This is a genomic window from Algoriphagus faecimaris (assembly GCF_900101705.1).
In the GTDB taxonomy this organism is placed as follows: domain Bacteria; phylum Bacteroidota; class Bacteroidia; order Cytophagales; family Cyclobacteriaceae; genus Algoriphagus; species Algoriphagus faecimaris.
This window is the reverse complement of the sequence record NZ_FNAC01000015.1, coordinates 57672-111302: the sequence shown is the minus strand read 5'-3', so window position 1 is coordinate 111302 and position 53631 is coordinate 57672. Positions and strand designations below refer to the sequence as shown.

The following is a 53631-nucleotide window of genomic DNA, read 5'->3' as shown; positions in this document are numbered from 1 at the left end:
GTGTGTGACGGGTACGTCATGCTCGATTTCATGTGTTTATAATTTGATTTTTAATGGCCACCCCGAATAGTCGGGGCAGGCTATGGAATCTTCGCAAGCATTCCCCGATCCATCGGGGCATACCACTGTGTGTCGCTTTGGGTCATGCTCGATTTCATCTGTTTGCTTGTATTTAATGGGGCATAACTTGTCCCGAGTATCGGGATAGCCTGTCCCGAATTTCGGGAGAATCTCGCATGTTGTTTCAAATAGTTCTATTTTATAACTGTACATACTCGATTTCATACGGTTTGAGTTTTTTACATGAAAAAAGCCCGACTCTTTCGAATCGGGCTTTAGCTTTGTTTATTTTCTTTTAGTTTTTGGCTAGACAATACACAGCTCCGATTCGATTTTTGTTTCGAAAGTAAAAATAAAAGAAAGTAAAATAGATCGCTGCTGTGATTAACATGCCGTAAATGTAAGTGCTGATTTTTTAAATCCAAAATAAAATTTGGCAATTTTTTTACTGAATCAATAATTAAATAACCAATTCTTTTATAAAATTTCAAAAACAAGGATCTTGTTTCATTTGTAAAGAATAAAATTCCGAAATAGATAAATAATTTTATTGATTATTCTGTAAATTATTTTTGCTGCAATGAAATATGTGGTTAAAGTTGAAATACTTTATTCTTTATCCATGATTTCGGTTTGCTTTCTAATGGATTCCTGATGTAGTAGAGAAAAGAGCTCTCGGATGAGTTCCGGATTTAGATTGAGTTCTTTGCCCCATTCGGGTCTTGATTTGAAGATGGCTTGCCAGCGCTCCATCTGAAGGACGGCAACATTATTGAGTTTTTTGTACTGACCTATTTTTTCTACTAGCTCCATTCTCCGATGAAGAGATTCCAGTAAGTCGTGATCTGCTTGATCTATTTGCATACGGATCTCCTCAAGTTGGTGGAGTGTTTCATTGTCTTCAAACCTTACCTTTCGGGTCTTTAATTTCTGAAGAAGATGTCCCAAGGCCTGGGGAGTGAGTTGCTGCTCTGCGTCAGACCAGGCAGTGTCCGGAGATCTATGGGACTCAATCATCAATCCGTCAAAATTGAGATCGAGAGCTTTTTGAGCGATGATGGATACCAACTCCCGCTTTCCGCTAATATGAGAAGGATCATTGATCATCATGAGCTCGGGGAAATGAGTTTGTATTTCGATCGGAATCTGCCAAAGCGGTGAGTTCCGATGAACCTTGTCCCTGAAGTTGCTAAAACCTCGATGGATCAGAGCGATGTCTTTTATACCTGCCTTTTGGATGCGCTCCAAAGCACCAATCCAAAGACTGAGGTCTGCATTGACAGGGTTTTTAATCATCACAGGGATGTCAGTACCCTTCAGGCTTTCTGCAATTTCCTGCACTGTAAATGGATTGACCGTGGACCTAGCTCCGATCCAAAATATATCGACCCCATATTTCAGGGCCTCCTCCACATGACTGGAAGAGGCTACCTCTGTCGCAAATTTAAAATCCATCTGCTGCTTGGCTTCTTGAACCCATGGAAGGGCTATTGAACCTACCCCTTCGAAGCTTCCCGGTCGAGTGCGGGGTTTCCATATTCCTCCTCGAATAATCCCAATTCCTTGATCTACCAGTTGGGATACGGTATTCAGAAATTGATCGGGAGTCTCTACGCTACAAGGACCGGCGATAATTAAAGGCCCTGTCTGTTTTTTTTTATCAAAAATAACTTCCAATAGATCTCGGTTTTTCAAGTTTTAAACTAGGAGAAAGGCCCTTTGGTTCGTAGGATTCAAATAGCCTCAAATTCCAAGTTCGAAACTGCTCAATATTCCTAACAAAAAGGAAGCTAAAGCGGTTTTTTTAATATCTTTGCACCTTTATTCGCGCAATATGCCTGTAAAACCCAAAATTTCTTTCGAGAACCTTGAAGTAGCCTTCGCTTCTAAAAGTGACGCCGAACTCAGAAAAATGTATCTGATTTTTGCGACCTTAAATAATAATTTGATTTCCGGCCTCGGTATTGGGTTGGCAAATCTTGCTTTCAAATTGAAGTTTCCCATCAAGGGAATCATGAAAAAAACCATGTTTGGTCATTTTTGTGGTGGGGAAACTATCGCTGAAAGTATTGAGGCGGCTAGAAATCTATCAAACTATGGGGTGCAGTCTATTTTAGATCTTTCCATAGAAGGGGAGGGAGACGACGATAGTTTTAACAGGACTACCGATGAAATTTTTAAAACCATGCTAGAGTCTTCTAAAACAGACTTTATGCCTTTTGGAGTATTCAAAACCACAGGTCTTGGAGACTTTGAGCTGATGGAGAAGATACAGTTGGGCAAACCCTTGACCGATCAAGAAATGGAAGCCTTTGAGCGAGTAAAAATCCGGGTAGACAGACTCTGCAAAGGTGCGCACGATTTAGGTTTGAAAATTCTTGTCGATGCAGAAGATAGCTGGTATCAGAATACGATTGATGAGTTGGCTTACGCAATGATGGAGAAATATAATCGTGAGCGCTGTGTGGTGTACAATACCTATCAAATGTATCGTCATGATTCGCTGGAAAGACTGAAAAAAGCCCATCAGGTAGCCTTAGAAAAAGGTTATTTTTTTGGAGTTAAGCCTGTGAGAGGAGCATATATGGAAAAGGAGCGGGATCGTGCCAAAGAAAAAGGCTATCAAGATCCTATTCAGCCCAATAAGGCTGCTACTGATCGGGATTATGATGCCGCGATAGAGTACAGTGTCAAAAATGCAATCGCTTTGGTCTGTGCCACTCATAATGAGAAAAGTTGCCTTCAACTTACAGATTGGATGGAGGAAAGTGGTATTGACCCTAAGTCTGATCAGGTATATTTCTCACAGCTCTATGGCATGAGTGACAATATCTCTTTTAATTTGGCAAAAGCCGGGTATAATGTAGTCAAATATGTACCCTATGGTCCTGTAGAAAAGGTTATGCCATACCTGACTCGACGAGCTGCAGAAAATACCTCCATAGCTGGGCAAAGTAGTAGAGAATTTGAATTGGTGCAAAGGGAGATGAAGCGAAGAAGAGGTTGAGATCTCCGGGAAGTAGATTGGCGAAAAAATATATAGAAATAAATCATAAAATTTAAAAACATAAAATGCAACTTCTGAGCGAACAGGAAATCGAACGTAGAAAAGATCGAGAAGAACTCATCCGGTTGGGGGTAAACCCCTATCCTGCGGAAGCATTTCCAATCAATGTCACAGCTGAAGATATTCACCGCAATTACGAAAATCGTAAAAACGACTACAAGAATATTTCTATTGCTGGACGACTGATGAGCCGCCGGATCATGGGCTCGGCCTCTTTTGGAGAGATTCAAGATTCGACTGGAAGATTGCAGATCTATGTCAGAAGGGACGATATCTGCACAGAAGAGGACAAGACACTATACAATACAGTATTCAAAAAGCTCCTCGGAATAGGTGACTTCATAGGGGTCAAAGGTTATATTTTTACCACTCAGACCGGGGAAATATCACTTCATGTCACTGAGCTGAAAGTGCTCTCCAAGTCCGTAAAACCACTTCCTGTGGTAAAAAGAGACGAGGAAGGAAATGTCTATGACGGGTTCACAGACCCTGAGATGCGCTACCGGCAGCGCTACGTTGATTTGACAGTTAATCCAGAAGTGAAGGAAACTTTCATCACTCGGTCCAGAATTATCTCAACGATGCGTCGCTATTTTGACGATCATGGATGGCTTGAGGTAGAAACACCTATTCTCCAGGCGGTTCATGGTGGAGCAGCGGCACGACCTTTCCAGACCCATCATAATACCCTTGACATGCCGCTCTTCTTGCGGATTGCCAATGAATTGTATTTAAAGCGCTTAATCGTAGGTGGTTTTGAAGGGGTGTATGAGTTTGGCAAGATGTTCAGAAATGAAGGCATGGATCGCACGCACAATCCTGAGTTCACCTCCATGGAAATATATGTAGCCTACAAAGATTACATCTGGATGATGGAGATGGTGGAAGATGTCTTGGAAAAAGTCACCTTGGCTATTCATGAGGATACCAAAGTGAAAGTAGGAGAGCAAGAAATTGATTTTGCAGGTCCCTATCGCCGATTAACCATGTATGATTCGATCAAAGAATATGCAGGGATTGATGTCAGTAAAATGGATGAAGCAGAGCTTCGCAAAGTATGTCAAGATATGGGCATAGAAGTGGATGCTAGCATGGGTAAGGGGAAATTGATCGATGAGATTTTTGGAGAAAAAGTGGAAGTCAATTTGATTCAGCCAACTTACATTACGGACTATCCAATAGAGATGACGCCTTTGGCGAAAAAGCATCGAACTGAACCCGGTCTAGTGGAGCGGTTTGAGCTTTTTGTTAATGGAAAAGAAATCGCCAATGCTTATACCGAGCTAAATGACCCTATCGATCAGCGTGAGCGATTTGAAGAACAGCTAAAATTAGCTGCAAGAGGAGACGATGAGGCCATGGCGATGGATGAAGATTTTCTTCGTTCTCTTGAGTATGGAATGCCTCCTACCTCTGGATTGGGAATTGGTATAGATCGATTGACTATGCTTTTGACAAATAAAACCACCATCCAAGAGGTCTTATTCTTTCCTCAAATGCGTCCTGAGCAGAAACCGATCGAACTTAATGAGGAAGAAAAAGCAGTCTTTGAATTGGTGAAAAATGCAGGTTCAGCTGAGTTAAATACGATTAAAGCGGAAGCGGGACTGAGCAATAAGAAATGGGACGTGGCGGTAAAGTCGCTCACCAAAAGAGGGCTTGTGACAGTGAAGAAAGAAGGGGAAACCTTGATGATGTATCTTTCTGAGTAATCAAAAAAAGACTTTTTAGTAAGCTTAAAAAATCAAAACCTGCCAAATTCACATGAATTGGCAGGTTTTTTTGGTTTTTACTTTTTCTGGCGCTCTGCGTAGCCAAATACTTTCTGCAGAAGTGGGGAGGTTCTAGCTCCGATATTTTCTCTGATTTTGAGCTCCTCCTTCGCTATTTCTAGGAACAATCCATCGATTGCTTTCTGAGTGACGTAAGCATTCAGATCGGGGTCAATTTTCTTGACAAAAGGCACCTGATTGTAGTTTTTCATCACATCTTCCCAATGTTTAGTAGCATTAACTTTGGTAAGGCTCTCATCTATGACAGGCGCAAATTTTGCGGTTAGTGAGTCTGTGGTGGTTCGGGCAAAATACTGTGTAGCCGCATTTTCCTCACCTAATAATATATCCTGTACATCCCGAAGGGTCATTTGCTTGATTGCCGCGGTGAAAATGGGCTTTGCTTCTTGAGCAGCATCTTCAGCTGCTCGATTGACACTGATGATTACTTGGTCACAGAGACTGCCGAGTCCGATTTTTCGAAGGGTGTTTTCTATATTTTTGGCCTCTTCGGGAAAAAGAATTTTCACATCTAAATTTCCTAAAAACCCATCCGTAGCCGAAAGCCGATCTGCACTGATTCCTGTCCCCTTTTCAAGGGCTTCTTTGATTCCTGCCGTGATTTCTGAGTTGCTCGGATTACCACCGACTTGATCCAAAATTTTGGTGAGCTGTGCAGTGGACTCGCAGGAAGTAGAAAAGAAAAAGAAAGCGGTTCCAAATAGAAGGAGGGAAAATCGTTTGGTTAAATTCATATGGTTTGTGTTGACTTATTTACGTACGAGATTGGGAAGGTAAAAGATTTTGAGATGAGCAGGAATTGATGCTAAAAGTTTTGATGATGATGATTAGATGAGATTTTCATTTTTCAATCAAAAGTAATTTTACATTAAATTTTTTCTAAAGGAATAGACTGTAAATTCAAAAATCATTAATTTCCTGTGAATTATAAAATCCTGAAATTATTGTGAATCTTCGAATCAATTCAGAGTACGGTACCCTCAAAGCAGTTTTGATGCATCGACCTGGTCGAGAAATCGATCGATTGACCCCCTACAACAAAGATTTTTTACTTTTTGAAGACGTGCCCTACCTGGAAGCTTTGCAGCAAGAGCATGATGTTTTTTCGAATCTGATTAAATCATCGACTGGTGCTACGGTATATCAGCTTCGGGAATTACTGATCCGGGTTCTTTATGACAGGGAGATTCTGTTGAAGCTGGTGAAGGATTCCTTGAAGCGCTCTGGTTTGGTTCACTTGGCAGAGGAGATTTTGGAGCGTTATTCTACTGCCGAATGTGCCGCTATTTTAACTTCTGGACTAAAGGTACACGAATTGAGAAGGAAATACCCCAATCTTGATGCGGGAGAATTGCTAGAATATGCCTTTCTGATAACACCTTGTCCTAATTTGTATTTTCAGCGAGATCCCATGGCTTTGACTCCATCGGGGATTATCTTTTCTTCTATGAAAATGGAAGGAAGGCAAAGAGAGGCAGACTTACTGCGAACTATTTTTGAGAATCATCCCGATTTTAAAGAGCTTATCCATCCCATCTATCCCAGCAATGGTCAGCAAAACCCTCCGAGTATTGAGGGTGGTGATGTCATTGTACTCTCACATGAGGCAGTAGCTATTGGAAATTCTGAGCGAACTGACGAAAAAGCAATCTATCAAGTAGCTAAGGCACTATTGGCAGAAGGTACGGTAAAGCGAGTATACGAAGTACATCTTCCAGAAAAGCGAAATTACATGCACTTGGATACGGTATTCACTATTTTAGATGAGAACTTGGTCTTGACTTATCCCGATGCCATGAATGCAGTATTGAAAACCTCCTGCTACACACTCAAGGAGATTCAAGACGACAAAGTGCATATACGGCGTGAAGTGCTAAAAGAATCACTATTGACGGTCTTGGAGAGGGAAATTTCTCACCTCGAAGTTTTGGCCACCGCCGATGGAAACCCGGATTATTCCATGCGTGAGCAGTGGTTTGACGGGGCCAATGTGTTTGCCATAGGTCCGCGAAGAGTGATTTCTTATAATCGAAATATTCACACCAACCGAGCACTTAGAAATATGGGGGTAGAGGTCTTGGAAATTCCCTCTTCCGAGCTAAGCCGCGGACTTGGCGGGCCGAGATGCATGACCATGCCGCTGAGTAGGGCGAGAGTTTAGAAAGTGTTGTTAATTGAAATTTAATTTTAATGTCTCTGATATTTTAACTTTGCAAAGTAAGAGAAAAAGCCAGCTGAGAAGCTGGCTTTTTTTATTTTAAAGTTTGATGATCCACTGATGAGGATCGGGAGTAGTTCCATATTTGATTCCGTCCAGCTCCGCTAAGACACGATGAGAAAAAGCGTCTGCAGGTTTTTCTGGAAGTTCGTAATCCTTACCCTCAATGTGAATCAATCGGATATGGGCTATAGTAGCAGCCGTTCCTGTCCCAAAAGCTTCTTCCAATTCACCCTTTTCAAGGGCTTCCTTAAGTTCACTAACCGTTAAAAAGCGCTCTTCCACAGGTTGATTCCAGTCTTTTGCCAATTGGATGACAGATTCTCTTGTGATACCTTTTAGGATAGTGCCTGTATGAGTAGGGGCAGTGATGATTGTTCCGTTGATTTTAAACATGACATTCATGGTGCCGCTTTCTTCAATTTGACTGTGGCTTTTTCCATCAGTCCAGAGTAGCTGATCATATCCTGCTTTCTGGGCTTGCAGGGCAGGATAGAGGGATGCTGCGTAGTTTCCAGCGGTTTTGGCAGCCCCAGTTCCTCCTTCGGTAGCACGTGTGAACTTGGTTTCCACTTTTACACTGACGGGCTTGGAATAATAGTTTCCAACCGGGCAGGTGAAGATTATAAATTTATAAGTGTCGGATGGCTTTACGCCAATGTAGTCGTCAGTAGCAAACATGAATGGACGGATATACAAGGATGCACCTTTGGCCGTGGGAACCCATTCTCTGTCCAAGTCGATCAGTTGGGTCAACCCTTCCATGAAAATCTCCTCAGGAATAGAAGGCATGCACATTCTTTCTGCAGATTCATTCATTCTTCTCCAATTGGCATCAGGTCTGAAAATTATGACTTCGCCTTCCTCATTTTTATACCCTTTGAGCCCTTCGAAGATGGATTGACCATAATGTAAGGCAGCGTTTGAAGGATTGAGCTGAAGGGGAGAATAAGGCTCTATTCTCAAATCTGTCCAATCACCGTCTTTGTAGTCAGCCACAAACATGTGGTCAGAAATAGTTTTACCGAAGACTAAATTGGAAAAATCCGTTTCTGAGAGTTTTGAAGTGGCGATTTTCTTTACTGGAAAAGCTAGCGAAGTTTTCATAATCGATAAGTTTTGGCCTTGGCCTATGGTCAAAAGGGAAATTTTTCTCCCTGTAAATAGCTGATATTAATTGATCCGGGGTTTCCAGGTTACTTCTTCCACCTGAAGTTCTGCCGCCATTTTACGGCCTAAAACGAAGAAGTAATCAGAAAGTCGGTTCAGGTATTGAATGACGAGATCGGACACTTGCTCGTAGGAAGCGAGCTCGACCACAATACGTTCTGCCCTACGGCAGACAGTACGTGCTAGATGGCAGAAAGAAACAGAAGTATGACCTCCCGGTAAGATAAATGCTGTCAAAGGAGGTAGGGTAGCTTCCATTTCGTCCATGGCACTTTCCAGCTCTTGCACATCAGTATAGTGTAAATCTGGTTTTTTGACCTTGTCCTTGCCGGGTACTGTGGCGAGATCTGCCCCTAGGGTAAATAATCTGTCTTGTATAGCTTTCAAAAACTCACTTCTCGACTCATTTACTTCTTGATCTCTAAGTAGCCCCACGTAGGAGTTAAGTTCATCGACTGTTCCGTAAGCATCTATTCTCAAGTCAGATTTTGGTACTCTTACTCCTCCGAGGAGTGAAGTGATACCCTGATCACCGGTTTTTGTATATATTTTCATTCCTTAGCCCTTCAATTCTGCCACAAAAATAAGAATCTATTTGAGAATATCTGCTTTTGGCTTAGGCATGCACAGCTACGCCGCGGGTAGGATTAGAATTGATAGTGTCGCTTTCTACCAGTCCGTCTCTCAGTCTTACTATTCTATGGGCATAATGTGCGATATCATCCTCATGGGTTACCATGATGATGGTGTTACCTTTAGAATGCAGTTCATGAAAAAGCTCCATGATATCGTAAGAGGTTTTGGAGTCCAAGTTTCCTGTCGGTTCATCTGCTAAAATGATACTAGGATCATTGACCAAAGCTCTTGCAATCGCCACACGCTGACGCTGACCGCCAGAGAGCTCATTGGGACGGTGTTTTGTGCGATCCCCTAAGCCTACATTGCTCAGGGCTTTGAAAGCCATTTCTTCTCGCTCTTCTCTGCCATACCCAGCGTATACCAGCGGCAGGGCTACATTTTCAAGGCAACTTGCTCTTGGAAGGAGGTTAAAAGTTTGAAAAACAAAGCCAATTTCTTTGTTTCTAATCTCTGCCAATTCATTTTCGGTCATGTCACTTACATCTTTATTGTTCAAGATGTAGCGACCTGCAGTAGGGGTATCAAGACAGCCAATGATATTCATCAAGGTGGATTTTCCCGATCCAGAAGGTCCCATGAAGGCCACGTATTCCCCACGATTCACTTCGATGGATACTGATTTGAGTGCTTGAATGATTTCAGCTCCCATTTTATAGGTTTTATTGATTTCGTGGGTTTCGATGATTTTGCTCATGTGGCTTTTTTAGTCTTTGGTTTAGAATCCTTTAAAAATAGAATCAATTTGAAGAAAATACGAGAATAAAGGCTAGAAGTTTGATAATTGGAGCATTTCTAGGTCTTGAGGACTTATCCAGTCTTCCATTTTCTGTAATGCGTCCGCAGCATAGTTACTCAAGCCAAGTTCGCGAGCGAGCTGTACTTTTTTGATCCAAAGAATAGGATCTCTATTAAATTCCGTCGCTGAATTTAGCAATTCATAGGCGATCAAGGGATCAGGCTCAATACTGACTGCTGACCAAATCAAAGGGCTCAAATAAGGATTTCCGGTCAATTCGTCACCCAACTCCAAGCTTTCCAAAAGCGCTTTTGCTGCCTCAGCATTTTTTAGATCAGGATTGGAAATGAAGGTCTGAAGGGCGAGAGATTCTCCTCTGTTTTGCTGAATGCTTTTTCCCAATGACTCAAGTTGCTGCTGAGTCAGACCATGCGCTTTGTATGCCAAAAGGCGAACGGCAAGGTCTCCTTTCAATTCTCCTTCTGCCAATTTAGCCCACTGTTGAAAAGCCTCAGCAGGCAAGAGTTCATGAATTTTTTGGAGAGTTTGAAGGTAAGTCTTCATGCTTAAGCTAGGCTTTAGCATGAAAGCAGGTACTTCTATTTGGTATTTTTCACGCAATTCTAATGCTTTTTCTGCATAGCCTCCTAGGGTCAGAATGATCCAATGATGCTGCCCAAAAGCTTGAAAGCCCTTTTCCTCAGCAGCGATTAACTCCCGTGAGGCTTTAGAAAAATCAGCCTGTTGCGCTAAAATACTTCCTGAAAGATGAAGGAAATAGCCCGCATCGCCAGGATTTCTAAAAGCGAGCCCATTAAGGTTTTTAACCGCGTCGGTCACTCTACCTGCTGCCAAACTTCGAATTACCGCGGTCTCCTGAAGAGCCATGATATAGTCTGCCATTTCGGATTGGTTCCAAAGTGAATCTAACATTGCTAGCTCCTCGTCAGGCTGATTAAAGTCTTTGATGGAGAAAATATTTCGCCAAGCCGATTGAATGAGCATAGGGTTTCTTTCGTCTTGGAGTTTTTTTCGAAGTTTTTCAATCAACGCCTCTTCGGGATAATTCCCGAGTGCATTTTGTCGGGCCAGCTCATTGATGAGTTGAGGTGTGGGGCTTAAATTTCCAGTTTCATTTTCCAGATTGCCTGATTTTATGGACAAAGCTGCAAAATTACTCTTGGAGACTTCTTCATTAGTATCTTCCAATAGTGCCATGGCATCGGAAGTACGGTTGGTTTTGGTGTAGAATAATGCCAAATTATTCTTCAATTGTTCATTGGAAGGGAAATAACGAAGGCCAGTTTCCAGGTAGAAAATGGATTCAAAAATCTTGTTTTCCCGATGAAGGCGATCCGCTAAAAGGATGATATTATCAACCTGTGGGGCTTCGGAAAAGCTTTCTTCCAGATGTTGCTTTGCGAGTGTAGGCTGATTAAGTTCAAACAGCAACTGAGCTAAGGTGTTTTTTGCTTTTGGATTATTTCGGTAGCGAGACCAAGCGTTTTCGTAAATAATACTAGCTTCTAACTTTTGCTCAGATCGATAATAATAATCTCCCAAAATTTGACTACTCAGCGCATTGGCCTGCACTCCGATAATCCCTTCCGTGAAAGCTGTAGCCACGAGCATGGCTATCATTCCGCCTATTCTCAAATGATAATAGGGTAGAGAGAAGGGCTTGAAGATGATTTTATCAATGGCCTTCCCGCTATCCATGATCGATAGAAAGTTGGAAAAAAGATAGATTAAAAAGAAAAGTGAAAAACCAATCTGAGAGTAAATTAATAGATGCTTGATCAGTTCTTTTCCAGGTTGATTTCCACTGCTGTCTAACCGCCAAACGAGCCACAGGACCAAGCCAAAACCTAATAGATAAAGGGCCTTTAGCGTAAAGGTAGAAGCGATCAGCTGAAGTTCGGATTTGGTTTTGATATCGAGGGCAAACCAACCTAAAACACCAAGAGGAAAAATCAAAAGGAGAGGGTTAAAGGTAGGAATCAATTCAAATGGCGTCTCTCTGAAACTCAGAAGAGTATTGCCTAAAAACAAAAGGTAAATCAGCCCGATCACCAAAATCTGAATCGAAACCTTGAGTTGTAGTTGCCTGTTGGCTCGAGCTACTAAAATATAAATTCCTGAAATGATACCGTGTCCATTCCACAGCAACCAAGAAACAGCAAGTAGCGAAATAGGAATCAGTAAATGCTCTTGGAGATAGAAAGCAGGGACGGAAATAGTGCTAAAATCAATCAAAAGATAGCCTCCCAATCCGACCAAAATAAGGTTGATGAGTAAACGCAGCGCAAATTTTTCGCTGCCTCCTCTAATGTGAAAAAAAACAGGTCCAAGAAGGGTGGCTACTATGGCGATGATAAGTGCAAAATTGCTGCTTGGCCCTCCTATATTGAGTCCATTGAGATTGGATAGGGTCAGGCCTACAATCCAAATCACCCCAAAAAGAAGAAAAAAGAGCTTTTTAAAATCAGACACCAAGCTCAGCATGATGCTGATCATCAGCCAAGATAAAAGGCTAAAGTTAAAGGCCTCTTCGTGATTAAAGGGACTGGGAAGAGATTTGAACTCTTGAAATATCAGAAAATTATCTACCAAGATGGGAAATGAAATAGGTCCCATTTGTACCCAATCAAATGGAATAGCCACATTGTCCAAGAAACTAACCGGAGTGATCGCCTGATAAGAATGTGTAGCTATCAAAAGATGATAGTACGCAAAAAGCCCTCCTGTGATAATCAAAAGGAGGGCAGGTGTCCAGAATAAATAGTTTCTTGAGTTTTCTAGCCTATTTTTCATTTCAATCCAAAACCTTCGGTACACGGAAATAATCGGCATCTTTTTTAGGGGCGTTTTTTAGCGCCTCCTCGTGGCTCAGGTGCTCCCCGATTTGATCCTCTCTCATATCGTTGATTTCAGACGACATGGTAGTGATAGGTTCGATGTTTTCAGTATCCAATTCATTGAGTTTTTCTACCCAATCTAGAATTTGACTCATGTCAAGAGACATTTTCTCAGCACTGTTTTCGTCAAATTCAAGCCTTGCCAAATGAGCTATCTTTTTGATGGAATCTATATCGATTTTCATGTCTTTTGATTTTGTTTGAGCTATTTATTAGTGCTCTTGATTATCTCTGTTCAGTTGGTTTTGAATCACTTGGAAACATTTTTCTTTCAAAGACTCTTCGGTGCTTGCTCCATTTGGGATGATCCCTTCGTGAATAACCATTTTAGCCTTTTTAAAATCGAGCAAAAACCGCCCGTCTTCAGGCAAAATTAGATGATTAAAGCTTAGCGTGACAGGAATTATAGGGATTTGTTTTTCGATAGCCAAGCGAAAAGCCCCATTTTTAAATGGAACCATCTTTGGGGGCTCCGTAGTATAAATACCTCCTTCAGGAAATAGCACGATACTACTTTTTTGCTCTAAAGCGACACCGGCTCTCCGCATGGTTTCTGCCCGGCTTTTGATTTTTGACCTATCCACGGCGATATGGAGATTTTTGAAGTAATAGCCAAAAAGTGGCGCTTTTCGTATGGAGGCTTTGCCTATAAACTGTACATCACCTGGGATGAAACCCATCATAGCAATATCCAAGTAGCTGAAATGGTTCGCCAAAAAAATATAGGATTTACCTTTTTCAAGCTTGGCTCTTTGCTCCACCTTTACAGGAAGAAAGATCAGGGAAAAGTAAATTTTCGCCCAATATCGGTTGATTTTTCGGCCAAATCTCTTCCAGCCGGGTATCCAGATGCAAATCAGGAAAAAAGGGAAGATGGCTAGGAAACTTAGGATGAAAAGCAATCCTGCATAGATGGAATAAATTCTTCTCAAGAGCTTAATCATGGTTGACCATATGATTGGCAACTTTCACAAAATAATTCATCATCAATTCGCGGACCTGTGGATCCAACTCCAACTTATCCATGGATGCAAACATCGCGTTGAGCCAGTGATTTCTCATTTTAGGATCGATTTTCCATTGAAAATGCCGCATTTTCAATCTTGGATGACCTCGCTCTTCCGAATACGTTTGAGGTCCTCCAAAGACTTGAACTAAAAATAAAAAAAGTCTCCTTTCTGCAGGCTGGAGGTCTTGTTCGGGGTAAAGTCTTCTCAAGTCTTCATTTTGAGCGACTTCTCGATAAAAGCCAGCTGCTAACTCCTGAATAGTATCTTTTCCTACGGCTTCGTAGATGGATTGGAAAGGATTCATTTCGCAAACATAGCAAAAACCCAAGTTTTTACACTTCCTGTTTTTTGACTTTCAGTGAGGTTCCTTCTGTAGAGATCACCACTACATGTTCGTCTTGATCGATAAATTCTCCTCGTGAGGAGGCATCGTAGATTTCACCTTCTATTTCTACTCGTCCACTCGGTCTGAGTCTAGAGTGAACCTTTCCCACTTTCCCCATGAGATCATTACTGTAAAAGCTTGAGGTGTATCCTTCTGTGCGGGCTTGAGTGGATGCGAGTGTGATGGTGCTGAAAGCCCCCCATTGGTTGACCTTTGGTGTGAGCCAAAAAACCAGGCCTATAGCAGCTAAGGCTGCTAAAATGACTGTGAGTAAAGCCGCAAATAGGTCTGCTGCCGGAACAAAATCAAAGTTGAAGTTTTGATTAGGTAGCATGCCTAAAACTAAGCCACCTAAGATGAATATGACTCCTAATACTCCAAAAATCCCAAAACCTGGGATCACAAAGATTTCTACTGCCAATAGGATGATTCCCAGCACAAAAACAATTACCTCCCAATTTTCAGCTAAACCATTGAGATAATAGGGGATAAAATACAGGATGGTAGCCACAATGGAAGCCAAGATCGGGAACCCAATTCCTGGAGTTTGCAATTCGAAATATATACCACCGATAATAATCAGGATCAGTACACCACTGATGGCTGGATTTAGGAAAAACGAGATGATCTGTTCGGTTTCAGAAACCTGATAAGCGATTAGCTCCGAATCCTGTAGGTTTTGTGCCTCTAGAATAGCATCTATTGAGCGATACTCTCCTTCACAAAACCCAAATTGTATCGCTTCAGAAACAGAAAGGGTCACTACAGAACCCTCTTCGCTGACCCCTTCCACTACAATTTTTTCATCCACCATAGCTTCGGCTATTTTGGGGTTTCTACCCGTAGCCTCCGCTGTGCTACGCATCATGGATCGCATGTAAGATTGATATTTATCAGGAGCTGCAGCTCCATCAGCCCCATTTACGACCGTGGCAGCCCCTATGCTAGACCCCGGTGCCATGTAAATGCTATCGCTAGCAATTGATATTAAAGCTCCTGCTGAAGCAGCGTCCTTGTTAATAAAAGTGTAAATCGGGACTTCTGTTTCTAAAATCATCGTACGAATATCATCTGCATCATTGACAGCTCCACCGTAAGTATCCATTTCGATGATGATGATATCGGCCTCTTTTTCCTTAGCATCTTCCAGTGCTAATTTCACCCTTCGATTCATTCCCGGATCAATATCCTTGTCGATTTTAAAGGTGAAAATTTTCTTGACCTTTGTGGTGTCTTGAGCGACTAGTTCGCTGGATAACAAGGCGAAAAGAAAAAAAACAGGTAGAAATAGCTTTTTCATATATCTATAATTGATTTTCAAAGTTTATAACTTGTCCCGAGTATCTGGATAGCCTGTCCCGAACTTCTCGGGAGAATCTTGCACATTTTCCCCGATACATCGGGGCATACCAGTGTGTGATGGCCACATTATGCTCGCATTCATGAATCTAAACTTTGTCAAAAGATAACACTGAATTTGTTGATATAGTTGATTTTTCTAGAAAATGGGCAGCTTGCGAGGTAGTTTCAAAGAATTTCCTAAAAATACCATTGGATATGCTCTTTAGCATTATTCTTGTTAGTGTTTGGGTTGAATAAAGATCAAAAACCTAACTCCAGTCTAATCTATGAGTTTCAAGTATACATTTTCTACACTCTTTTCACTCCTTTTGCTTTCTTCTTTCGGGTTTGCTTCCGAAAATGAATTGATGCTCAGAGATTCTGTAGGTATAGAACGTGTGGGCGACAAATCCTTTATCATTCATGCAGTAGAAGCTAAGGAGACGCTTTTTGCGATATCCAGAAGATATCAGACTCCTGTGGGAGAAATAGTCGAAGCCAACGAGAGTTTGAAATCTGGGCTCAAAATTGGTCAGCAAATCCGGGTGCCTTACGTATCAAAATCTCAAGTTCCATCGGGAGCTAACTTGCACAAAGTTGCTGCCGGAGAAACCCTCTTTGCCATTTCCAAGAAGTATAATGTTTCCGTGAGTGAAATCATGGAATGGAATCAGTTAAGAGGAAATGATCTCAGCGTGGGACAAGCGCTCATAATCGAAAAAGCTACAAGTAGTCCTGAGCCTCCTCAACCTGCAAAAGAAGTCTTGGCCGAAACCACAAAGGAAGAGCCGAAGAAAATTGTGGAAGCTCCGAAGCCATTAGAAGCCAAAAAAGAGGAAGTAGCGAAGATTAAAGAAGAAAAATCAAAGGTTGAAACTAAAACAGAAAACCCTAAGCCTGAAAAAACAATTGCAAGTCCTGCAGCCAGTACTTCAAAGCCAATTACTCCGGGAGACTGGATTTCTCATGAAGTGCAATCTGGAGAGACCTTGTTTTCTCTGTCTAATCGCTATAATGCTAAAGTAGAAGATTTGATCAATTGGAATGCCCTGAGCTCAAATAATCTACGCGTGGGACAGGTCATCAAAGTAGGAAGAGCTCAAGCAGGACCTTCCGATGTGCCACTAGTGGGCGAGGCCAAGGTAGTCAGCAATGCAGAAGAAATGAATGCGGTGCCTGATGGTGCGAATAGTGGCGGTTTTAAAAATATCAAAGAAACTGGACAAGCTGAATTGATCGAAGGAACGGGTTCTCATAAGAAGTACTTGGTACTGCATAGAACTGCTCCAGTAGGAACCATTATGCGAGTAAAAAATGAAGAGAATGATGTTGCGATTTTTGCTCGTGTGGTAGGAGTCTTACCTGAAACAGGGGACAACTCCAAGTTGGTGATTAAGTTGTCACAAGCTGCCTTTGATCAATTGAAAGCAGTGAATGGCCGTTTCCCTGTGGAGGTGATGTATTAATTGAGATTTCGAAAATCGATTTGAATACAAAAGAGTCACTTTTCCGAAGGTGACTTTTTCATTTGGAAAAGTGACTTGAAATCCCTTTCGTTGATTTAAAAGAATTGAATAAACTTTCTTCTATTCTTAAAGTTTAAATTTTATGAACTTTCGCTCTTCCTTTAGATTTCTACTCGTTTTTAGCCTTTTGTTTATTGCGATCGATTCCTTGGGACAAGAACTCCCCGGGCTCGAAGATTTTAATTCAAAGCGATTGGATTATAATCAAAAAGGTATGCTGATCTTAGGTTCTTGGGCGGTTGGAAACATGATTTGGGGAGGACTGTCCGCTCGACAGCAAACAGGGGAAGTCAAGGCCTTTCATCAGATGAATATTTATTGGAACTCAGTGAATTTGCTGATTGCTGGTTTTGGCTACTGGCAGGCTACAAAAGAAAGTCCGGGTTCTGATTTTTGGCATACATTAGAAGCTCAGCAGGGAATTGAAAAGATTTTATTGGTTAATGCAGCTTTGGATGTGGCTTACATGGCAGGAGGTTTATATATGAAGGAAAGAGGGCTTAGAAAATCAAACGAAAGACTGGTGGGATTCGGGAAGTCAGTGATCCTTCAGGGTGCCTTTCTGATGGTTTTTGATGGAATCATGTATGGTTTTCATCATGCCCACGCAGGAGAGCTCCCTAACTTTCTAGAGCAAATCAGCCTAGGTCCCAATGGTTTCTCCTTGAATATCCCTCTTCGCTAGGCTATCCTTACTGCTTCTTTTCAATTTGTAAATACAAGGGTTGAAGGGTACCTTTGTTGCTAAGTTTACCCCATGAATAAAGTATCATTGTTTTTTCACCATGTTTTCCGGTTAATTTGGAATGCAATTTTTGTCATTTCTTATCCGATCCTTGCCAGTTTTGGAATTCTTTTCATTGGGTTGACCTGGTTTTTCTCCAAATTATCCCAACTCCTGACCAAATTGAGGCCTGAGGGAAAAGCTGAAGAAATCCTAGATCAAGAATGGCAACCCTTGCCCTATTCCAATCAGGTATTGGAAGCCAAAGCAGTTAAGCAGATTATGTTTGGGCCTTCAGGGTTTAAATTGAGAAGAATGGATGGTGTGCCATCTGTGCTCTCAGATTTCGTCTTTGGAAATAAAGTGAGGGTGATGGAGGAGGGGATTATTTTAGAAAAATGGAATAGTCTTGAGGCTAAAGACCTTCCGGATTTTGATATCTGTCTTTACAACCCTGAAGACGATAGTCTTCGACCGCTCACTACTATCAAATCCTTTGATTGGCATATCTCTGAGAGGATTGAAAATGAATTGCTATTTAAATGGTTTGATGGGACTCAAGGTGGCGAAGTAAAAGTGGCAATTTGATCATGCAAAGTCTAAAGGATTTTTTGGATGAAAAGGTCGATTTATATAACCGACCTGGTTTTATAACTCACGATCCTATTTCGATTCCCCATCGATTTAGCAAAAAAGAAGATATTGAGATTTCGGGTTTTTTTGCGGCAATATTAGCATGGGGACAGCGAAAAACCATTATCAATAAGTGTTTGGAGCTATTCCAAATGATGGATAATGCTCCTCACGATTTTCTTCTGAACCATAAAGAAGATGATCTTAAGCCTTTTTTGAGTTTTAAACACCGTACTTTTAATGACGTAGACACGCTATATTTTATTCATTTCTTGACTTGGTTCTACCGATCGTATCATTCTTTAGAAGAGGCTTTCTTGATAAGTGGAGGTCAGGATATGGGGGAAATTTTGTCTGCTTTTCATGAGTTTTTCTTTCACTTGGAAGAAGCTCCGGCCCGAACTCGAAAGCATATTGCCACGCCCACCCGAAAAGCTGCTTGTAAACGCATAAATATGTTTTTGAGATGGATGGTGAGACAAGATGACCGTGGAGTGGATTTTGGGATTTGGAAAAAAATAAGTCCTACTCAGCTCATTTGTCCCACCGATCTTCATGTAGATCGAGTGGGAAGGAAGTTAGGATTGATTCATAGAAAGCAGACCGATTGGCAGACTGCAATAGAACTGACTGAGCGATTGAGGGAATTTGATCCTGTCGATCCTGTGAAATACGACTTTGCTTTATTTGGCTTGGGAATCGAAGAGAAGTTCTAGTGAAATTTTTTCACATCCGGCGCCGCGGCGGAGGTAGAAAACTCCCTCGCAAAGCGCTCTGCATAATCGTCCAAAAGTAATCTAGTTCTTTTTTGATCCTTTGACCTGACAATTAATCCTGCATGATATTCAAGCATGACTCGATAGAAAATTTCAGGATCGTCAAAGCTACTTAGGTCGGGGTTTTGTGCATGAGATAATGTCAGCACTATCCCCCCATAGTTTTTGAGGGGTTTTGGAGCTTTATACGGCTGATCTTTTGCTATTGCATCTTCGATTTTTGCCCATTCTGCCCACAGATTGATACCTGTGGCTGCTTCTACCATTTCTGCTAAATGTGCTCCACCGACTCGGGAAGAGGTTTCTAAAAAGTAAATCTCACCATCCTCGTGGCACTTTATGAATTCTGTATGTGTGGCCCCGTATCTCATTCCGAAGGCTTTCATGATGTCATTATTTACCTTTTTGATGGCTTTCTCATCTTTTGAACCATACTCAATGGTAGCAGAGCGAAAAATACCTCCTCCTTGGGATATTTCCATAGGTGTGGTCAAATATTGGGAAACGGAAAGGAATAGATTTTTTCCTTCTAGAATCAGTCCATCGGCGTGAAAAACATCTCCAGGCTTAAATTGCTCTACTAAATAATAAAGCCGGTTGTCTCCCAAATCGTGAATATGCTTCCAGAGCTCTTCTTTGTTGTACACTTTGATGATCCCATGAGCTGAAGCTTCGGAGCGTGGTTTTAATACCCATGGTGCTGGAATATGATCCGCAAATTGATTGATGTCTTCGTCGTTAAACAAAGGGGAAAAGGCCGGAACCTTCAGGCCAGCATCTTGGGCTTTGATTCTCATGGCTAGTTTGTCACGAAAATAGCGGCCTGTACTTTGCCCCATACCGGCAATTCTCAAATTTTCTCGCAAAAAAGTAGCTTTTTCTACATCGTAATCATCCAGGGCAATGATGGCATCTATTTTATGTTCTTTCATCAGACCTCCCACTCCCTGAAGCAATAAATTCAGATCCCAATCTAAATCCTGACCTGGCATAAAGAAGAGTTCGTCTATAGACTCAAATGCCCAGGGACTTTCTTTGAGATTTTCTGTGGTGATTAAAAAGACTCGATTTCCTTGCTTTTTTAGCGCCGTAAGAAAAGCGTTTCCTTTGAAATAATTCGATATGCAGAGAAAAGTTTTGGATTGGGCCTCCATAGTTAAAGCTGTTTTTCGATGAATTTAAGTAATAAATGAACACCAAATGCGGTTCCTGATTTGGTTTTTGAAAATTCTCCGTCTCCAAAAGCTACACCTGCGATATCGAGATGCGCCCAAGAGGGATGCTTGTGGGTAAACGCTTGGAGAAAAGTGGCCGCAGTGATGGCACCTGCAAGGGGCTTTCCATGATAATTTCGAATATCTGCTATTTCACTTTCCATTTCTTTTGCATAAGCCTCCCATAAGGGGAGTGGCCAGGTTTTTTCTCCTATCAGCTTACCTGCCTCCTGAATATCTTGGGACAAATTGTCATCATTTGAAAATAAGGCCCCGCATTCGTAGCCAAAAGTGGCCACTGAGCTACCCGTCAAGGTCGCCATATCGATCAGAGTATCTACCTTGTAGTTTTGGGTGAGATAGGAAAGTCCATCTGCCAGAATCAAGCGTCCCTCCGCATCGGTATCCACTACTTCTATACTCAGTCCTGCATGACTGCCAATGATCTCAGACGGCAAATAAGCATCCTTGTCTATCGCGTTTTCTACAGCAGGTACGATGGTGGTTAGGTTTACAGGGATTTCGAGATCGGCGATCAGTTGAGTAGCAGCTAAAACAGCTGCTGCACCTCCCATATCAGATTTCATGTAGTGCATACCTTGAGTCTTGACATTGAGCCCTCCAGTATCAAAAGTGACCCCTTTTCCTACAAGGCCTAGGTGCTTATCAGCCTGAGGGTGCCTGTATTCAATGACAATAAACTGAGGAGCTTTGGCGGAACCTCTACTGACTGCCAAAAAAGCCTCAAGCCCCATTTTCTTTGCCTGCTCCTGAGTATACACGTTTACCTTAACATGGTTGATTTTGTTAAGTTGAATCGCCCAGTTGCCTAGGTAAGAGGGAGTGAGTTCGTTTGGAGGAAGATCTACCAGTTTAAAGGCCTCGATTTTTGCGTGGGCTATTTTCTGGGCTCTTTCTTTAATATAAACAAGACCTGAATCGCTTGCTGAGCTTATTCCAACCTCAAGCTGATCAAAGGATTTTTTTCTTTCCTTTTTGTAAAAATCCAGGTGATAATTACCTAGCTGAAAACCAACTAATGCAGCTTCTATTTCTTCAGCTTCGAATTCTTCTGAAAAATCGATTTGCACACATCCACTAATCAGTTCTCCATTTTTAGAAAGAATCCTCCGAAAACAAGAGGCGATAGTCTGGTAAAGCGGATTTTTTCCTAAGCCTACCAAAAGGATTAGTTTTTCTTCATCCTCCAGGAAATAGGTGCTGTCTTTTTTTGCGGAAAAAAGCAAGGGATTGACCTTTTGTTTTGGTAACTGTTTAGCTAAAATTTCATTTCGCAAGTCTTCTTTTACTGGAATGACTTGCAGTAATCCTTTGGTATTTATTATTCTTTTTGTGCTCAGTTTCATAAGGTTTTATTCAGATTTATCACTAAAAAACAACCATTCAATAGCCTTGGGAAACTCATCACTCCAATAGCTTTCGTTATGTTTTCCTTGTTCGTTTATAGATAGCCGGATTTTCATTTTGCCCTGCTGACTTTCTCTTTTTAGTAGTCGCTTTCGCAGTTTACTTACATGGGATACCATTGTTTCGCTTTCATCCCCTCCGGCATAAAGGTAAAATCGGGTTTCTTGTGGTTCGAAAAAGTCGAGAAATCCCAATTTGATTTTGGGAATGACCCATAAGGAAGGGGAGAAAACCAAAAGCTTGCCAAAGACCTCAGGGTAAATCAATCCGGAAAAAATACTAACCAGTCCACCCATAGAGCTTCCGCCTATTCCCGTATTTTCTCTTTCAGGCTGAGTTCTAAAGGTTTTATCCACAAAGGGCTTCAATGTATCAGTGATGAAACGAATGTATTTTTTACCATGCCCCACACCTAAAAGAGTGCGCCCGACATTGTATTCTTGGATACGCTCTGACTCTGCATGCTCGATGGCAATGATGATGATTTTCCCAATTCCATAATCCGACATCACAGCCAGTTTCTTATCAATCTGCCAATTATAGGCGGATTTTTCATTGAAAAGGTTTTGTGCGTCTTGGAGATAAAGTACGGGGTAATGCTCTTGTGAGCTATCGTAATCATGAGGAAGCAGGGCCCAGATTTTTCTGGTTTTATTGAGTTGAGGAATTTCAAACTCCTCTGAAATCAAATGGATTTTTGGCAACTGGGACGGCCGGTAAGGAAGCCAGTTTTTGCGCCATTTGGATACTTTTTCTACCTGTATGTTACTCTCACTTTTCCACTTCCTATTGGGAGTTTTATTTCCGTATCGGTCTATCTCTACCTCCGACCAGTCGCCTTTGGTGAATTTATAAATCAGCTCACCTTGAAATCTTTCTTCCTCAGGAAATTCAAATTCGTATCGGCCTTCTTCGATCTTTTGCATCTGGAACTGACTGTCTTGAGTAGCCCATTCATTGAAATTTCCGGCAAGGTAGACCGGTCTAAAATCATCTTGGGGCGTATGCAAGATAATTTTTCGCCTACAATCAGTAGAGGTCTTTATAGGATGTTCTTGGAGTTTCATAGTATAGCGCACTGAATTTTTCAACCAGTAAATGCAAAAATAGGTTTTTGCGAAGCAAGAACGAAACCTATACTTTTTCTAGCGGTCGAAAGCGGATTTCTTCAGGATAGGGAAAAGCATGGAGCAACTCTCCCTTACGAATCTTTTCTTGAATTTTTGACCAATGAAATGGGTCAAATAAATTTTGATGGTAAGCTAGAAAATGCTCCTTTAGGTCAGAGCGTCCAATCATCCACCTGCGAAAATCCTCTGGAAACACATCGTTTTTGGCGATTTCATACCATGGTTCTGGAGCATAGATTTGCTCATACGTTTCTGCGACAGGTTTTTTTCGGAAATTCATCTCCGTCAGAAATTCGATCTCGTCATAATCGTAAAAAATTACTCTTTTTTGACGGGTCAGACCAAAATTCTTGGTCATCATATCCCCAGGGAAAATATTGGCTTGGGCAAGTTGTAGGATAGCTCGTCCATAATCTTCTACCACAGCTTTGCCTTCTTCGGTTGTGCAGGATTCCAAGAATAGATTGAGCGGCTCCATCTTTCTTTCGGTGTAGAGATGCTTTAGAATAACCTCGTTTTCGGTGATTTGAACTAGTGAGTTGACCGTATTTCGTAGCTCACGCATCAAATCGGGACTGATACGATGGATGGGGATCCTGAAGTATTCAAATTCATGCGTATCTGCCATGCGGCCGACTCTGTCATGAAGCGATACGAGTTTGTACTTTTCTCTTACTTCTTGGCGAGTCATGCTTTTAGGGGGTTCGAAGTGGTCCTTGATCAATTTAAAAACCACATCGAAAGAGGGGAGGGTAAAAACGGTCATTACCATTCCTTTGATCCCGGGAGCTACGATAAACTGATCTTCACTTTGCTGTATATGAAGAAGAAAATCACGATAAAATAGGGTCTTGCCATGTTTGTTGAAGCCAATGGCATTATATAATTCGTGTGTTTTTTTATGAGGGATGACGGAGCTCAAAAAACCAACGATCTGGGATGGGATTATTGCCTCTACCATGAAGTAGGATCGAGTAAAGCTGAAAAGAGTACTCATCATATTGGGGTCAAAAATCAAGGTGTCTACAAATATCCCCTTAGGCCCATGTAAAATGGGTATGATAAAAGGCATCCATTTCTGACCTACGAAAGTTCTCCCGATGAGATAGGCCGCCTTGTTTCTGAAAAATACCGGCTTCAATAGCTGAGTCACTGTTTCAGGTCCGGGTTGGTAACGAGTCAGAATGACATTTTTGACACTTTCAATGAGGAACTGTATATCCTGCTCTTTATCCATAAACGGTGCCCCAAAGTCATAATCGTCTAGCAGGGATCGGATAATTTGTTCCAAACCCAATGAGCCGGGGTAGGTGTTGAGCAGCTGACTATTTTCGTGAATGTGACAGGAACTGTAGCCTTCCATCAGATACATTAGCTCTTCATCAGTACTCATGCCCGGAAAAGCCTTTCGGATGGTGGAGTTGAAAAATGTCTCGGCCAGTTCTACATCTTCTCTGTCGCGAATGAGCAGATGATACTCTGTTCTGATTTTTTGCCAAATGGACCTTTCCTTGTCATCTTCCCCGAGAATTTTAGAAAATTCAGCAACCAATGGAAAAAGCAGGTCTTTGTAGAGACGAAGACGCTGTCGATGATTTTGCTGCATAGCTATCCAGTCCCTGTTTTGGAAATGGACGGGGGCGAGTGCAGTGAGACTATTGAAGGTTTGAATATAGCTTTGAAAACCCTGGTAGATTTTTTGGGCTAGTGGAATGGCTCTGTGCGGCATAAAGTAAATTTAGATGAAATCGAGCATGACCCAAAGCGACACACAGTGGTATGCCCCGATGTATTGGGGAGAATGAGCGAGATTCTCCCGAGAAATTAGGGACAGGCTATCCCGATATCAGGGACAAGTTATGACCTTTAAAATTCAATTATAAACAGATGAACAAAAAGAGAGTACAAGTGCGCTTGGATTTTTTTATGAAAAAACTGGAATTTTATGCAGACGATTGCATAAACTAATTATCACGATGGCTCCCAAATCTCAAGAAAAAACTATAAAAAAATTCAAAAATGAATAAGCTTGATTTTTAACTATTTACACCAAAAAATAAGCGGAAAATAAAATTTTGAAAATCTTTCGCAATCGATTGTTTGGAGTATATAAAAACATTTTCTACTTTTCGAAGGTATTCATGAATTGAATATCTACAATAGGTTTAATAGGTTTGAGAGCAGGAAAAGGTCGGATTCATAGTCCGGCCTTTTTTGATTTTAGGAGTATTTTTGAAGCGCTTTTGATTTTTTATGACGGATAGTTTAGGAGTTGAATCGATCAAGGACATTTGAGCAGGATTTTTCCCCGAAGTTTGGCAATTTTTCAGGTCAATGTCTCAATCGGAATTAATTTTGCGGTAGAGAAGGAATGAGTGATTTTCCAGAAGTAGAAACCCAACCAAAAATCAAACTTGATCCCAAATTGCTTCAAGAGTCTAAAGCGCAAGTCGAAGCCGAGAGACAAGTTGTGATTCATGTTACCCTTACCATTTCTGAACTTCCAAGTTTGATTCGCATCTGGTCCAATACCTACTTGATCTGTGGTAATTCCAGCGCGAAGTCCAAGTTGCTGAATGCTGATAAGATAAGTTTTGCTCCCCTGTGGACTAGGGTAGATCAGGAGCATTACCAATTCACTCTGATTTTCGAAGGATTGGCTAGGGATTGTGTGGTTTTTGATTTGGTGGAGGACATTCCTACGATGGACCGTTTTGAGTATTTCGGAATCGCTCGAAATCAAAGCGATATCTACCATTTGAATTTAATTCCCTAGGCGTTTTTTGGAAAAGAGCTTCTTTTTTAGATTTTCTGAGTAGCAGAATTCTTGTTTTTTCTTTTGAATGTCCTAGTTTGGCATTCCTATTCTTTAGAAAATGAACACTTATAGACATTATACATTTTTGCTTTTGACTGTATTCTGTATCTCCGGCTGTACGCGACAGAGCCCTGAGGAGGAAACTACTGTTTCTGGGCTAGAGGAGAATTCAGCCATTTCTTTTGCGGAGCGCTTCGATGTCGCTCTTGCTCAAAAGGAGAATTGGCGCAAGCATTGGCAGGAACACGTGGGAAGTTTTTCTTCCTATGATTTTAAACTTATAATGACAGATACCCTGGATCAATATGAAATGCCAGAGAAAAACCCGATTGCTTTAGATGATCCTTTGGCTCCTTATCAGATTCCCCATCCGACAGGAAATGGAGTCATCGATATCTATTCTTACAAAATAGAATCACAGGATGAAGAAGGTCGACCCTACCTTAACCCTGATGCAGAAGTTGTCTGGTACAAGGAAGATGGCATGAAAAAAAGGTTATTATTTATGGGGCCCTCAGGAATGTTTGAGGAAGCTTCGTGGCTTAATGAAAATGAATTATTAGTATTGGGCTTTTTTCAGGATGATGAGGGTTTTCGTCCGATGGCTTGGGTGATCGAATTGGAAGGATTGGTCCTGCGCCAATACAGTCTCAATAAAGTGACTACTACTTATCCGATGACTTCCTATCTTGATCAGAAGATCAAACCGTTGACGCTTAAATAATATGAATTTTGATGAGGCGATTCATCGAATCAAAGAGAGGATAAGCAAACCTCTTCCTGGGAAAAATGCCCAATTGAAAATGTCCCCTCAGCCTGTGGATGAGAGGAGATTTGACCTTATAACTCCAAAATCTCATCGGAAAGGTGCAGTTTTACTCATGATTTATCCGGAAGGAAATCAGGCTTTTTTTCCTTTGATCAAGCGGCCCAATTACCCTGGAGTCCACGGAGGTCAGATAGCACTTCCTGGAGGAAAAATGGATCCTACGGATGCTGATTTGATTTACACTGCACTTAGAGAAGCGGAAGAGGAGGTTGCAATCAATCCTCAAAAAGTCACAGTATTAGGTAGCCTGACAGACCTTTATATTCCTGCGAGTAATTTTTTGGTGAAGCCTGTAATCGCCTTTTCTGAAGAGATTCCTGATTTTGTCCCTGAAGCCAGAGAAGTACAGCAGATTCTTCCTACCCCACTTCTTTCCTTATTCGATAAAGGCATCTTGATGAGAAAAAAGTTGATTGTCAACCAAGGTTTAGAATTGGATACGCCTTACTTTGAAATCCAAAAAGAAATGGTCTGGGGGGCTACAGCTATGATTTTATCCGAATTCTTAGAAATCCTTCAGTCACAATAAAGCTTTCATTTGGGCTTTTTTTGGTATTGTTGCAAGGTCAATTAAAAATAGAGATCATGGAAGAAGCCAACCCATTGTTTACCAATGATGCTGTAGTTTTTGGTATTTTGATAGCAACTGTTGCTCTTGTTTTTGCGACTGCTGCAAGTAAAAACATCTTTTTTCAGAAGTTTTATCGAGTAGTTCCTACTGTATTGCTCTGCTATTTTATTCCTGCGGTGTTTAATTCTCTGGGGCTCATATCAGGAGAGACCTCAAATCTGTACTTTGTTGCGAGTCGCTACCTTTTGCCCGCCTCATTAGTTTTGTTTACACTTAGTATTGACTTCAAAGGTATTTTAAAACTTGGCCCCAAGGCCTTGACCATGTTTTTGGCAGGTACGCTGGGCATTATGCTGGGTGGTCCTTTGGCTTTGCTGACGGTGGGGCTCTTTCAGCCTGAGCTTTTGGGAGGTAATGGTCCTGAAGAAATCTGGAGAGGCTTGGCTACCATTGCAGGCTCTTGGATAGGAGGAGGGGCCAATCAGACAGCCATGTTGGAAGTATTTGGGGCTAGTCCTTCTCTTTTTGCCCAAATGATCGCGGTAGATGTCCTGGTGGCAAATTTATGGATGGCTTTTCTTTTGTATTGGGCGGGGAATCCAGAAAAAATTGACAGACTATTTAAAGCGGATAGTAGTGCGATTTACGAACTTAGAGATAAGATAGAAAGCTTCAGAGCGGGAATCATGAAGATTCCTACTTTGGCAGATACTATGAAGATATTAGGGATAGGCTTTGGCGTGACAGCCATTTCTCATTTGATCGCGGATACTGTAGCTCCTTACATAGGAGCAAATTATCCTGAGCTAGATCCGTATTCTTTAAATTCGACTTTCTTCTGGATCGTAGTGGTAGCTACCACTCTTGGACTTGGACTTTCTTTCACTCGGGCTCGTAATCTTGAAGGAGCTGGTGCCTCAAGATTTGGCTCAGTATTTCTTTATGTTTTGGTCGCTACTATAGGAATGCAAATGGATCTGGGGGCTATTCTAGACAATCCTATTCTTTTCTTGATCGGCATTTTATGGATGGTTTTTCACATCATCATTATGCTTCTTGTAGCTTGGATGATCAAGGCACCTTTTTTCTATGTGGCTGTAGGTTCTCAAGCAAATGTCGGTGGTGCAGCATCTGCCCCGATTGTAGCATCGGCTTTTGATGCCTCGCTAGCTCCAGTTGGAGTGCTTTTGGCAGTCTTGGGCTATGCCGTGGGAACTTATGGAGCCTATTTAAGTGCTGTAATGATGCAGTGGGTTTCTGGACTTTAGTCAGATACCAAAAATTACAAATCCATGGGACATAAACGGCAATTGATTTTTCTCTGTAACGGCTCCGACTGTAGAGGGGCAGGAGCAAAGTCTCTTAAAAAAGAATTGAAAGCCGAACTGAAATCAGGGGAGCTTAAAGGAAACTGTAAACTCATAGAGACTAAGTGTATGGATATGTGTAAATCTGCTCCTGTGGTCATCGTCAATCAATATTTCTGTAAAAAAGCAGCAGCTGATACTGTCCTAAAGGAAATCAAAAAAGCCCTGCGTGAACAGGGCTGATTTTTAGAGTTTATTTACTTTGACAGCTGTACCACTGGCAGTTACCATGAGCATTCCATCGCGGATCGTCTCATAATCAAGATCAATCCCTACAATAGCATTGGCACCAAATGCACGAGCCTGCATTTCCATCTCAGACATTGCAGTGGCTTTTGCCTCGCGGAGTACCCGCTCATAAGAGGAAGAGCGTCCCCCTACGATATCTGTGATGCTTGCAAAGAAATCTTTGAAAACATTGGCTCCAATAATTGTTTCTCCCGAAACGATGCCTAGATAAGATTCGATCTTGTGACCTTCTAAATTGTTGGTGGTTGTAATTATCATCTTATTTATTGAATAGTTTGAGTAATTTTTCACGAATTGCCTGATTGAAGGTTGTATTTACTTGAATAATAATTGGAAGGAGTGCGCTAGGTGTTTTCTAAAATCCATTTATCTGTGGGGTAATTTAATCTCGGACTTAGCTGTCCGAGATTTATTTTAGAAAAAGTTTTTAATCAGTGATCTAAAATACCTCAAAGTATCGAATAAATTTTTATTTTTCGGTATGAGTAGTTTACAGCATTTTGACATCTCTGATTTTTTTAATGAGATCAAAGAACCCCTCTTTTTAATGGATTCTGAGGAGATTATTTTCTGGAATTCCTTTGCCAGAGAAAATTTTCAGATTGATTCAGAAAACTGGAAAGAATGGTTTGGCAATGAGGAGTTGATCAAAGAAATCGAGGCTTATTTTCAAGGCGGTTCGGTTCCAAGTAGGAACTACTATAAAACTATTCACTCAAAGGAAGGAAAAAAGATACGATTTGAGTGGGGCTTCACCAAGCTACCTTCTTCTTACACTTCTCGTTTTTTGATTGTGAAGGGAAGCCGTGTGAAATACTATGGAACCAATCCGGCAGCACATATTCTCACTAGCGATGTGTTTCAGGATAAAGAAGAGTTAAACTACATTCAAAGTATTCTCAACAATAGTTATGACCTAATCGCAATTCTCGATCAAAAGGGACACTATAAGTTTATCTCGGAATCGGTAAGTGTCAAATTGGGATTTCCTGTAGAGGCTATTTTGGGTAAAAGCTTTCGTGATTTTGAGAAAGAGGGCCTTATCGAGATAGTGAAAGGTTCTTTTGAGGAAATCTTGGCTTCTCCTCCTGAAAAGGAGGTAGCGATTGATTTTTGGATTAGGCGATTAAATGGGCAAGAGATTTACCTGGAGAGTTATGCCAAAAACCTCATAGATCATCCTGAAATCAACGGAATACTTTTCAGTAGCAGGGATATCACTGAGTTTGTCGAGACAGACCGCTCGCTGCAGAAGCGATTCGAGATTGAAAACCTGATCAATCAGATATCCTCTCGCTTGATCAATGGTCAATTGGCGGATATCGAACAGGATTTTCAATATACGTTGAAGCTGTTTGGAAATTTTATGAAAGCGGAGAGGGCTTTTATTTTGGTGATCAATCGCGATAGTGATGGCTTGGATGTTTTAAATACTTGGACTCAAGATGGCTCCAAAACCATACTGCCTTCATTTTTGTCGGAAATGATTGCCTCCAGAAAAAACCGATTGGAAGCGGGGATCGTAAAGCTCATTCAATCTGAAAACGAGCAGGAAAGGTTTCAGCATTTACTGATTCCGATGATTTCAGGTTCCCGTATGCATGGGCTAGTATACTTTGAAATAGAAACCTCACAATTGCAGTTTGTGGAAAAAGAACTTCAGATCTTCCGGCAGCTGGGAGATATTTTGGCTGGAGCCTATTTGGGAAGATCGATTACGCGTCAGCTTGAACGGAATGAAAATCTTTTGGCCACTACTGAAAGGCTTTCTAAATCAGGCTCTTGGAGGTTCAATGCCAGTAAGAATTTATTTTATATTTCTGGTGGTTTAGCAAGTCTTTTTGAAATGGGAGATCAACCTGTTACCGCAGAATTTTCTTCTTTGATCTACAAAATAGAACGTCCTGACCGGGCAAAGTTTGTCAAGCACTTAAAGCAAGCAATCAAAAATAAGACACAAGTCTCCGGAGAGTTCTCTGTGAGAACCTCAGAAGGCAAGCTGAACTATTTAAGCTATGATATAGAGGTCAAGGAGGACTATTTCACCACAGAGTTGGAGGTCAATGGATTTTGTACAGATATCACTCACAAATTGGCCGCTGAGGAGCATCTTAGACTTCAGTCGCAGATATTGGCTCAAGTGGATGACCCGATCATTGTGACAGATTTGAATTTAAAGGTGATTTACCTGAATGAAGCAGCAGAACAATTTGCTGAAAAAGAGGCCTCTACTTATTATCAGGGATCGATAGAAAATCTGCTTTCTGTAAAGACAGAAAAGGAACAGCCTTTAAAGCTCATCACTAAAAAGCTAGAAGTCGGAGATTCTTGGCGAGAGGAAGTCTCGATGACTTACAGAGATATCCAAAATCAGCCTTTCGAATTGTCCATACAAGCAATACATGCAGAGGAAGAATCTAAGATTGGCTATTCCTTTATATTGAGGAGTTTAGTAGAGCGCTATGAAAGTCAACAAATAGCGATGCGAGCAAGAAAGATTGTAGAGAATAGTCCAGCGATACTCTTTCGGGTAGACCCTAATGATGACTATAGGATTCACTATATCTCCGAGAATATCAATCGCTTTGGTTATACATCAAGGGAGTTGATGGAAAATGAGGTGGGTTTTATGGACCTAGTGCATCCTGAGGATGTGGTTGAAATCAATTTCAAAAAGGAAAAATCAAAAAGCAGTACAGGAATCCTATCCTTTTCAGGACAATACAGAATCAAGCACAAGGCAGGCCATTATGTATGGGTAGAAGACAAAACCTCAGATGTGAGAAATGATTCAGGAGAAATAATCATGCATGAGGGACTTTTTCAGGATATTTCGGAAAGAAAGAATTTCGAGGTTTTCAAAGCCGAGAAGGATAAGCAATACCGTGTGCTAGCTTCTAACATACCGGGGACCAATATTTTCCTATTAGATGCCAATAGAAGATATATACTCGCAGAGGGTACTAATTTTGACTATTGGGAGTTGGGTCCAGAGGATTTTGAGGGAAAGCGCGTCTCGGAAATAGTCCTCACTGATCCAGAGAAAATCGGGAAGCTCCTAGACCGCGTCTATTTTGATCAAGAAATTGTCGAGACGGAATTTAGATTCAAAAACCGCTGGTATCATCGATTGATGCGACCGATTTTAGAAGAAGGAAAAGTGGCCTATGCCTTGACTATTGTCAGGGATATCACCGCAGAACACGAGGCGAAAGAAAACCTAAAAAGATCTGAGGAAAAGTATCGAACTCTCGTAGAGGAATCGACAGAAATAATTTTTTCGCTTTCCGAGACTTTTATGTTGGATTATGTATCTCCTAATATCAGCCAGTTTTTGGGCTATGAGGCAGAGGAAGTTTTGGGCAAAAGTATTTTTGAATTTTTGAATACAGATGACTTGGATGTATTTCAAGAGATGCTTAGCGAATCGAATGATTTTCTGGCCGAAAATCAGTTTTTAGAATTTAGGTTGAGGCATTTGGACGGTTCCTACAGAATTTTCAATTCCAATGGGAAAATGATTCTGGATAAGAGTAACAACTCTCGATATTATACAGGCATCGCAAGAGATATTTCTAAACTAAAGGAGGCTCAGAAGGATCTATTGCAGGCCAAGGAAATGGCTGAGATGGCTTCTCAGGCCAAATCACAGTTTCTGTCTGTGATGAGTCATGAAATCCGTACTCCAATGAATGCGGTAATCGGTTTGGCGCACTTCCTAATGGAAGAAAACCCTAGACCTGATCAGCTGGAAAATTTAGAAACCTTGCAATTTTCAGCTGAAAGCCTCATGGCTTTAATCAATGATATTTTAGATTTTAATAAAATAGAATCGGGTAAAATAGAATTGGAGTCGGTTCCTTTTGATTTAAGAAATCTTATTCAAAGAATCCTTCATTCCCATAGTTTTCAGGCGCATGAAAAGCCAATTAAAATTCTCACTGAATTTGATGAGTCTATTCCGGAAATGATTTTGGGGGATTCTATCCGCTTGGGACAAATTGTGAATAATTTAGTATCCAATGCCATTAAATTTACCGAAAGAGGTTTGGTAAAAGTCACCTTGAAAGAGTTGAAAAGGAGAAATGGAACATCTACGATTCTTTTCAGGTTTGAGGATACCGGTATAGGTATTGCTCCTGAGCAAGTTCAGCGTATTTTTGAGGCTTTCACCCAGGCGAGCTCGTCCACTACTCGCAAGTATGGTGGTACAGGACTGGGCCTTGCGATTGTCAAGCGACTGATAAATCTTCACGGAGGAGAAATTCATTACAGACCTAATCCTGACGGAGGAAGTATTTTTGAGTTCGAAATAGACCTGTCGGTCGTGGATGGGCCCTCTCAAGAATCGATTTCTAAAAACCAAACTCACTCCAAATCCTTACAGCAAATTTCAGTTTTGGTGGCAGAGGATAATTCAGTGAATCAAATTCTGCTCAAGAAATTCTTGAAAAAATGGAATACTGGAAAGGTAGTGTTTGCTTCTGACGGTAAGGAAGCTTTGGATCTTTTCGAAAAAGAAGATTTCAATTTAGCCTTGATCGATTTACAGATGCCTGTCATGGATGGATTTGCTGCCGCAAGAATAATGCGTGCCCATTCTAATCCTAAAAAAGCAAGCATGCCGATTTTGGCGATGACAGCCACCTCCTTCAATGAGGTCAAAGAAGAACTTGAAGAAATAGGCTTTGATGATTATATCCCCAAGCCTTTTTCTCCCGAACTTCTATATGAGAAATTGACCAAGCATCTTCTTCCTAAAAATTGATTTAGAATCGGGTTTAGCATTAATTTTGCCGAGAAGGTAAATTCACACTCAACACCTATGCATCAACCTATTCAAGTTCATGTCATTTTTTCTTAGAATCAATTTCTTTATTTTCTTTTTCGGAATCGCCATTTCCTTAAAAGGTCAGCAGTTGTTGTCTAAGCGATCCAGTTTTTATTCCACTTTAGGGATAAGTGGTGCTAAACTCAATCAGTTTGACAACATGCTGGAAGATCGTGGGCTCAGCGGTCTTCGTCAGCGCTACCGGACAATCGGGCTTGGCTATCAGACCCGAATCAATGATTTTGCTCTTGGAGTTGAACTTTTCCAAAATAGAAGTGCGCAGAGCGAGCTAGACGATTATAAAATGGGATATCGTACCTCAAGAATTTTGGTGAATGTAGGGTATTCTTTTACCGAGGAGGGAAGGTTTCAGCTGATTCATTACATGTCTATGGGCTTGGGCTTTTTGAATTTCCAAATGTTGCCTACAGGTAGACCCGATAGGTTGGATGATTTTCTTTCAGATCCTGCTAGGGGTTTGGTCCTGCGTAAAATGGACATTCACAAAGGAAGTGTAAACTATGGTGGATTTTTGACCGAGATCGGATTTCAATTAAGCTACGATTTTAATATTTTGGGCAGAAAAGAGGAGCTTTTTGTCTTGGCTAAAATGGGATATTCTTTCAGTCCATTTGAGGGGAAGTGGGAGATGAATTCCATGTCCTTTGATAATACCCAAAGTGGGGCCTTCATCAGAGTGGGAGCGGGAGTGACGCTGCCAGATAGAAATTTCTTTTACAAAGATGCCTCAGTTAGTTTTCAATTGCTCTCGGGGATACATTTTACCCAGCCCAATGCTTTCAACGAGGAGCTGGTAGAAGCTGGATTTGAGCCATTTACAGGCAGACCTTCCAATCTAGGATTGAGAATATTAGTGGAAAACAGTGGCTTTTTGTACGGTGCTGATGTGTATAATTTAGCGATGGATGGCTCGGCGAGCCCTGCTAGATCTCATTCCTTGAATAGTTTAAGGATTTATGCGCTTGCGGGACATAAATTTTTGCAATTTAGGAATTTCGGAGTCGGGGCTTTGGCCGGTTTTGGATTTGGAAACCTGCGATACAGTTCACTTCAAAAAAATAAACCCGATTTTCCTGAATTATTTGAGCAGCGGAAATTTGATGGTTATTTACATAACTCAGGATTGATGGCAAAGCCTGAAATCATGGTAGAGTATGGTATTCCGGTGACAAGGAGAAAGTTTTTTGAACTAGTGTTTACTGCCTCGGCAGGGTATGAGATTGCCTTGGCCAATTACCGTTTAGCGGATTTTAATATGTCTAATTATATGACCGCCCCTTATTTGATGTTTGGAGTAGGAGTACGTCCTTGATGAGTGATTCTCTTGGGAAAAGGTTTATTTTTTGGGGAATATCAAAAACAAATAAACTGGCTTGTCAATTTTTCAACAGAACCACTGTTTTATTAAAGGATAGCTATTACCTTTGAACAGCTTATCGAGAAAGACTGAGGGAAGGGCCCTACGACGTCTTAGCAACCTGTAACCAAGGTGCTAATTCCCATTCCGGATTCGCCGGAAGAAGATGAGCGGAAAAGATTACATTTGTATTTTTCTCCGTGTTTTGCTCGATAAGCTTTTTAACAGTAATTGACTAATAATGCAAAACAAGACGGAAATTCTACTCAAAGCACTTAAGGAAAAGATTTTGATCCTAGATGGTGCTATGGGGACGATGATTCAGCGATATACTTTGACGGAGGACGATTTTCGAACTCCCGCACTAAAGGATCACCCCAAATCACTGAAGGGAAATAATGATTTGCTTTCCTTGAGCCATCCTGAGATCATCAAGGCAATTCATAAAGAATACCTAGAGGCAGGAGCGGATATTATTGAGACCAATACTTTTTCAGGGACTTCTATCGCTCAGGCCGATTATGAGTTGTCCCATCTGGCGTATCAGATTAATTACCAATCCGCTAAAATCGCCAAAGAAGCTGCCGATGAGTTTACGGCCAAAGACCCAGCCAAACCGCGATTTGTGGCAGGAGCAATGGGACCTACCAACCGTACCGCTTCTATTTCACCTGATGTCAATGATCCCGGCTATAGAGCCATCAATTTTGATCAACTTGCGGAAGCCTATGCAGAGCAAGTGAGAGGGCTTCTCGATGGAGGCGTAGATATACTCTTAGTAGAGACTATTTTCGATACACTTAATGCAAAAGCTGCCTTATTTGCTATTCAGGAAGTTTATGAAGAGCGAAACATTCCGCTTGATCCACAGGAGGGAGGGATTCCGATTATGATTTCCGGTACGATTACGGATGCTTCTGGAAGGACACTTTCCGGACAAACGACTGAGGCATTTTTGATTTCAGTTTCCCATGTGCCACTGCTTTCGGTTGGTTTAAATTGTGCCTTGGGCGCCAAAGAACTGCGCCCTTATCTCAAAGTTTTGGCACAAAATGCTCCTTTTTATGTGTCGGCCTATCCCAATGCTGGTCTTCCCAATGAGTTTGGTGCCTATGACCAAGGAGCCAATGAAATGGCAGATCAAGTGAGGGATTTTTTGAAAGAAGGGATGCTGAATATTTTGGGTGGCTGCTGCGGCACTACACCAGATCATATCCGTGCTATGGCCCAACTTGTAGAAGAATATCAGCCTAGAAAAATTGAAGAAATCAAAGAAGAGGAGGGAACGGATGTCTAAGACAAACTACATGAAGCTATCTGGATTAGAGCCTTTGGTCTTTAGCCCAACTATCAATTTTGTCAATATTGGCGAGCGTACCAATGTCACTGGATCGAAAAAGTTTGCCAGACTTATTTTAAACGAGCAGTATGATGAAGCTCTGGAGGTGGCATTGGATCAGGTAAGAGGTGGTGCTCAGATTCTGGATGTTTGTATGGATGAAGGGATGCTGGATGGTGAAGCTGCTATGATCAAGTTTCTGAATCTGATTGCATCCGAACCTGAAATCAGCCGAATCCCTATCATGATTGACAGCTCCAAGTGGAGTATCATTTTAGCGGGATTGAAATGTGTGCAGGGCAAAGGAATTGTCAATTCTATTTCTCTGAAAAACGGTGAGGAGGAGTTTATACAGCAGGCCAAGACCATCAAGAAATTTGGTGCTGCTGTCGTCGTGATGGCTTTTGATGAAGATGGACAAGCAGATTCCTATGAGCGAAGAATCGAAATCTGTGAAAGGAGTTATAGAATTCTGGTAGATCAGGTCAAATTTAATTCCCAGGATATCATTTTTGACCCAAATATATTTCCCGTGGCTACAGGGATGGAGGAGCATAAGAAAAATGCACTTGATTTTTTCTTAGCCACTAAATGGATTAAAGAAAACTTACCTGGAGCCAAAGTAAGTGGAGGAGTAAGTAATGTTTCTTTTTCCTTCCGAGGCAATAATCCCGTAAGAGAGGCCATGCATGCTGCTTTTCTTTATCATGCGATACATCACGGAATGGATTTGGGTATAGTCAATCCGACCATGCTCGAAATCTACGATGATATCCCCAAGGACTTGCTTGAGAGGGTGGAGGATGTACTTTTCGACAGGAGAGAAGATGCGACAGAGCGCTTATTGGATTTTGCTGAGACAGTTAAGGCCTCCGATAAAAAAGAGGTAGTCAATGAGGCCTGGAGATCGGACCCTGTTTCCAAACGAATAGAGCATGCCCTTGTCAAAGGGATTTTGGATTTTATTGTAGAGGATATTGAGGAGGCAAGGTTAGCATTGAGTGAGCCTTTGAAGGTAATAGAAGGCCCGCTGATGGATGGTATGAATGTGGTGGGAGACCTATTTGGTGAAGGTAAAATGTTTCTCCCACAGGTGGTGAAATCTGCTAGAGTGATGAAAAAGGCGGTGGCCTATCTGGAACCCTTTATGCCTTTACCGGAAGAAGGGCAGGAAGCCTCATCATTGAAAAAAATCCTATTGGCTACCGTTAAAGGTGACGTCCATGACATCGGAAAAAACATTGTCGGGGTGGTATTGGCATGTAATAGCTATCAAATCATCGACTTGGGTGTGATGGTAGATGCTCAAAAAATTATCGATGAGGCAGTCAAAAACAAGGTGGATATTATCGGGTTGAGTGGATTGATTACTCCTTCTCTTGATGAGATGGTTACGGTCGCTTCGGAAATGGAGCGACAGGGATTGAAGATTCCGCTTTTGATCGGTGGGGCTACCACCTCTCGAATCCATACGGCAGTGAAAATTGATCCCGTTTACTCTGGTACGGTGATCCATGTGACAGATGCCAGTAAGTCAGTCCCTATTGCCGGAGAGTCTATCTCTGAGGAAACAAGAGATGCTTACCATCTTAGAATTAAAGAAACCTATCAGCAGCTTCGAGAGGAGCATGAAGCGAAGCAGGCCGTCAAACAATTGGTGCGCTATGAAGAAGCGAAAGCCAATCCTGTGGAGATTGCTTGGGGGCATTATGAGCCAATAAAACCTAAGGTGTTGGGAAATACCATCCTTGAAGAGTTGGATCTGAATATTTTGCGGAAATACATCGATTGGACTCCATTTTTCAGTACCTGGATGCTCAGTGGCCGCTATCCGAAAATCCTAGAAGACCCTGTCGTAGGTAATGAAGCGAAAAAGCTTTTTGCAGACGCTCAAGCCATGCTAGATCAGCTCATTTCAGAGCAATGGCTGAGTGCAAAAGCTGTATTCTCACTTTTCCCAGTACAACGAAAAGCGGATGATGCTTTGATTTTGAAAGCGGAAAATCCTGAGAAGGTAATCGGACAATTCCACTTTTTGCGTCAGCAGGGCAAAAAAGGAAAAGGCGTTCCCAACCGATCTTTGGCGGATTACCTTCACCCTGATAAAATTGACTACATGGGCTGTTTTGCTGTGACAGCAGGTTTGGGTATGGAGACTAAACTTGCTGAATTTCAATCCGCTGGAGATGATTATAATGATATTTTGTTTAAGGCACTAGCAGATCGATTGGCAGAAGCTGCGGCCGAATACGTCCATGAACTCGTGAGAAAAGACTATTGGGGATATGCTATGCATGAGGATTTAGACAACGACTCCTTGATTAAAGAGAGTTATTTGGGGATTCGCCCTGCCCCTGGCTATCCAGCTTGTCCTGAGCATTCGGAAAAAGAAACCATTGCCAGGATTCTGGATTTGGAAAACTCGATCGGTATCACCCTCACCTCGAGCTATGCGATGTATCCTACGAGTTCGGTTTCAGGTTTCTATTTTGGGCATCCTGATTCCAAATACTTTGGATTAGGCAAAATCGCCCAAGACCAAGTGGCGAGTTACGCAGAACGCAAGGGTATCTCTATGGAGCAAGCAGAGCGCTTACTTTCTCCTAATTTGGCCTATACGCCTTCTACTTTATTAGCAAATCAAACTGTATGAAGATAACCGAACACCTGAAAAACGCGAAATCTACGCTGTTTTCATTTGAAATTTTACCTCCACTAAAAGGGCAAAGCCTTAAAGAATTACTGGAAGGAATTGAACCCTTGATGGAGTTTAAGCCGCCATTTGTAGACGTGACTTATCACCGGGAAGAATTCATTTACAAAAAACATCCCAATGGATTGCTTGAAAAAGTAAGTACCAAAAAACGACCAGGTACGGTGGGGATTTGTGCGGCTATTATGAACCGTTTTCATGTAGATGCTGTGCCTCACTTACTGTGTGGAGGCTTTACCAAAGAAGAAACCGAAAATGCACTCATTGACCTCAATTTTATCGGCGTGGATAATGTCTTAGCGCTGAGGGGAGATGCTCCAAAAACGGAAGGAAGATTTGTGGCTGAAAAAGACGGGCATCATTTTGCCAGTGAATTGGTGGAGCAAATCATCCGAATGAATAATGGGAAATACCTACATGAAGAAACGGAGACAAGTTTTCATACTGATTTTTGTGTAGGTGTGGCAGGCTATCCTGAGAAGCACTTTGAAGCACCTTCTTTAAAGTTTGATCTCAACTATCTCAAAGAGAAAGTCGATAAGGGAGCTGAATACATCGTAACCCAAATGTTTTTTGATAATAAAAAGTTCTTCGAATTTGAAAGAAAAGTGCGTGAGGCAGGAATCAATGTGCCCATCATTCCAGGCTTGAAACCCATCACAACCCTGGGGCAAATCACCATGCTTCCGAGAACTTTCTTTTTGGATTTGCCGGACGCATTGACCGACGAGCTGCTACAGTGTAAGACCAATGCTGAGGTAAAGGAAGTGGGGATAGCTTGGGCGATCCAGCAAAGTAAAGAATTGGTAAATGCAGGAATGCCAAGTATCCATTTTTATACGATGAGTAAGGCAGATGCAACATATAAGATCGCTAAGGAGGTATTTTAGGGATTCCTTAAAAAAGCTAATTCTTACCCTAGAGTAAATATTAAATAATTAAATGGGATTTAGTTCATATTGAGAGTAAATTTCTCTTTGATTCTGCTCCATTAGCTTTCAAATAGATAGATATAAAATCAATAGAATGTCGGTGTCTTTTAAAATTAAAATTCCGACTCGATTCAATTAATTCGACAGCCGTCTTTATATTCCAAAACCTGTTCAGACCACATATCCAAAATCCGGAGAGGTCTAAGCTTTATTGCTTAATTTTGGGCATGATTCAATTGATCGAATGTCCAAGGGATGCAATGCAAGGGCTTCCAGATTTCATTGATACGGCCATCAAAGCGGCATATATCAATCAACTTTTGGAAGTAGGTTTTCATACGATTGATTTTGGGAGCTTTGTCAGTCCTAAAGCGATTCCGCAAATGCGTGATACGGCTGAGGTACTAGAAATGCTGGATTTGCATAATTCCAAATCCAAACTATTGGCTATTGTGGCTAACTTACGTGGAGCAGAAGACGCTGTCCAATTTTCCGAAATTGATTATTTGGGTTTCCCGCTTTCCCTTTCGGAGACTTTTCAGCAGCGGAATACCAATGCTAGTATTTCCAAAGCGCTAGAAATAGTGGAATCTATTCAAAATCTTTGTCAAACCAGAGGAAAGGAGCAGGCCGTCTACCTCAGTATGGGTTTTGGGAATCCCTATGGAGACCCATTTTCTCCTGAATTGGTAGCTGAGTTTGTCCAGAAATTAGACGAGCTGGAGATCAAAACCATATCCCTAAGTGACACCATAGGCGTAGCTACTCCCAGCTTGATTACTGAGCTATTTGAAGTCCAGATTGCTTCTTTTCCTGACATTACATTTGGAGCGCATCTTCATAGCAGAAAGGAAGATATTAGAGAGAAAGTGTTAGCAGGCTTGAAGGGGGGCTGTAGACGTTTTGATGGGGCTTTGATGGGATTCGGCGGCTGTCCTATGGCCAAAGATGAACTCCTAGGCAATATGGCTACTGAAGTAATGATCGAGGCTTTGGAGCAGGAAGGCCATGAATTGGGATTAAATAAGTTGGAACTAGGAGAGGCGATTAAACTTTCCAATTCAGTCTTTTATTAGGATGAGTACGAAACAAGTTCAAAAAAAAGTCAAGGCTATCCGCTGGTACCGTAATCTTCACAGGTGGTTGGGGATACCGCTGATAATATTTTTTTTTATTATTGGTATCACGTCCCTTTTGTTGGCCTGGAAAAAGAAGGCGGACTTATTGCCACCTACACAGCGCAGTGTAAATGCAACTGGTGATTGGATTTTACCTACCCAAATGATCCAAATCGCCGAAGAGGAAATGGAGAAGTTGGGTGAAGATTCGGCTGTAGATAGAATAGATATCCGTCCCGACAACGGAATAGCAAAAGTGACTTTTAAAACTCATTTTACCGAAGTGCAAGTCGATGGGTTTTCTGGTGCGGTATTGTCTGTTGGGACTCGACACTCTGACTGGATAGAAAAAGTACACGACGGAAGTATCTTGGATTTCTATACCACTGGCGATGAAGGTGCAAAGCTTACCTATTCAACTTTGAGCGCATTGGGATTGATTTTTATGAGTTTCAGTGGGTTTTATCTTTGGTATTACCCCAAGTTGATCCGAAAGCTAAAGGAGAAATAAGGTTGTTAAATTGGATTAAACTAGTAATTTAAATTTTTTCCCAGGAAGTGATTTGACGATTCCTTCAAATTCCAAGGTCAATAATTTAGAGGATAATTTGCCAAGAGGAATATCTGTACTGTAGGAAATTTGATCAATTTCCGATTCTCCTTTTTCTTGTAAAAGACTTAAAATTGCCTTTTCGTCGGCTTCTCTTGTGCTGAAATCAAGTTTAGGCTTGGCTATTTTCTCTTCACCGGGTTTACTCCAAAATAAAGCCTCGGCAATATCATTTGGTCCTGTGTAGATAGAGGCTTTCATTTTTTTGATCAAGTGATTGCAACCTTCGGAGTAGGTAGATTGGAGGTTTCCGGGTACGGCAAAGACATCTTTGTCATAGCTGTAGGCGATTTCAGCTGTGATGAGTGCCCCTCCTTTTGCCGCTGCTTCCACCACGATCAAGGCATCCGAAAGGCCGGCAATGATTCTATTGCGTGCCGGGAAATTCCCAGGCATCATCTTCGCGCCTGGAGCATATTCACTAATAAGTGCTCCTGTCTCTTGAAGTTGTTCGGCGGTTTTTCGATGTACAGCAGGATAAATTTGATCAATCGGAGATCCCATGATTGCCACAGTAGCTAATCCAGCAAGAAGTGCCGCTCGATGCGCCTCAATATCAATTCCATAAGCCAAGCCTGAAATAATAGCGGGCTGATAGACGGCTAAATCTTCAATGATTTTTTTGGTAGCGGTTTTGCCGTAAGTAGTGGCGCTTCGAGTACCTACGATTCCCACTGAGCGTTCAAAATTCAGATTAGAGTTTCCCTTGCAAAAAAGCCAAATTGGATGATCCTCTTGGGTTTTGAGTCGATCAGGGAAATCAGGATTTGATGGGATTAGGATCCGAAAGCCCTTCTTATCGGCGAGTTCGATGAGTTCGTCTGCTTTCTGTAAAAGTTGGTTAGATGAGTTTCTGATCTCCAAAAGTTTAGCTCCCACTTTTGGGATTTTAGCAGCTTTGGCTTTCGGGATTTCAAAGAATGACTTTGGGGATCCAGCATAAGCTACAATAGCTCTGAATACTCCTGGACCAACTTTTGGAGCTAAGCTCAGTGCGAGGTGATATCGGATATGTTCATGATCCGGATTTTGCATTGATTTCTTCCCGGATATTGATTAGAAAATCCTTGATCTCCTGCAATTTCTGTACAGCTTGAACTTTATCAAAGCCCTGGTCTTTTCCTTGTGCTATGACTTCTCTGGCACCATCTAGCGTATAGCCTTTTTCTTTTACCAAGTGGAAAATAAATCGAATCTTCTGAATATCATCCTTAGTGTAGCGTCTGTTTCCTTTTTTATCTTTTTTGGGTCGGATAATGTCGAATTCACCCTCCCAATAGCGAATAAGTGAGGGAGCTACTTTGAATTGTGTAGCCACTTCACCGATGGAAAAGTATTTTTTTTCTATTTCTCGTTCTTTGTACGGCACAGCTTCTAAAATTATGGAATTGATAAAAGAATAAGACTGCAGAATTGAAGCCAATATTTATTCTAAAATAGGAAATTGACAGCTTAAATCCACCTCAAATAAAGTCTTTAGATTAAATATGCACAAATTATCGATTTGCGACCTGAAGCATTTGTACAGCAGTAAGGCCTGCGGTTTCAGTCCGAAGTCGGTTCTTTCCTAAGGATACTGGTGCAAAACCTTTGGAAATTGCAGAATCTATTTCATTTGGAGAAAAATCCCCCTCAGGACCAATAAGAATCAAGTAGTTGCGATTTTTTAAAGCAAGGTCTAGCAGGTGGTTTTGATGATTTTCATTCACATAGGCAATGAATTTTTGAAATCCATCAAAGTCAGGAGAAGTGACAATTTGTTCAAAGGTCCAGTCGCTCTTTATTTCTGGCTTGTAAAACTGCAAGCTTTGCTTACAAGCAGCAATGATCTTTTTTTCTAATCGATCCGCTTTCAGGAAGCTTCTTTCCGAGTTTTCGCTTTTCATAAGGTAGATGTAATCAAAGCCTATTTCAGTGATTTTTTCTACCAACCATTCCATTCTATCAGGGCTTTTGGTAGGACAAATAGCTAAATGGATCTCAAAAGGGAGTTTAGGTATTTCTTCCTCTTTTATCACTTTAAGGCTTGTGCCTTTGGGGAGGGGAGATTGGATGAGGCAATGAAAGAGCTTGCCCTCACCGTTCGTCACGATCACCTCATCACCTGTTTGTTTTCGTAGTACTTTGATGAGATGCTTGGATTCATCTGGGCTAAGCGTGATAGTGGGAGGAGAGCAGTTTTCTTGAAAAAAGAGCAACATGAATTTGGGTTTTTTGAACACACAAAAAAAAACACATTTCCCGAAAGAAATGTGTTTTTAACCAAATTAACCTTTAATCAACCTTTAGAAATTTCCATATTAACGGTTTTTCCTTTGATCGTGTTGTGTTTCATTGTGCGAATCACATGATCTGCATCTTTCTGAGGCACATCTACAAAGGAGAAATTGTCATAAATATCGATTCCCCCAATACTTCTTCCAGGAATGCCCGCCTCGCCGGCAATGGCTCCTACGATATCATTGGGTCTGATTCTGTCTTTTTTGCCTAGGTTTAAGAACAAGCGAGCCATGTTGGCTTCTCTGATTCTTTCAGGTCTGCTTCCACCGCGATCCCGATCTCTACCTCCTTCACCTCTAGGGGAGTCTCCGCGTCGCTCTCTTCTGCCACCTTCTGATCTACCAAAACGGTCGCTTCCACCTCTTTCGAATCTGCTTCCTCGCTCGCGACCACCGTCACGACCACCTTCTCTTCTTCTGTCTTGGTAACTTGGAAGGCCAAAATCCTGCTCTCGCATTTCTTTTACAGCATCTCCCATATTCATTTTCAAAAGACCAAGAGCAATTTGCTCGATAGATAATCCTTCAGTAAGCATTTGTCCAATCGTCTCTTCAAAGATTTGATTGTCTTCTTCCTTACCAATTTGGCGATATACGTCTTTGACTAACTGTGCTTTTTTCAGATCAAGTAATTCGGATACTGAAGGCGGATCCATTTTGTTGATGGAGGCTTTAGTGAATTTTTCCAAATCCTTAATCTTAAAGCCGTCTCTTCTTCCGGTTACGAAATTGATAGCAGTTCCTGATTTTCCAGCTCTGCCTGTTCTTCCGATTCGGTGTACGTAGTACTCCTCATCCAGGGGAAGGTCAAAATTAAATACAGCTTCTACATTGTCTACGTCGATGCCTCTTGCTGCTACATCCGTTGCTACCAATACGGTACAAAGTCCTTTTCGGAATTTGCCCATTACTTTGTCTCGCTGAGCTTGAGATAGATCTCCATGAAGTGCTTCGGCTAGGATTCCTCTAGAACCTAAGTTTTCGGTTACTTCATCTGTCATTCGCTTGGTATTACAAAATACCACAGATAGAGCGTAATTATTGACAGTCATCAATCGAGCCATCAACTCCATCTTAAGCGAAGGTTTTACTTCGTAGAAGACTTGTTCGATTCTTTCGACAGTAAGCTCTTTTTTAGCTACCTTAATGATATGAGGATCATTTTGGTACTTTCTGGTCAAATCCAAAATAGGCTTGGCCATGGTAGCGGAGAAAAATACTGTTTGTCTTTCTTCCGGCATTTCTTGAAGAATGGCTTCGATGTCGTCTCTAAAGCCCATGTCCAACATTTCATCTGCCTCATCTAATACGATGATACCAGCATCTTCCAGTTTAAGTGTACCTCTGTTGATGTGATCTTGCACACGTCCGGGAGTACCCACAACTATCTGTACACCTTTTTTAAGGACGCGAATCTGCTTGTCGATAGATTCACCTCCGTAGATGGCTACAGAATTGATTTTGCGATAAAACTTGGCTAATTTTTGAATTTCGCCTTCTACTTGAACAGCAAGTTCACGAGTAGGGCAAAGAATAATCGCCTGTGGTTTGTTAAAATCCGGATCTACGAGTTGAATGATCGGAATACCAAAAGCGGCTGTTTTTCCTGTACCAGTTTGAGCCTGTCCGATGACATCTCTACCTTCTAGTACGAAAGGAATAGCTTGTGATTGAATGGGGGAAGGCTGAGTATAACCCATCGCTTCCACTGCCTGCAAGATTTCATTCGAAATCCCCAGGTCTGAGAATTTTGTGTTTGTATCCATGATGTTTCCTTACTTTTCTTGCCATGTACTCCTTTGCAATATCCCACGACAAGCGACAGTAAGGATTTCACGGCTTAGAAAAATGTTCTATGTCTTATTGACGGTGCAAATGTAGAGGTTAATATTTTGAATTCCTAATCTTTCGAAAAGGTTTGTAGAATATTCTCGAAAAAAAAGACAGGTTTGGCAAAATATATTTGGTTAATTCGGCTATGTCCATGATAGCGTGGTTTATAAAAATGATCGGTCGGACGAAGCTTCCTGCATCATTTCTTCAGCAAGCTCTTTTCCGAGATATCGATCGATCAAGCCATGACCTACATATAGCAGAGGGGTAAGGATTATGGCTACTGTAAATTTGTAGATATAATTAATGATTCCGACTGCAATGATTTGATCTAGGCTCCAGTTTCCAAAAATGTAAAAAGCTATTCCCAGGACTACAAAAGAATCAATGAATTGAGACACAAGTGTGGATCCTGTAGCCCTGAGCCAAATCATTTTTGGACCAGTAACAGCTCGAAGTTTTTGAAAAACAAATACATCGATTAATTGTCCAAGAAGAAAGGCAGTCAAAGAGCCAATGATGATGCCCAAGCCCTGACGGAAGATAGTATTAAAGGCATAGCTGATATTAAAAGGGGTGCCTCCGGGTCCTTCTGCATTTACATCTAACCAGAAGTCAGCAGGTGTCAGCACAGTGACTAGGCTGATCACAAGGAAGGCATAAGCAATAAGCCCTGCTGTCAAAAAGCTGATTTTTCTGACTCCTTTCTTTCCAAAATATTCATTAATAATGTCAGTGGTAATGAACACTACCGGCCAGATAACAGCCCCTGCGGTCAAGTTGAAGTCGAGTAAGTATTCATCAAAAAATAACCAGTTGACCGGTTCAAACCCAAGTGTCTTTTCTGCTGAGAAAATTTTGACACCAATGATTTCGGCCAAGATCGCATTGGTCAAAAATATTCCTCCCAAAACCATGAATAAATTGGTTTTTCGGCTTTGCTTGATGCTACTCATAGACGATAAGTTTTTCCCTCCTCGGACAACATGGAGTCTTTAAAAACTGTTTTCGCTTCTGCAAGCAAACCGTCCAATATGGGATATCTGGATGAGAAATGACCGAGCATCAGCGTTTTTACCTTCGCAAGTTTGGCGATTTCTCCGGCTTCCATGGCGGTGGTATGAAAGGTCATTTTTGCTCTTTCCTTATCATTTTCCATAAAAGTAGATTCATGATAAAGTAAATCTGCTCCGCGGATGTACTCTGCTATTTCGGGTAAATATATGGTGTCTGAGCAGTAGGCGTAGGTGCGTTCGGGTTCTTTAGGAAGACAAAAATCACGGACAGCATAAAACGAGCCATCCGCCCCTATATGATCCATGCCTTTTCGTAGGGATTGAATGGCTTCTAGAGGAAGTTTTTCCTTGAGAAGTTTTTCTTTAATCAGGTTTCTTGGAAGTGGTTTTTCTCTGAATAGAAAGCCTGTCGTGGGTATACGGTGCTTCAGCGGAAAACTGTATATCATCAAATTAGGTAGCTCAATCAAGAGATTTAACTGATCATCTTGAGTCTCTACAAAGTGTAAAGGGTAGGAGAGCCTGGTATTGCTCCATTTGAGATGTGAGGTGATGATTTCGTCCAAGCCTCTAGGTCCATATAAGAAAATAGGACTGTTTCGCTTAGTTAATCCATAGCTGGAAAGTAAGCCAATCAGTCCTAAATAATGATCTCCATGCAAATGAGAGATGAAAATATGGTTTATTTTTGAAGCTTTGACTTGGTATCTCCTCAACTGAAGCTGCGTACCTTCTCCGCAATCAATCAAGAAGAGTGATTGACCATGACGAAGCACCTGTGCTGTATGATTTCTTCCGTGAACCGGAATAGAGGAGGTGTTTCCCAGTATGGTTACCTCAAAATCTTTTTTCAATCTTCTTCCTCTTCTCCGTTTTCAATTTCGTGGATGAAAATGGCTTCACCCGCCTCTTCAAGATCTTTGACAATATTCAATTTTTTGTCAAGCATAGAAATTTTCAAAAGCTTCATGACATGATCTTGGATGCCAGAGATAAGGAAAATTCCCCCGTTTTTACCAAATTCACGATCGCCCACGAGCAATGCACTTAGCCCGGAGGAATCCACGTATTTTACCTGACTCATATCCAATACCAAATTGCCATAGCCCTCGGCATGGACTGTCAAAAGTTCAGACTTTAAAGCAGGTGCAAGGATGGAATCTAGTTTTTCCTCCATTGGAGTAAAAACGACGTATTGTTCTTTTTTATCTATACTGTATTTCATATGCGTTTAATTTCTTTTTGATGATCATTTGTCCTCTTGTATGGTTAGAAGTCCTTTTTAATGAAATCTTAGCCATACCGAAGCTCATAATCTATTTGGATGAGGAAAGATGGGATAGAATGGCGTTTTCTATCCGGCTTTCAAGATTAGTTGTATTTGCCTTTTGAAATTTTTCTCCGGTGATTTTTTCAAAGAGTTCAATATAACGATCCGAAATGCTTTCTACAATTTCGTCCGTCATTTCGGGGATTTCTTGTCCTTCTTTACCTTGAAATCCATTAGAGATGAGCCATTGTCTTACAAACTCTTTAGAAAGCTGTTTTTGAGCTACTTTGTTTTTTTGGTTTTCCTCGTAGCTATCGGCATAGAAATACCTAGAGGAGTCAGGGGTGTGAATTTCGTCAATCAGATAAATTTGATCTTCAAATTTTCCAAATTCATACTTGGTATCTACAAGGATTAAGCCCATAGCATCTGCCATTTTTTGTCCCCTTTCAAAAAGTGCTCTCGTGTATCGCTCCAGCACTTCGTAGTCCTCCTTACTTACGATTCCTTTTGCAAGGATGTCTTCTTTGGAAATATCCTCATCATGCCCTTCAGAAGCCTTGGTAGTGGGGGTGATGATGGGACTAGGAAATGCATCGTTTTCATTAAGTCCCTCCGGCATCTCGACTCCACAAATGCTCCTTTTGCCCGAAGCATATTCTCTGGCAGCATGACCTGCAAGGTAGCCTCGGATGACCATTTCTACTTTGAAAGGCTCACATTTTTTACCAATAGTAACATTGGGATCAGGAACTCCTGTCACCCAGTTGGGAACGATATCTGCCGTAGCTTGTAGGAATTTGGCAGCGATTTGATTCAGTACCTGCCCTTTAAAAGGTATGGCTCGTGGTAAAACCACATCAAACGCTGAAATCCTATCTGATGCCACGACCACCAAGTCTTTTTCGAAGATGTAAACATCCCGAACTTTTCCCTTGTAAAATCCAATCTGCTCAGGAAAATTAAAGTGGGTTTCTTTGATGGCTTGATTCATTTGATGTGATTTTTGGCAAAAATAGGAAAAGCTAGACCTTAATGCTTTTGACGGATAGATTATTTGTCAATTTTCTTCCCTTCCTTGTAAATTTCTTCCTTCGTCAGTTTACCTTCCTCATCATAAAATTGTCTTGGCCCATCTAACCTGCCCATTTTGTAATTTCGTACTTCTTCTAAAATTCCCTTTTCGCTGTACATTTTTACCTCGCCTTCTAAGAGTCCATCGGTATAAGGCAGAATTTGAAATAAATTGCCGTTGGGATGATAGAATGTTTCTTTAAGAATGAGATCGGTCTTGTCAATAAATTCTCTCTTTAGAGACATGTTTCCGTTTTCATAATAGACGATAAGAGGACTTTGCGGAATCCCCTTTTTGTGTGCGATTTTTGATTTTACACTGCCATCCTCAAAATATTCTAATAAATCCCCATCCGGTTCGCCTTTCTTAAAATAGCCTTTCCGTGCCACTTGTCCATTGGGATAGTAGGAGATATATTCCCCATCTAAAAGTCCTTTGGTGTAGACTACGGATGACTTTATGCCTCCGTCGGGAAAGTACTCTAGCTCTTTCCCTTCGATCTCTCCATTCTTATAAGTGGCAGAGCGTATTTTTTGGCCCTGCTCATTATAAATTTCTGTAAGACCATGGTATTCTCCCTCTTGATACTCAATCGTTTGATTGACCTGTCCATTTTCAAAAAAAGATTGACTCAAGCCATCAGGTCTATCGTTTTTGAAAAAAGTTTGATCTTTTATTTTACCATTTGGAAAATAAGTAGTTACTTTTCCTTGTATGAGATTGGACACAAAATTGAGTTCCTGCTGTACTTGTCCTCCAGGATAAAAGCTGCGGCTCAAGCCTTCTCTTTGGTTTTCGATAAATGGAACTATTCTTAGCGTATCCCCATTTGCAGGGTCTATGTCGACAAACAAGCCGTGTCTTTGATCATTTTTGAGTTGGCCTACTTGGATCAGTTGCCCATCTTCACTGTATCTCTTGACCATGCCTTCAGCTTTACCATTGATGCGGACATAGATTTCTTTTATTAATTCCTTTTCCTCATCGTAATAAGTACGTATTGTATCCTGAGCAGCCAATGGAAAGCTGAGTAAAAGCGCACTAACAAAAAGAAGGTATTTGCTCACTTTTTTAAGATTAATTCTTTAAAAATCACGCTTCGAAGCCATGGTAGAGGTTTTACTTCCTTAATAATTTAAAACCCACTTCCGTGATTTTGGTTTTTTTTCGAAAATCATTCACAAACCTTTTAAATAAAAGAAATCCGCGACAATAACTTTGTCGCGGATCAGGCCGTGATTACATTTTTTCAATCACAATGGCAGATGCTCCGCCACCACCATTACAGATTCCGGCTACGCCTATACTACCAGATTCCTGATGGAGCACGGAGTTGAGTGTGGCAATGATTCTTGCTCCTGATGCTCCAAGAGGATGACCGAGAGAAACGGCTCCACCATAGACATTTAGCTTTTCGGGGTCTAGATTGAGTTCCTTTTGATTGGCAATGGCCACTGCGGAGAAGGCTTCATTGATTTCATAAAAATCAATATCCTCTGTCGTCAAACCTGCGTGTTTTATTGCTTTTGGAATAGCTAGTGCTGGAGCAGTGGTAAACCAAAGTGGGTCTTTCGCTGCATCTGCAAATCCTCTGATCTTTGCCAGTGGTTTTAAGCCCAGCTCTTCTGCTTTTTCTTTACTTACCAAAACCAAAGCTGAAGCACCATCATTCATAGTGGAGGCGTTGGCAGCAGTCACTGTTCCATCTTTTTCGAAAACAGGACGAAGAGAAGGGATTTTGTCAAACATGACATTTTTATATTCTTCGTCTTCATCGATAATAATGGTTTCACCTTTTCTGCCCTTGAGCTCTACAGGCACCACCTCATCTTTGAAATGGCCTTTGGCCCAAGCATCAGCCGAACGCTGATAAGATTGGATAGCATAGGTGTCCTGCTCTTCACGGCTGATATTCATTTCTCTTGCGGTATTGTCGGCGCAGTTTCCCATTGGGAATTTATAATACACTTCGAAAAGACCATCTTTTACCAAACCATCTACTAGCTCAGCATTTCCATATTTGTAACCAAAGCGGGCTTTAGGTACATAAAATGGGACATTTGACATGCTTTCCATTCCTCCAGCAACCACGACATCGTTGATTCCGAGCATGATGGATTGAGCCCCAAACATCACCGCTTTCATGCCTGAAGCGCAGACCTTATTAATAGTGGTGCAGGGCACTTGGTAGCCTATGCCGGCACCGATTGCTGCTTGTCTTGCTGGGGCTTGTCCTAGATTTGCTGATATCACATTTCCCATAAAAACTTCCTGAACCTCATCAGAACTTACGCCTGATTTTTGAAGTGCTCCTTTGATGGCTGTACTTCCTAGCTCAATTGCTGTCAAGCCAGCTAATTTACCTCCAAAACTACCGAGTGGGGTTCTTACTGCGGAAACAATGTATACTTCTTTGATCATAATTATTTGGGTTTAATCTATTACTATTTTAATTAAGAGACTGTCTCTTAAATCGCTCTAGAGTTAGCCAGAGCGTTTGACCAACGAAAGTTTGGCGGTACGAAGGCCATTTCCATCGTTTTGGGCCACATTTCGGTTTCTAGACTCTCATCTCTCAAGTGCTCCATGTGACAATCTACACTTTTGAGACAGCCTCTTTTAAATATTACCAATCTGGAAGACCTTTTTTGGGTCTTTGAGTAGGCTTTTTCTTATTTTGCTGGATGTAGCGAAGTTCCGCAGCATTCATGCTTTCCAAAATTTGAGCGGCTTGCTCCGGCGTGAGGTTCATGGCCTTGAGCTTTTCTTTAAACTCCTCAAGCGATTTTTGGCGATCAGCTAGATTGGCATCCATCTGGTCATTGGCGTTTTCACTGGCTGGATCCTCACTTTGATCAGTAGGGTTTCCAGATTCTGATTCTTTGGCCTTGTCTTCTTCTGTTTTTTCTCCTTGCTCATTGGACTCTTGCTGTTCACCTTCTTCGCCTTGGCTCTGTTGGTTTTGCTGCTGCTGCTCCTGCTCTTGATTCTGTTGATTTTGTTGCTCTTGATTCTTGTTTTGTTCTTCCTGCTGTTCTTGTTCCAGTTTCTCTTTTAATGCTTGCAGCTTGGCATCATTAGGAAATTTACTCAAACCCGAATTGACTGATTTGAGCGCGTTTTCACGCTCGGTCTTGACATAGGATCGAGCAGCCTGATTGAAGAAATCTCCAGCGGTCTGAGCAGTAGCGCTATAGGTCAGGACTATAAAAAAGAAGAGCAGTGATAGTTTATTTTTCATCGATTTCTACGATTTCCTGGAGGTTGGTGATAAATTGATTGTAAGCAGCGACGGTTTCATCTTGTTGCATGGCTTCCGTCATTACTTGTAACGCATCTTTGAAGCGAAATTGTTCAATTAACCGATCAGCTTCTGCTTTCTTCCTTTTAGCAAATTCTGAGGGTTCGGGTTGGTTTTCTTCTTCATTTTTTCGCTCTTCCTCACGCTGTAGCCATCTCGCGAGCAGCTCATAGTTATGCCTTGCTACTTCGTTGAGAGGGTCTTGTATCAAAGCGGTTCTGAATTTGCTCAATGCTGTTTCGTATTCTTTTTTGTTTCCCAATATTACACCGCCTTGATTATAGGCGAAAGAAGAAAGGGTTTTATCATTGGAAGTGGATGCCTTGTCGAAGTAGGGAGCTGCTTCCTCATCCTTTTCTGCATAGTGATAGCTCAGTCCTAGATTGAAATCTAATTCACGGGACTGAAACTGAAATTGCTCTTGAATCGCTAGGTGATCTTGAATCGACTGCTCGTATTCTCCATTTGCATAGCTTTCGCCCGCTACATCTATGGCTGCATTGAGCCTTGAGTCTCGAGTCCAAGCTGAGGGTATAAGTAGAAAAATGCTGATGATGTATTTGCTCCAGTTCATGTTCCTTACAACTTAATAGTTTTAATGGGTAATACCATATCCATTAAAGATAAGACGAGTCCAGCCAAAAGGAAATAGAAATATTTGTTAGAAGAAGTTTCTACTGTGCGGGACCCTACTACACCGCCTTCAAGTCGCTCAAGTGAGGCAAGCAAATTGCCCAACTCTTGCACTTGATCGGATATTTCAAAATATTCTCCGGAAGTTTGGGAAGCTACTTGCTGAAGAGATCTTTTTTCCAGCTTTGAGATGGCAGGTTGACCTGTCGCAGGGTCCATAATTACTCCATTTCCTCTAGGCACTGGGGCTCCTTCTTCAGAGCCCACACCGAGAGAAAAGACTTTTACCCCCGCATCACTCAGGCCTTCAGAGACATCTCCTAAATCATCTCCAAAATTCTCTCCATCAGAGATCAGAATAATTGATTTGGATTTGACCTCTTGGCTTTCATCATTGATAAAACGATCCAAAGCAAGTCTCAGCGGCCCATTCAAATCCGTACCTGCACTAGGGACTAGCCCGGTGTTCAATCCGTCGATATGTAGCTGAAGTACATTTTGGTCAAATGTGAGAGGACACTGCATGAATGCCTCTGAGGAAAAAATGATCAAACCTATACGATCTGATGGGAAGCTTTTGATCAGGTTTTTTAATTCAAATTTGACCCTCTGTAGCCTACTGGGACCGATATCTGTTGCATTCATGGATTGTGAAAGGTCTACAGCGATGAAAATGTCCTTACCCTCCTCTTTTACTTCCT

The 53631-nt window shown here is 41.4% G+C and carries 48 protein-coding genes and 1 riboswitch (1 of these 49 cut by a window edge); of the genes, 19 read left to right on the top strand and 29 right to left on the bottom strand.

The genetic code is table 11. The features are described from left to right. Positions 1 to 36: 36 nt before the first annotated feature. Positions 37 to 285 carry a hypothetical protein gene (locus BLQ57_RS20905; RefSeq protein WP_087939028.1) on the bottom strand — a complete coding sequence of 83 codons (249 nt, stop codon included), beginning with the start codon at positions 283 to 285 and terminating at the stop codon, positions 37 to 39. Positions 286 to 669: 384 nt separating this feature from the next. Continuing rightward, positions 670 to 1755, bottom strand: a complete 1086-nt coding sequence (locus BLQ57_RS09975; RefSeq protein WP_240507781.1) for a bifunctional 3-deoxy-7-phosphoheptulonate synthase/chorismate mutase type II — start codon at positions 1753 to 1755, stop codon at positions 670 to 672. A gap of 139 nt (positions 1756 to 1894) precedes the next feature. On the opposite strand from BLQ57_RS09975, the gene BLQ57_RS09970 reads away from it, so the two are divergent. Then, positions 1895 to 3067 (top strand): proline dehydrogenase family protein, encoded by a 1173-nt coding sequence (locus BLQ57_RS09970; protein ID WP_087939029.1) that lies wholly within the window; start codon positions 1895 to 1897, stop codon positions 3065 to 3067. A 65-nt stretch (positions 3068 to 3132) separates the two neighbouring features. Further along, entirely contained in the window at positions 3133 to 4839 is a 1707-nt protein-coding gene (lysS, locus tag BLQ57_RS09965) for a lysine--tRNA ligase (protein ID WP_087939030.1), read from the top strand. Between the two features lie 77 nt (positions 4840 to 4916). Here lysS and BLQ57_RS09960 read toward each other — a convergent pair whose 3' ends face one another. After that, positions 4917 to 5654, bottom strand: a complete 738-nt coding sequence (locus tag BLQ57_RS09960; protein ID WP_087939031.1) for a DUF4197 domain-containing protein — start codon at positions 5652 to 5654, stop codon at positions 4917 to 4919. Between the two features lie 212 nt (positions 5655 to 5866). Between BLQ57_RS09960 and BLQ57_RS09955 the strand changes: the two genes are divergently transcribed. Beyond that, a complete protein-coding gene (locus BLQ57_RS09955) occupies positions 5867 to 7081 on the top strand; it encodes an arginine deiminase (protein WP_087939032.1) in 1215 nt (404 codons plus the stop codon). Between the two features lie 96 nt (positions 7082 to 7177). Here the strand turns inward: BLQ57_RS09955 and BLQ57_RS09950 are convergent, their stop codons facing one another. The 8 genes from BLQ57_RS09950 to BLQ57_RS09915 form a co-directional block, all read right to left on the bottom strand. Next, on the bottom strand, positions 7178 to 8245 hold the full coding sequence (locus BLQ57_RS09950; RefSeq protein ID WP_087939033.1) for a branched-chain amino acid aminotransferase: 1068 nt from the start codon (positions 8243 to 8245) through the stop codon (positions 7178 to 7180). A 66-nt stretch (positions 8246 to 8311) separates the two neighbouring features. Further along, positions 8312 to 8863, bottom strand: coding sequence for a cob(I)yrinic acid a,c-diamide adenosyltransferase (locus tag BLQ57_RS09945; RefSeq protein WP_087939034.1), 552 nt, complete (start codon positions 8861 to 8863; stop codon positions 8312 to 8314). A gap of 61 nt (positions 8864 to 8924) precedes the next feature. Further along, positions 8925 to 9641: an ABC transporter ATP-binding protein gene (locus BLQ57_RS09940; protein WP_087939035.1), complete on the bottom strand. Its 717-nt coding sequence runs from the start codon at positions 9639 to 9641 to the stop codon at positions 8925 to 8927. A 72-nt stretch (positions 9642 to 9713) separates the two neighbouring features. Then, positions 9714 to 12497: a tetratricopeptide repeat protein gene (locus BLQ57_RS09935; RefSeq protein WP_087939036.1), complete on the bottom strand. Its 2784-nt coding sequence runs from the start codon at positions 12495 to 12497 to the stop codon at positions 9714 to 9716. A 1-nt stretch (position 12498) separates the two neighbouring features. Next, positions 12499 to 12786, bottom strand: coding sequence for an Asp-tRNA(Asn)/Glu-tRNA(Gln) amidotransferase subunit GatC (gatC, locus tag BLQ57_RS09930; protein ID WP_087939037.1), 288 nt, complete (start codon positions 12784 to 12786; stop codon positions 12499 to 12501). 27 nt (positions 12787 to 12813) lie between these two features. Beyond that, a complete protein-coding gene (locus BLQ57_RS09925) occupies positions 12814 to 13545 on the bottom strand; it encodes a lysophospholipid acyltransferase family protein (RefSeq protein ID WP_087939038.1) in 732 nt (243 codons plus the stop codon). After that, the gene (locus BLQ57_RS09920; protein WP_087939039.1) at positions 13538 to 13915 is read right to left on the bottom strand and encodes a globin domain-containing protein; all 378 of its coding nucleotides are present in this window, start codon (positions 13913 to 13915) and stop codon (positions 13538 to 13540) included. Before BLQ57_RS09920 ends, BLQ57_RS09925 begins: the two co-directional genes overlap by 8 nt. Positions 13916 to 13943: 28 nt before the next feature. After that, positions 13944 to 15296 carry an NfeD family protein gene (locus tag BLQ57_RS09915; protein ID WP_087939040.1) on the bottom strand — a complete coding sequence of 451 codons (1353 nt, stop codon included), beginning with the start codon at positions 15294 to 15296 and terminating at the stop codon, positions 13944 to 13946. A 328-nt stretch (positions 15297 to 15624) separates the two neighbouring features. Here BLQ57_RS09915 and BLQ57_RS09910 point away from each other — a divergent pair, with 328 nt between their 5' ends. The 4 genes from BLQ57_RS09910 to BLQ57_RS09895 all read left to right on the top strand — a co-directional run bounded on the left by BLQ57_RS09910 (position 15625) and on the right by BLQ57_RS09895 (position 18936). After that, positions 15625 to 16803, top strand: coding sequence for a LysM peptidoglycan-binding domain-containing protein (locus tag BLQ57_RS09910; RefSeq protein ID WP_087939041.1), 1179 nt, complete (start codon positions 15625 to 15627; stop codon positions 16801 to 16803). Positions 16804 to 16945: 142 nt separating this feature from the next. Next, positions 16946 to 17548, top strand: a complete 603-nt coding sequence (locus tag BLQ57_RS09905) for a DUF6992 family protein (protein ID WP_087939042.1) — start codon at positions 16946 to 16948, stop codon at positions 17546 to 17548. A 72-nt stretch (positions 17549 to 17620) separates the two neighbouring features. Continuing rightward, positions 17621 to 18175 (top strand): hypothetical protein, encoded by a 555-nt coding sequence (locus BLQ57_RS09900; RefSeq protein WP_087939043.1) that lies wholly within the window; start codon positions 17621 to 17623, stop codon positions 18173 to 18175. Between the two features lie 2 nt (positions 18176 to 18177). Further along, positions 18178 to 18936, top strand: a complete 759-nt coding sequence (locus tag BLQ57_RS09895) for a TIGR02757 family protein (protein ID WP_087939044.1) — start codon at positions 18178 to 18180, stop codon at positions 18934 to 18936. On the opposite strand, the gene BLQ57_RS09890 is transcribed toward BLQ57_RS09895, so the two are convergent. The 4 genes from BLQ57_RS09890 to aceK form a co-directional block, all read right to left on the bottom strand. After that, the gene (locus BLQ57_RS09890) at positions 18933 to 20150 is read right to left on the bottom strand and encodes an ATP-grasp domain-containing protein (protein ID WP_087939045.1); all 1218 of its coding nucleotides are present in this window, start codon (positions 20148 to 20150) and stop codon (positions 18933 to 18935) included. The genes BLQ57_RS09895 and BLQ57_RS09890 overlap by 4 nt on opposite strands. Positions 20151 to 20152: 2 nt before the next feature. Then, positions 20153 to 21577: a leucyl aminopeptidase family protein gene (locus tag BLQ57_RS09885; protein ID WP_087939046.1), complete on the bottom strand. Its 1425-nt coding sequence runs from the start codon at positions 21575 to 21577 to the stop codon at positions 20153 to 20155. Positions 21578 to 21583: 6 nt separating this feature from the next. Further along, positions 21584 to 22705, bottom strand: coding sequence for an alpha/beta hydrolase (locus BLQ57_RS09880; RefSeq protein WP_087939047.1), 1122 nt, complete (start codon positions 22703 to 22705; stop codon positions 21584 to 21586). Positions 22706 to 22772: 67 nt separating this feature from the next. After that, a complete protein-coding gene (gene aceK / locus BLQ57_RS09875; RefSeq protein WP_087939048.1) occupies positions 22773 to 24497 on the bottom strand; it encodes a bifunctional isocitrate dehydrogenase kinase/phosphatase in 1725 nt (574 codons plus the stop codon). A 642-nt stretch (positions 24498 to 25139) separates the two neighbouring features. Between aceK and BLQ57_RS09870 the strand changes: the two genes are divergently transcribed. From BLQ57_RS09870 to BLQ57_RS09850, 5 genes are all read left to right on the top strand, one after another. Further along, positions 25140 to 25544 carry a hypothetical protein gene (locus BLQ57_RS09870; RefSeq protein WP_087939049.1) on the top strand — a complete coding sequence of 135 codons (405 nt, stop codon included), beginning with the start codon at positions 25140 to 25142 and terminating at the stop codon, positions 25542 to 25544. A gap of 100 nt (positions 25545 to 25644) precedes the next feature. Further along, on the top strand, positions 25645 to 26310 hold the full coding sequence (locus BLQ57_RS09865; protein ID WP_087939050.1) for a hypothetical protein: 666 nt from the start codon (positions 25645 to 25647) through the stop codon (positions 26308 to 26310). A gap of 1 nt (position 26311) precedes the next feature. Beyond that, positions 26312 to 26944 carry an NUDIX hydrolase gene (locus BLQ57_RS09860; RefSeq protein WP_087939051.1) on the top strand — a complete coding sequence of 211 codons (633 nt, stop codon included), beginning with the start codon at positions 26312 to 26314 and terminating at the stop codon, positions 26942 to 26944. A gap of 56 nt (positions 26945 to 27000) precedes the next feature. Further along, positions 27001 to 28254 carry a DUF819 family protein gene (locus BLQ57_RS09855; protein WP_087939052.1) on the top strand — a complete coding sequence of 418 codons (1254 nt, stop codon included), beginning with the start codon at positions 27001 to 27003 and terminating at the stop codon, positions 28252 to 28254. 24 nt (positions 28255 to 28278) lie between these two features. Continuing rightward, entirely contained in the window at positions 28279 to 28536 is a 258-nt protein-coding gene (locus BLQ57_RS09850) for a (2Fe-2S) ferredoxin domain-containing protein (protein WP_087939053.1), read from the top strand. 3 nt (positions 28537 to 28539) lie between these two features. On the opposite strand, the gene BLQ57_RS09845 is transcribed toward BLQ57_RS09850, so the two are convergent. Then, the gene (locus tag BLQ57_RS09845) at positions 28540 to 28860 is read right to left on the bottom strand and encodes a YbjQ family protein (protein WP_087939054.1); all 321 of its coding nucleotides are present in this window, start codon (positions 28858 to 28860) and stop codon (positions 28540 to 28542) included. A gap of 223 nt (positions 28861 to 29083) precedes the next feature. Between BLQ57_RS09845 and BLQ57_RS09840 the strand changes: the two genes are divergently transcribed. The 7 genes from BLQ57_RS09840 to BLQ57_RS09810 all read left to right on the top strand — a co-directional run bounded on the left by BLQ57_RS09840 (position 29084) and on the right by BLQ57_RS09810 (position 41424). Next, positions 29084 to 33370 carry a PAS domain S-box protein gene (locus BLQ57_RS09840; protein ID WP_087939055.1) on the top strand — a complete coding sequence of 1429 codons (4287 nt, stop codon included), beginning with the start codon at positions 29084 to 29086 and terminating at the stop codon, positions 33368 to 33370. A 79-nt stretch (positions 33371 to 33449) separates the two neighbouring features. Then, positions 33450 to 34766: a hypothetical protein gene (locus tag BLQ57_RS09835; protein ID WP_240507782.1), complete on the top strand. Its 1317-nt coding sequence runs from the start codon at positions 33450 to 33452 to the stop codon at positions 34764 to 34766. 118 nt (positions 34767 to 34884) lie between these two features. Then, positions 34885 to 34984: riboswitch (SAM riboswitch) on the top strand. Positions 34985 to 35052: 68 nt separating this feature from the next. Next, positions 35053 to 36108, top strand: coding sequence for a homocysteine S-methyltransferase family protein (locus BLQ57_RS09830; RefSeq protein ID WP_087939056.1), 1056 nt, complete (start codon positions 35053 to 35055; stop codon positions 36106 to 36108). 10 nt (positions 36109 to 36118) lie between these two features. Then, on the top strand, positions 36119 to 38803 hold the full coding sequence (gene metH / locus BLQ57_RS09825) for a methionine synthase (RefSeq protein WP_394331263.1): 2685 nt from the start codon (positions 36119 to 36121) through the stop codon (positions 38801 to 38803). After that, entirely contained in the window at positions 38800 to 39753 is a 954-nt protein-coding gene (gene metF, locus BLQ57_RS09820; RefSeq protein WP_087939058.1) for a methylenetetrahydrofolate reductase [NAD(P)H], read from the top strand. The genes metH and metF overlap by 4 nt, the downstream gene beginning before the upstream one ends. Before the next feature lie 269 nt (positions 39754 to 40022). After that, positions 40023 to 40871 (top strand): hydroxymethylglutaryl-CoA lyase, encoded by an 849-nt coding sequence (locus BLQ57_RS09815; RefSeq protein ID WP_087939059.1) that lies wholly within the window; start codon positions 40023 to 40025, stop codon positions 40869 to 40871. Position 40872: 1 nt separating this feature from the next. After that, complete coding sequence (locus BLQ57_RS09810; protein WP_087939060.1) at positions 40873 to 41424, top strand: PepSY domain-containing protein; 552 nt, start codon at positions 40873 to 40875, stop codon at positions 41422 to 41424. Positions 41425 to 41439: 15 nt separating this feature from the next. On the opposite strand, the gene dprA is transcribed toward BLQ57_RS09810, so the two are convergent. The 13 genes from dprA to BLQ57_RS09745 form a co-directional block, all read right to left on the bottom strand. Beyond that, positions 41440 to 42558 (bottom strand): DNA-processing protein DprA, encoded by a 1119-nt coding sequence (dprA, locus tag BLQ57_RS09805; RefSeq protein WP_087939061.1) that lies wholly within the window; start codon positions 42556 to 42558, stop codon positions 41440 to 41442. Further along, complete coding sequence (locus BLQ57_RS09800; protein WP_087939118.1) at positions 42539 to 42892, bottom strand: MerR family transcriptional regulator; 354 nt, start codon at positions 42890 to 42892, stop codon at positions 42539 to 42541. Before BLQ57_RS09800 ends, dprA begins: the two co-directional genes overlap by 20 nt. Before the next feature lie 127 nt (positions 42893 to 43019). Next, complete coding sequence (locus BLQ57_RS09795) at positions 43020 to 43724, bottom strand: RsmE family RNA methyltransferase (protein ID WP_087939062.1); 705 nt, start codon at positions 43722 to 43724, stop codon at positions 43020 to 43022. Positions 43725 to 43801: 77 nt separating this feature from the next. Further along, complete coding sequence (locus BLQ57_RS09790) at positions 43802 to 45568, bottom strand: DEAD/DEAH box helicase (protein ID WP_087939063.1); 1767 nt, start codon at positions 45566 to 45568, stop codon at positions 43802 to 43804. Positions 45569 to 45799: 231 nt separating this feature from the next. Then, entirely contained in the window at positions 45800 to 46591 is a 792-nt protein-coding gene (locus BLQ57_RS09785) for a queuosine precursor transporter (protein ID WP_087939064.1), read from the bottom strand. Further along, positions 46588 to 47505, bottom strand: a complete 918-nt coding sequence (locus BLQ57_RS09780; RefSeq protein ID WP_087939065.1) for a ribonuclease Z — start codon at positions 47503 to 47505, stop codon at positions 46588 to 46590. The genes BLQ57_RS09785 and BLQ57_RS09780 overlap by 4 nt, the downstream gene beginning before the upstream one ends. After that, positions 47502 to 47876 carry an STAS domain-containing protein gene (locus BLQ57_RS09775; RefSeq protein WP_087939066.1) on the bottom strand — a complete coding sequence of 125 codons (375 nt, stop codon included), beginning with the start codon at positions 47874 to 47876 and terminating at the stop codon, positions 47502 to 47504. The genes BLQ57_RS09780 and BLQ57_RS09775 overlap by 4 nt, the downstream gene beginning before the upstream one ends. A 91-nt stretch (positions 47877 to 47967) precedes the next feature. Continuing rightward, positions 47968 to 48915: a phosphoribosylaminoimidazolesuccinocarboxamide synthase gene (locus tag BLQ57_RS09770; protein WP_087939067.1), complete on the bottom strand. Its 948-nt coding sequence runs from the start codon at positions 48913 to 48915 to the stop codon at positions 47968 to 47970. Positions 48916 to 48974: 59 nt separating this feature from the next. Then, on the bottom strand, positions 48975 to 50063 hold the full coding sequence (locus BLQ57_RS09765; RefSeq protein ID WP_087939068.1) for a toxin-antitoxin system YwqK family antitoxin: 1089 nt from the start codon (positions 50061 to 50063) through the stop codon (positions 48975 to 48977). Positions 50064 to 50235: 172 nt separating this feature from the next. After that, the gene (locus BLQ57_RS09760; RefSeq protein WP_087939119.1) at positions 50236 to 51414 is read right to left on the bottom strand and encodes an acetyl-CoA C-acyltransferase; all 1179 of its coding nucleotides are present in this window, start codon (positions 51412 to 51414) and stop codon (positions 50236 to 50238) included. 208 nt (positions 51415 to 51622) lie between these two features. Then, entirely contained in the window at positions 51623 to 52237 is a 615-nt protein-coding gene (locus BLQ57_RS21135; RefSeq protein WP_169712727.1) for a hypothetical protein, read from the bottom strand. After that, entirely contained in the window at positions 52227 to 52871 is a 645-nt protein-coding gene (locus BLQ57_RS09750) for a hypothetical protein (RefSeq protein WP_087939070.1), read from the bottom strand. The genes BLQ57_RS21135 and BLQ57_RS09750 overlap by 11 nt, the downstream gene beginning before the upstream one ends. A 5-nt stretch (positions 52872 to 52876) precedes the next feature. Next, positions 52877 to 53631 carry the 3' portion of a VWA domain-containing protein gene (locus tag BLQ57_RS09745; RefSeq protein WP_087939071.1) on the bottom strand. 211 nt of this gene lie beyond the right edge of the window, so 755 of the gene's 966 nt are visible here — the last part of the coding sequence; its start codon lies off the right edge, out of view; it ends in the stop codon at positions 52877 to 52879.

What these genes read in the sequence shown, in the direction of transcription:
- BLQ57_RS09860 (WP_087939051.1), top strand. Translation starts at nt 26,312, where the DNA reads ATGAATTTTGATGAGGCGATTCATCGAATCAAAGAGAGGATAAGCAAA.
- BLQ57_RS20905 (WP_087939028.1), bottom strand. Translation starts at nt 285, where the DNA reads ATGAAATCGAGTATGTACAGTTATAAAATAGAACTATTTGAAACAACA.
- BLQ57_RS09750 (WP_087939070.1), bottom strand. Translation starts at nt 52,871, where the DNA reads ATGAACTGGAGCAAATACATCATCAGCATTTTTCTACTTATACCCTCA.
- BLQ57_RS09775 (WP_087939066.1), bottom strand. Translation starts at nt 47,876, where the DNA reads ATGAAATACAGTATAGATAAAAAAGAACAATACGTCGTTTTTACTCCA.
- BLQ57_RS09790 (WP_087939063.1), bottom strand. Translation starts at nt 45,568, where the DNA reads ATGGATACAAACACAAAATTCTCAGACCTGGGGATTTCGAATGAAATC.
- BLQ57_RS09940 (WP_087939035.1), bottom strand. Translation starts at nt 9,641, where the DNA reads ATGAGCAAAATCATCGAAACCCACGAAATCAATAAAACCTATAAAATG.
- metH (WP_394331263.1), top strand. Translation starts at nt 36,119, where the DNA reads ATGAAGCTATCTGGATTAGAGCCTTTGGTCTTTAGCCCAACTATCAAT.
- dprA (WP_087939061.1), bottom strand. Translation starts at nt 42,558, where the DNA reads ATGCAAAATCCGGATCATGAACATATCCGATATCACCTCGCACTGAGC.
- BLQ57_RS09795 (WP_087939062.1), bottom strand. Translation starts at nt 43,724, where the DNA reads ATGTTGCTCTTTTTTCAAGAAAACTGCTCTCCTCCCACTATCACGCTT.
- BLQ57_RS09840 (WP_087939055.1), top strand. Translation starts at nt 29,084, where the DNA reads ATGAGTAGTTTACAGCATTTTGACATCTCTGATTTTTTTAATGAGATC.
- BLQ57_RS09855 (WP_087939052.1), top strand. Translation starts at nt 27,001, where the DNA reads ATGGAAGAAGCCAACCCATTGTTTACCAATGATGCTGTAGTTTTTGGT.
- BLQ57_RS09770 (WP_087939067.1), bottom strand. Translation starts at nt 48,915, where the DNA reads ATGAATCAAGCCATCAAAGAAACCCACTTTAATTTTCCTGAGCAGATT.
- BLQ57_RS09850 (WP_087939053.1), top strand. Translation starts at nt 28,279, where the DNA reads ATGGGACATAAACGGCAATTGATTTTTCTCTGTAACGGCTCCGACTGT.
- BLQ57_RS09815 (WP_087939059.1), top strand. Translation starts at nt 40,023, where the DNA reads ATGATTCAATTGATCGAATGTCCAAGGGATGCAATGCAAGGGCTTCCA.
- BLQ57_RS09935 (WP_087939036.1), bottom strand. Translation starts at nt 12,497, where the DNA reads ATGAAAAATAGGCTAGAAAACTCAAGAAACTATTTATTCTGGACACCT.
- BLQ57_RS09890 (WP_087939045.1), bottom strand. Translation starts at nt 20,150, where the DNA reads ATGGAGGCCCAATCCAAAACTTTTCTCTGCATATCGAATTATTTCAAA.
- BLQ57_RS09905 (WP_087939042.1), top strand. Translation starts at nt 16,946, where the DNA reads ATGAACTTTCGCTCTTCCTTTAGATTTCTACTCGTTTTTAGCCTTTTG.
- BLQ57_RS09885 (WP_087939046.1), bottom strand. Translation starts at nt 21,577, where the DNA reads ATGAAACTGAGCACAAAAAGAATAATAAATACCAAAGGATTACTGCAA.
- BLQ57_RS09945 (WP_087939034.1), bottom strand. Translation starts at nt 8,863, where the DNA reads ATGAAAATATATACAAAAACCGGTGATCAGGGTATCACTTCACTCCTC.
- BLQ57_RS21135 (WP_169712727.1), bottom strand. Translation starts at nt 52,237, where the DNA reads ATGAAAAATAAACTATCACTGCTCTTCTTTTTTATAGTCCTGACCTAT.
- lysS (WP_087939030.1), top strand. Translation starts at nt 3,133, where the DNA reads ATGCAACTTCTGAGCGAACAGGAAATCGAACGTAGAAAAGATCGAGAA.
- BLQ57_RS09810 (WP_087939060.1), top strand. Translation starts at nt 40,873, where the DNA reads ATGAGTACGAAACAAGTTCAAAAAAAAGTCAAGGCTATCCGCTGGTAC.
- BLQ57_RS09835 (WP_240507782.1), top strand. Translation starts at nt 33,450, where the DNA reads ATGTCATTTTTTCTTAGAATCAATTTCTTTATTTTCTTTTTCGGAATC.
- BLQ57_RS09915 (WP_087939040.1), bottom strand. Translation starts at nt 15,296, where the DNA reads ATGAAAAAGCTATTTCTACCTGTTTTTTTTCTTTTCGCCTTGTTATCC.
- gatC (WP_087939037.1), bottom strand. Translation starts at nt 12,786, where the DNA reads ATGAAAATCGATATAGATTCCATCAAAAAGATAGCTCATTTGGCAAGG.
- BLQ57_RS09925 (WP_087939038.1), bottom strand. Translation starts at nt 13,545, where the DNA reads ATGATTAAGCTCTTGAGAAGAATTTATTCCATCTATGCAGGATTGCTT.
- BLQ57_RS09970 (WP_087939029.1), top strand. Translation starts at nt 1,895, where the DNA reads ATGCCTGTAAAACCCAAAATTTCTTTCGAGAACCTTGAAGTAGCCTTC.
- BLQ57_RS09865 (WP_087939050.1), top strand. Translation starts at nt 25,645, where the DNA reads ATGAACACTTATAGACATTATACATTTTTGCTTTTGACTGTATTCTGT.
- BLQ57_RS09950 (WP_087939033.1), bottom strand. Translation starts at nt 8,245, where the DNA reads ATGAAAACTTCGCTAGCTTTTCCAGTAAAGAAAATCGCCACTTCAAAA.
- aceK (WP_087939048.1), bottom strand. Translation starts at nt 24,497, where the DNA reads ATGCCGCACAGAGCCATTCCACTAGCCCAAAAAATCTACCAGGGTTTT.
- BLQ57_RS09880 (WP_087939047.1), bottom strand. Translation starts at nt 22,705, where the DNA reads ATGAAACTCCAAGAACATCCTATAAAGACCTCTACTGATTGTAGGCGA.
- BLQ57_RS09870 (WP_087939049.1), top strand. Translation starts at nt 25,140, where the DNA reads ATGAGTGATTTTCCAGAAGTAGAAACCCAACCAAAAATCAAACTTGAT.
- BLQ57_RS09910 (WP_087939041.1), top strand. Translation starts at nt 15,625, where the DNA reads ATGAGTTTCAAGTATACATTTTCTACACTCTTTTCACTCCTTTTGCTT.
- BLQ57_RS09960 (WP_087939031.1), bottom strand. Translation starts at nt 5,654, where the DNA reads ATGAATTTAACCAAACGATTTTCCCTCCTTCTATTTGGAACCGCTTTC.
- BLQ57_RS09920 (WP_087939039.1), bottom strand. Translation starts at nt 13,915, where the DNA reads ATGAATCCTTTCCAATCCATCTACGAAGCCGTAGGAAAAGATACTATT.
- BLQ57_RS09895 (WP_087939044.1), top strand. Translation starts at nt 18,178, where the DNA reads ATGCAAAGTCTAAAGGATTTTTTGGATGAAAAGGTCGATTTATATAAC.
- BLQ57_RS09845 (WP_087939054.1), bottom strand. Translation starts at nt 28,860, where the DNA reads ATGATAATTACAACCACCAACAATTTAGAAGGTCACAAGATCGAATCT.
- BLQ57_RS09830 (WP_087939056.1), top strand. Translation starts at nt 35,053, where the DNA reads ATGCAAAACAAGACGGAAATTCTACTCAAAGCACTTAAGGAAAAGATT.
- BLQ57_RS09785 (WP_087939064.1), bottom strand. Translation starts at nt 46,591, where the DNA reads ATGAGTAGCATCAAGCAAAGCCGAAAAACCAATTTATTCATGGTTTTG.
- metF (WP_087939058.1), top strand. Translation starts at nt 38,800, where the DNA reads ATGAAGATAACCGAACACCTGAAAAACGCGAAATCTACGCTGTTTTCA.
- BLQ57_RS09900 (WP_087939043.1), top strand. Translation starts at nt 17,621, where the DNA reads ATGAATAAAGTATCATTGTTTTTTCACCATGTTTTCCGGTTAATTTGG.